We start from the raw sequence: 56452 nt of genomic DNA, 5'->3' as shown, positions 1-56452 counted from the left end.
GCCGCCCCGGCGCCGTACGCGCCGTACTGCGGCTGCGCGATGGTGGTGCCGCCGGGGCGGGATCCCTGGCGAGCCCCGGTACGGCGCGGCTCGCCGAAGACGTCGCTGCTCGAGAAGACGGGGTTGGTCATGAACTCCTCCTGGTCGCGGCTGCCGGGTGCCCGACGACGGGTCGTCGCGCGCGCAGGGCCGGGTCGCTGGCCGTGCGATCCATCGTAGTGAACGCGCGGCGTTCCTCAGACGTTCCCAGGTCGGCGACTCTTTCCGAGGACGCCGCGCGCGGCCTCCGCCGTCGCCTCGTCGACGGCGAACAGCCCGGTCCCGGTCACGGGGTGCGGCTGCCCGTGGTCGCCGCCGAAGACGCCGCCCGCCTCGGTGACGATGAGGGACAGCGGCGCGTAGTCCCACACCTTGCCGCCCACCTGGACCGCGAGGTCGAGCTCGCCGGCCGCGACGAGCAGGGCGCCGTGCACGCGCCACTCCGCGACCTCGACCACCTCGACGAGCGGCTCCACCTCGGCGCGGTACCGCGCCGGCACCTTCGCGAGCGGGGGCAGCACCGCCGTCCGCGCCGGACCGAGCGACCCCGGCGGCGCGCCGACGCGCAGGCGCCGCGCGCCGGTCACGTGACCGTCGACGACGTCCGCGACGTACGCGCCCCGGCCGCGGGCCGCGTACCAGACCTGTCCCTGCGCGGGCAGGATCGCGACCCCGACGGTCACCTCGCCGCCCTCCTCGAGCGCGATCAGGGTCTGCCACCGGTCGTCGCCCTCGACGAAGACGAGCGTGCCGTCGATGCCGTCGAGGATCCACCGGCGGCCCGAGGACCCGAGCGCGCCCGTCTCCTCGCCGAGGAACGCGTCGTCGGGCCGTGCCGCGAGCAGCACGGCACGCACCCGCTCCTCGACCGCGAGGTCGGCCTCGGTCACGACGGACCCGTCGAGCTTGTGGTCGCGCGCGAGGTCCCGCACGTGCGCGAAGCACCGCAGCCCTAGCGCGGCGCCGGAGAGCGCCGCCGCGAGGGCGAGGTCGAGGTCCCCGGGCAGGTCACGAGCATCCATGGCCGCAGCATGCCCTGTCGGCGGAGATCACCCGGCCCCTGCCCATGCCGCGGGGTCGACCCGCACGTAGGCTCGGGAAGGACCCGTGCTCCCCGTGACGACGGCATGACGACGGCACCCGAGAAGATCTCCAGGGGCGACATGATCGAAGCACACGGCCTGACCAAGCGCTACGGACCCAAGCTCGCGGTGGACGACGTGACGTTCACCGTGCAACCCGGCGTCGTGACGGGCTTCCTCGGCCCCAACGGCGCCGGCAAGTCCACCACCATGCGGATGATCATGGGCCTCGACCGCCCGACGGCGGGCAACGTCGCCGTGAACGGCAGCCCCTACCCGCAGCACGCCCGGCCGCTGGCCGAGGTGGGCGCGCTGCTGGAGGCGAAGGCGGCGCACCCCGGCCGCACGGCGCGCCAGCACCTCCTGGCGCTGGCCGCCACCCACGGCATCGCCCCCTCGCGGGTGGACGAGGTCATCGAGCTCACCGGCCTCTCGGCGGTGGCCCGCAAGCGCGTGGGTGGCTTCTCCCTCGGCATGGGGCAGCGGCTCGGCATCGCGGTGGCGCTGCTGGGCGACCCGCGCACCCTCATCCTCGACGAGCCCGTCAACGGCCTCGACCCCGAGGGCGTGCTGTGGGTGCGCAACCTCGCCCGCTTCCTGGCGGGCGAGGGCCGCACGGTGTTCCTGTCCAGCCACCTCATGAGCGAGGTGGCGCTCACCGCCGACCACGTCATCGTCATCGGGCGGGGGCGGATCCTCGCGGACAGGCCGGTGCAGCAGCTCGTCGACGGCGCCTCCCGCCGCCTCGTGCGGGTGCGCTCGCCGCAGGCCGCCGACCTTGCCGACGCCCTGCGGCGCGAGGGCGGCGACGTCGCGCCGGGTGACGACGGCACCTTCGAGGTCACCGGCCTCGACGCCGCCCGGGTGGGCGAGCTGGCCGCCGCGGGCGGCGCCGTCCTGCACGAGCTGACGCCCGTGTCCTCCACCCTCGAGGAGGCCTACCTCGAGCTCACCGCCGACTCGGTCGAGTACCAGGCCGAGGCCCTGGACGACGCCGGCCGGGCGACGGGCGCCGAGACCGGCGCGACGACGGACGGAGCGCCCCGATGACCGCCACCGCACCCGCCCGCGAGGCCGCGCCGGCCGTCGTCGTGCACCGCGTGACGTTCGGCCGCGTGCTGCGCGGCGAGTGGATCAAGTTCCGCACCCTGCGCTCCACCGTGTGGACCGTGGTGATCACGGCCGTCGTCATGGTGGGGCTGGCGCTGATGATGGCCGCGATCGTCCGCACGATGGTCGACACCCCCGAGATGGCCGAGGGCATGTCGCAGGACCCGGGCCTGCAGGCGATCGGCCTCACGGGCACGACGATCGTGTCGTTCGGCTACTCGTTCGGCGCGCTCGCCGTGGGAGTGCTGGCCACGCTCATCGTCACCAGCGAGTACTCCACGGGCACCGTGCGGTCCACGTTCGCCGCCGTCCCGCGCCGCCTGCCGGTGCTGTGGGCCAAGCTGGTCGTCATCGTGCTCACCACCGCCGTCGTGGTGGCCGTCGCCCTGGTGATCGCGTTCGTCTCCACTGCGCCCCTGCTCGAGGACGCCGGGATGAGCGTGGACCTCTCCGACCCCGAGCAGGTGCGCGCGCTGGTCGGCTGCGTGCTCTACCTGGCGACGGTGGCGGCGTTCGCGCTCGCCGTCGGCACCCTCATGCGGCACAGCGCCGGCGCCATCTTCACGATCGTGGCGATCTTCTTCGTGGTGCCGCTCATCTTCAGCATCGTCGTGCAGGCGTCCGACGCCGCGTGGACGGACTGGGTGAACAAGCTGCTGCCCAGCGTGGCCGGCGAGCGCATCATCTCCCGCGGCGCCGAGACGGACGCCCTGCTCGACCCGTGGGTGGGCTACGCCGTCCTCGTCGGGTACACCGTCGTGCTGCTCGTCGCCGCGGCGATCACGCTCAAGCGCCGCGACGCCTGACCCCTGATCGTTGCGGGCGCGATCTCGGGGAACGTCCGGTCGCGCACAGTCCCCGAGATCGCGCCCACGACGATCAGGCCGGGTCGGTGCCCGCCTGGCGGCGGGCGACGGCGGCGGCCTCCTCGGCCGCCTCCGCCTTCTCCGCGGCGCGCGCCGCGGCACGCTCCGCCTTCTCGGCCTTGCGCACCACGCGCGAGTCGCGCTTGGTGCCGCGGCGCTCCTTGCGGCGCTCGATGAGCTCGTAGAGCACGGGCACCACGAACAGCGTGAGCAGCGTCGAGGAGATGAGCCCGCCGATGACCACCAGCGCCAGCGGCTGGCTGATGAACGACCCGCCGCCGGTGAGGCCGATCGCCATCGGGGTCAGCGCGAAGATCGTCGCCAGCGCGGTCATGACGATGGGGCGCAGACGCTTGCGGGCGCCCTCGCGCACGGCCTCGTCCAGCGACCGGGGGTGCCCGTGCGCCGGGTCCCGGTACTGGTTGATGAGGTCGATGAGCACGATCGCGTTCGACACCACGATGCCGACGAGCATCAGCACGCCGATCAGCGCCGGGACGCCCAGCGGGGTGTCCGTGGCGAGCAGCGCCAGCAGCGCGCCGGTGGCCGAGAACGGCACCGAGACCAGCAGGATCAGCGGCTGCACCAGCGACCCGAAGGTCGCGACCATCACCAGGTAGACGATGGCGATCGCGGCCACGAGGGCCAGGCCCAGGTCGGAGAACGCGTCGGCCTGGTCCGCCGCGACGCCGCCGATCTCGACGGTCGCACCCGCGGGCAGGTCGAGGTCGTCCGTCGCGGCGGTGATGTCGGCGCTGAGCGTGCCGACGTCCTGCGTCTCGGGCGTCACCGACACGGTCGCGGACCGCTGGCCGTCGGTGCGGGAGATCGACGTCGGCACGTCCACCTTCTCGACCGTCGCGACGTCGGTGAGCGGCACCGTGCCGGCGGCGGTCGGGACCTCGAGGTCCTCGATCTCGGACTGGGTGGCGGGGGCGTCGCCGGTCTTCACGACGACGTCGATCGGGCCGTCGCCGAGGTCCACCTCGCCGGCGGTCTGCTCCGGGTCCATCGCGCCCGACACGATGCCGGACACCTGGGTCTCGGTCAGGCCCGCCTCGGCGGCCTTCTCGCGGTCGACGGACACCTGCACGACCTGCTGCGCGGCGGAGAGGTCGTTGGTCACCTCGGCCACGCCGTCCAGGTCGGACACCGCGTCGGTGACCTGCTGGGCCGCGGACTCGAGGTCGTCGCTGTCGTGCGCCTGCACGACGAGGTCCACGGTGCTGGAGCCGAAGCCGGAGTCCCCGCCGGAGACGCTGACCTCGGTCGTGACGCCGGTGTCGGCGAGCGGCTCGACGGCGTCACGGATCTCGCTCTGCGCCTCGACGCCGTCGGCGTCGGGGTCGAGGGTGATCGCGAAGGTGGCCTGCGGAGCGGACCCGCCGCCCATGAACGCGGCCATCGCGGCGTCGCCGGAGCCGACCGTGGTCTGCACGCTCTCGACGGCGTCGACGTCGGCCAGGGCGTCCTCGACCTCGCCCGCCGCGGCGTCCTGCGCCTCGAGGGACGCGCCGGTCTCGAACGTCTGCGTCACGGTGACGGTGTCCTGGCCGGAGTCCCCGATGAAGTTGGTCTCCAGGCGGGGCACCAGCGCGAGCGTGCCGCCGAGGACGGCGACCGCGACGACGAGGGTGACCCACGGGTGGCGCAGCGCGGCCCCGAGGCTGGGGACGTACGCCCGCTGCCACAGCCCGCGGCGCTCCTTGGCCTCGGCGGCCTCGCGGACGCGCTCCGCCTCGGCCGGGTCGGTGGCGACGGCGGGCGCCTTGACGAACCAGTACGCGAGCACCGGCACGATCGTCAGCGCCACGACCAGCGACGCGAGCATCGCGATCGCGACGGTCATCGCGAAGGGCCGGAACAGCTCGCCCACCATGCCGCCGACCAGCGCGATCGGGAGGAAGACGGCGACCGTGCTGATGGTCGACGCGGTGATCGCGCCGCCCACCTCGCGCACGGCGGTGAGGATGGCGGCCTTCTTGTCCTCGCCGTACGACAGGTGTCTCTTGATGTTCTCGATGACCACGATGGCGTCGTCGACGACGCGACCGATCGAGATGGTCAGGGCGCCCAGCGTGAGGATGTTGAGCGTGTAGCCCGTGGCGTTCATGACCACGAAGGTCACGGCCAGCGACAGCGGGATCGACACGGCCGACACGAGGGTGGAGCGCAGCGAGACGAGGAACACGAGGATGACGATCACGGCGAACAGCAGGCCGAGCCCGCCCTCGGTCGCGAGCCCCTCGATGGACTCCTCGATGAACGGCGCCTGGTCGAAAACGACGGCGGTGGTGACCCCGGCGTCCTCGAGCTCGGGCTTCAGGTCGTCCATCGCGTCCTGGACGGCGTGGGAGACGTCGACGGTGTTGCCGTCGGGGGTCTTGGTGATGGCGACGCCCAGCGAGGACTCGCCGTCGAGCCGGGAGTGCGACGTCGCCTCGACCGGCACGACCTTCACGGTGGCCACGTCGGCGAGCGTCACGGGCTCCGGGGCGGCCGGGGTCTGCGGGGCGGTGGCGCCCTCGGCGCCCTGCGCGGGGTCCTGCGCGGCGCCGTCGGCCGCGGGCGGGGCGCCCGTGCCGTCGCCGACCTCGCCGGTGGTGCCGCCGGTCGCGTCGCCAGCGCCCGTCGTCGCGCCCGCGGCGGCCGGGTCCGGCACGAGCGGCAGCGCCTTGAGCTCCTTGACGCTGTCGATGCTGGAGCCGGCCTGCACGGAGTAGGTGACGTCGTCGTCGGTGATGGTGCCCGCCGGGAGCACCACGCCGTTGTCCTTGAGCACGTCGGCGACGTCCTGCGTCGTGAGGCCCGCCTCGGCGAGCTTCTTCGTCCTGACGTCGACCAGCACCTGGTCGGTCTCGCCGCCGGTCACGGCGACGGAGCGCACGCCGTCCAGGTCCTCGAGCGCGGGCGCGACGACGGTGTCGACGGTGTCCGCGAGCGCCGCGGCGTCCACGTCCCCGTCCGCGCCGGCCGCTGCGAGCTGGATCACGGGCAGGTCGTCGAGCGAGCCCGTGACGACCTGCGGCTCGACGTCCTCCGGGAGCTGGGACTGGATGCGGGTGACGGCGGTCTGGAGCCGCTGGGTGGCCGCGTCCATGTCGGTGCCGTACTCGAACTGCACGGTGGTGACCGAGCTGCCGGTCGACGCCGTCGAGCCGATGGACTCGATGCCCTCGACGGACTGCGCGGCGGCCTCGAGCGGCTCGGTGACGCGCTGCTCGACCACCTCCGGCGACGCGCCCGGGTAGGTCGCGACGACCGCGCCCGCCGGGAGCTCCAGGGACGGGATGAGCTCCTGCTTGAGGGAGCCCAGGCTCATCGCCCCGAAGACGAAGATCGCGATCGTCGCCAGGGCGACGACGGCGCGGTTCGCCAGGGACAGGCGGGCAAGTCGGAACACGCTCACTCCAGACGGGCGGTCGGCAGGACGGCACCACGACGCCGTCGCGATTCCTTAGGGTAACGCTAAGGAACGCCGGCGGGTTCCCAGGGATCGGGATACAGTCTGCCCCGTGATCCCGACGACCGACGAGCCCGCCGCGTCCTCCGGCGACGCCCCCGGGAACGCCGGCCCCGACGACGAGCGCCGCGCTCTGCTCGACGAGCTGGTCCGGATCCACCACGCCATCGGCGAGACCTTCCTGTCCCAGCGGCTGGAGCCGCTGCTGCACACCCGCCTGACCGTCCAGCAGCTGCGCGCGCTGGCGATCCTCCAGCTCGACGGAGAGACGAGCTCCCACCGGCTGGCGGAGGTCATGGGGGTCGCGCCCGCGACGGTGACGGGCATCGTCGACCGCCTGGTCTCGGCCGGGATGGCGGCCCGGCGGCCGGACCCCCGCGACCGCCGCGTCCGGCTGGTCGCGGCCACGACGCGGGGGGCGGACGCCGTGCGTCGGCTCGTCGCCCAGGACGACGAGCCGACGCACGGCCTGATCGAGCGGATCGCCACCGACGACCTGCAGGCGCTGAGCCGCGGGCTCACCGCCGTGCTCGCGGCCGCGCGCGCCGAGGCGGACGCCGTCCGCTCGGCCGACGACGCCCCCGAGGGCTGACCCCCCGGGGCGCCGGGGTCACAGCTCGGACATGGCCTCCTCGGGCGTGCCCTCGACGGCGGCGGCCGCCTTGTTCCAGCGCGACCACAGCACCTTCTCGCCGAGCTGCCCGGCCATCTTGTGCGCGGTGAGCAGAAAGACGATCACGCCCACGGCCAGCACGCCGACGCCGACCCAGTAGGGGGCGGAGGCGCCGACCGGGTGCAGCAGGCCGGCGATCACCGGGGCCGGGGCGGCGAAGCCCCAGCGCACGAGGTTGAAGGCGCCGGTCGTGACGCGGCGGTCGGGGTCGCCGAGCGCGAGCGACAGGTCGGTGAGGATCGCGTTGGCGATGCCCATGAACACGCCGGCGACGACGAGCACGACGATCGAGGCCGCCGTCGGGAGGCCGAGGGCGAGCAGCAGCGTCATGACGAGCACGCCGGCCACGGCGATGCCCAGGGTCTGCACCGCGCCGATCGTGTGCGCGAGCTTGTGGCCGACGACGAGGATGCCGAACGCGAGGCCCAGGCCCCAGGCGGTGAACACCAGGCCGAGGGGGACGACGTCGAGCCCGAGGAAGATCGGCGTGTAGCCGAGGATGATGAAGAACACGAAGTTGTACGTGGCGGTGACGACGGCGAGCGCGAGGAACGCGGGCTTGCGGAACAGCCCGAAGACCTGGCCCACGTGCAGCGGCGCCGGCTTCTCGGCCGGGTCCTTGAGCTTCGTGATCGACATCGCCAGCGCGACGATCATGAACAGGCCGCACGCGAAGAACGGCACGCGCCAGCTGATGCTGCCGAGCAGGCCGCCGATGAGCGGGCCGACGGCGAACCCGAGGCCGACGCAGGTCTCGAAGATGCCGACGACCCACTCGCGGTCGTTGGCGAGCGAGACGAGCAGCACCATCGCGGTGGCGAAGAACATCGCGTTGCCGAGGCCCCACAGGCCGCGCAGCGCGGCGAGCTGGCCGATCGACGTGCTCAGCGCGGCGAGGATCGCGGCGATCGCGACGATGGTGACCCCCGTGCCGAGGATCTTCTTGAAGCCGAACTTCCCCGTGGCCAGCACGGCCGGGATCATGCCGACGGCCATGACCGCGATGTACGCGGTGAACAGGAGCTCGATCTGCCACGTGGTGGCGCCGATGGCCTCCCCGATCACCGGGAGGATCGGGTCGACGACGGCGATGCCCGCGATCGCGAAGAACGCCGTCAGCGCGGTCGCGTAGATCGCGGTCTTGTTCGGTTCGTTGCGTGTGCCTGCCACGGACTCCTCACTCCTGCCCCACGGGCCGCCGCGGGGTCGTCTGCTGCTGGTCTGCCGATGTGTCGCGCCGCCGTCGTCGCCGGCGAGGAGCCGTGCGGGGCGCCAAGATGCCTGCATCGTGCAGGTAATTACCTGTAGGATACACCTATGACCGCTTCCCGGGGAAACAGTGTGGAGAAGAAGCGTCCCGACCAGGACGACGACGGCGGCACGACGGCGCCCGACGTCGTCGCCCGCGTCGAGCTCGGCCTCGCCCAGCTGCTGCGCCGCGCCGAGCGCACCACCGCGGCGACCACCGTCCGGACCGGGGGCCACGACCTCGACCGCTCCGGCTACCTGCTGCTGCACGCGCTGCGCGACGGCGGCCCCCAGCGCGTGCAGGCCCTCGCCGACCGGCTCGGGATCGACGCCTCCACCGTGACCCGCCAGGTCGTCGCCCTCGAGCGCGCGGGCCACGTGCAGCGCTCCCGCGACCCGCACGACGGCCGCGCCGTCCTCGTCTCCGCGACCGCCGACGGCCGGGCCGCCCTGCACGCGCAGCGGCGTCGACGCAGCGCCACGTACTCGACCGTGCTCGCCGACTGGAGCCCCGCCGACCGCGTCCTCCTGGCCGAGCTCGTCGAGCGCCTCAACGCCGACCTCGACGCCTACAAGCGGGACACTCCCCCGGCCTGACGACCGCCGGCGCCTGCTCTCGTGGACCTCGCCCCACGACCGGCGCCGTGCCGTCTGCCCTGAGCAGATGCGCTCCCGGCAGAGAAGCCTCCCGCTGCGACCGCCGTCGTCGGACGGTGGGGACATGAGCACACCGAAACTGAGCACCCCGGCACCACCCACCCCGCCCGCCTTCGACGACCAGCTCACCGCGCGGCTGCTGCACCAGCGCATCGTGGTGATCGGCACCGAGATCGACGACGCCGTCGCGAACCGCGTCGTCGCGCAGCTCCTGCTGCTGTCGGCCGAGGACCCACGGTCCGACGTCGCCCTGTACGTCAACTCCCCCGGCGGCTCCGTCAGCGCGGGGCTCGGCATCTACGACACCATGCGACTGCTGCCGAACGACGTCGTGACGGTCGGGTTCGGCTTCGCCGCCAGCATGGGCCAGTTCCTCCTCACCACCGGCACCAAGGGCAAGCGGTACGCGCTGCCGCACACGCGGGTGATGATGCACCAGCCGTCGGCCGGCATCGGGGGCACCGCCGTCGACATCGCGATCCAGGCGGAGAACCTGGAGCACACCAAGCGCGTGATGCACGAGCTCACCGCGCAGCACACGGGCCGCACGGTGGAGCAGATCGCCGCCGACAGCGACCGCGACCGCTGGTTCACCGCCACCGAGGCGGTCGAGTACGGCATGGTCGACCGGATCGTCGAGAGCGTGGAGGACGTGCGGCCGTCGGCCGCCGGCCGGAGGGCGGGGCTGTGATGACGACGACGATGAACGAGCGGATGAGCTACACGATCCCGAACGTCGTCGAGCGCACGCCGCTCGGCGAGCGCTACTCGGACGTCTTCAGCCGGCTGCTGCGCGACCGCATCATCTTCCTCGGCACGGAGATCGACGACGGCGTGGCGAACGTCGTCATGGCGCAGCTGCTTCACCTGGAGTCCGAGGCGCCCGAGCAGGAGATCGGGCTGTACATCAACTCCCCGGGCGGCTCGGCCACGGCCATGACCGCGATCTACGACACGATGCAGTACGTGCGCAGCGACGTCGCCACCACCTGCATGGGCCAGGCGGCGTCCGCCGCGGCGGTGCTGCTCGCCGCCGGCACGCCCGGCAAGCGCACGGTGCTGGAGCACTCCCGGGTGCTGCTGCACCAGCCGTCCACCCAGGGGCAGGGCACCGTCTCCGACCTCGCCATCCAGGCCCGCGAGGTGCTCCGCCTGCGCGCCGAGACCGAGCTTCTCCTGGCCCGGCACACCGGGCAGACCGTGGAGCGGCTGCGGACGGACACCGACCGCGACCTCCTCCTGTCCGCGCACGACGCCGTCGCGTACGGCGTGGCGGACGCGGTCGTCACGTCGCGCAAGCTGTCGGACCGCGCCGCGGCCTAACCGTCCCGACCTAGGTGGCGTCCCGTGCCGCCGGGCGCCCGCCGACGTGCCAGTCGTGGACCTCGACGTCCGCGTAGTCGTCCACGACCAGCACCCGGCGGGCGTCCGCGGGCCCGGCGGCCTCGACCAGCGCGGCCGCCCCGAGGATTGCGGCGCCGTCGTCGGACAGGAGGTGGCCCGCCGCGACGAGGCCGACCCGCGCCCCGGCCGTGACGAGAGGCTCGCCGCTCCCCCGCCACCCGAGCCCGAGGACCAGGAACCGTGGGCCGCCCTCCGGCCCGCCCGGGTACTCCCACATCGTGCGCCCGAGCAGGTCGCGCCACCGTCGCAGCAGCACGTCGCGGTACGCGCCGGCCTGGTAGTTGGGCTCGTCGAACACGAACGCCCGGGCGGCCGCGGGGCCGGGCAGGTCGAGGATGTGCACGCTGCCGGTCAGAGTCCGGCCGCCGTCGGCGGTGGTGGGGCCGCGCGCGACCATCCCGCGCGCGAACCGGTCCATGTAGGCCAGGTGCTCGTCGTTGAGCGCCTCGCGCAGCGCGAGCGACCCGGGACGGTCCCGGTGGTAGCAGAAGAACTCCATGCCGCCCGACGCTAGCGCGAGGCAGCTAGGCGGCGAGGGCGACGACGTCGGACGTCGTCGTCGAGCGCACGTGCCGGGACGACGACGGCGCGCGGTCGCGCAGCGACGTGAGCACCCGGACGCGCTCCTGCTGCTCGGCAGCCGCGGCGAGCGCGTCGTGGGCCTGGGCGACCAGATCGACGAGGCGGATGCCGAGCGCGGCGCAGACCGCGGCCAGCACCTCGGAGGACGCTTCCTTGCGGCCGCGCTCGACCTCGGACAGGTACGCGGTGGACATGCGCGCCGTGCCGGCGACCTCCTGCAGGGTGCGGCCCTGGCGCAGCCGGGTGCGGCGCAGGATTCCACCGACCAGATGGCGTAGCAGGGGCTCGCGCACGTGCTCCACCTCGGCCACCGTGCCGACCCGCATGTCCGCCGTCATGGCGACGACGCTACCCGCGCCCGGCGCCCGACGGCTCTGCGAGCGGCTCGACGGGCGGGCGTTCTGCTGACGGCAGAAGCCGGCGCGCGGCCCGGCTGCTGCCGTAGAGCACCCCTCCGACGACGAACGCGGCGCCCACCCCCTCGAGCGGGGTCACGCGCTCGCCGAGCAGCAGCCAGGCCGCCGACATCCCGACCACCGGCACGAGCATCGAGAACGGGGCGACCACCCCCGCGGGGTGGCGGGCCATGAGCCAGGTCCACACGCCGGAGCCGAGCACCGTCGCGACCACCACCGTGTACAGGAGGCCGACGACGGCGCCCACGGCCCCCGGGTCGTCCCACGACGTGAGGGAGTGCGCGATCTCTCCCGGCCCCTCGACCAGCAGCGACAGCGCGAGCATCGGCAGCGGCGGCACCACCGACATCCACAGGGTGAGGCGCAGCGGGCTCTGCGGCTTCGCCTGCCGGTTGCAGACGTTGCCGATCGCCCAGCCGAACGCGCCGGCCAGGGTGAGCAGGAAGGGCACGACCGTGGCGGTCGCAGCCTGCTGCCAGGCCACCAGGGTGAGGCCGCCGACGGCCACGAGGATGCCGAGCACCTGCCGCCCGGTCACGCGCTCGCGCAGGAACGTGGCGCCGAGCAGCACGGTGAACGGGCCGGACATCTGCAGCACGAGGGACGCGAGGCCGGCGGGCATCCCCGCCGCCATCCCCCAGTACAGGAAGAGGAACTGCAGCGCGCCGAAACCGAGCCCGTACCCGACCACCCAGCGCACGGGGACGTCGGGCCACGGCACCAGGAGCACGGTGGGCAGCGCGATGAGTGCGAACCGCAGCGCGACGAGGAACATCGGCGGGAAGTGCTGCAGCGACGCGTCGATGGCGATGAAGTTCAGCCCCCACAGCAGGGCGACGAGGACGGCGAGCAGCCGGTGGCGGGCGGGCATGCGCTCAGCCTCACCCGGGACTATCGTGAAGGACAAGCGAAAGTTGCTTCACGCTGTCTGTAGGCTGGCTTCATGGATGTCCGGCACCTGGAGCTGCTCCGCGAGCTCGCCGACCGGGGCAGCGTCACCGCCGTCGCCCGCGCCACCCACCGCACGCCGTCGGCCGTGTCCCAGCAGCTGCGCACCGCCCAGCGCGAGCTGCGCACGCCGCTCGTCGAGCCGTCCGGCCGCGGGCTGCGGCTCACGGACGCCGGCCGGCTGCTGGCCGAGGGCGGGGCGAGCGTCGCCGCCGCGCTCGCGCAGGTCCAGGCCCGGTGGGACGAATTCCAGGGCGAGCCGTCGGGTACGGTCACCGTCGCGGCGCTGGCCAGCGCCGCCACGTTCCTCCTCCCCCGCGTCGTCGCGGACCTCGCCGGCACCGCGATCGCGCTGCGCTGCGCCGACGTCGACATCGCGGAGGCCGAGTACGGCCCGCTCACCGCGGACCACGACGTCGTCGTCGCGCACTCGCTCACCAGCGTGCGGCCCGCCGGGGCGGAGGGCCTGACCGTGGTGCCGCTCGCCCGCGAGCCGCTCGACATCGCGATGGCGGCCGACCACCCGCTCGCGCGCCTGCCGCACGTGCGGCCGCGCGACCTCGTCGACCAGGACTGGATCGGGGTGCCCCTCGGCTACCCGTTCGACACCGTGCGGCTCGCCGTCGAGCAGGCCACCGGGGCCGAGCTGCGCGTGGTGCAACGGCTGCGCGACAACCGCCTCATCGAGGCGCTCGTCGCCGCGGGCGACCAGGTCGCCGTGCTGCCGCGCTTCACCACGCCCACCGGCGACCGCCTCGTGCTGCGCGAGCTGACCGACGTCGCCATCGCGCGGCACGTCTCCGCCGTCCTGCGGCCCGATCGCGCCGAGCGCCTCGCCGTCCGCCGCGTCGTCGACGCGTTCCGCCGCGCAGGCGCCCACGTCGAGGTGGAGATGGCGGGAGCCGCCGACGGCTGACAATCCCGCAGAGGTGCCCCCGCCCGGGTTCGAACCGGGACTGGGCCGGGTTTAAGCCGGCTGCCTCTGCCAGTTGGGCTACGGGGGCCATCGCCGAGATAGAGAGGGCGACCTGACGAGATAGAGAGGCTACGCGCCGCGGCCGGCCGCGGCGCGTAGCCTCTCTATCTCGTCAGGTCGCCCTCTCTATCTCGGCGGGGGAAGTTCAGCCCTTCTCGGCGCGCGCGGCCGACGACTCGGCCTTCTGCTCCACCTTCTCGCCGGGCTGCTTCGGCGGCACGGACGCCTTGCGGAACTCGTCGCGCGGGTCGTGCAGGGAGCCGAGGGACACGATCTCGCGCCCCATGAGGAACTGGCCGACCCAGCCGATGAGGATGCGCACCTTGCGGTTGCCGGTCGGCATCGCCATGACGTGGTAGCCGCGGTGCGCGAGCCACGCGAGCGGGCCGCGCAGCTTGAGGAAGCCGAACAGCTCCGCGACGCCCTTGTACAGGCCGAGGGACGCGACGACGCCGACGCTCTTGTGCGCGTAGTCCTCGGGCTGCTGGCCCTTGAGGACGGCGACCAGGTTGTCGGCGAGCTTCGTCGCCTCGCGGATCGCGTGCTGCGCGTTCGGCGGGCAGAACTGGCCGGGGTTGAGCACGTCCGGCACGGCGGCGCAGTCGCCCGCGGCCCAGGCGTCGGGGACGATCTCGCCGTCCTCCGTCGCGACCTGCAGGGTGGGCTTGACGATGACGCGGCCCATCCGGTCGAACGGGAGGTCCGACTCCTCCTTGATGACCGGGTTCGCCTTGACGCCGGCGGTCCACACGATCGTCTCGGTGTCGAACTCGACGCCCGTCGAGGTGACGACGTGCCCGTCCACGCAGGACGACAGGAACGTGTTGAGGTGGAACTCGATGCCGCGCTTCTTCATCTCGTCGAGCGCCCACAGGCCCATGGGCTCGGAGACCTCGGGGAGGATGCGGCCCGAGCCCTCGATCATGACGAAGCGCAGGTCCTCGGCGTCGATCGTCGGGTAGTTGCGCGTGGCGTACCGCGCCATGTCCTCGATCTCGGCCAGCGCCTCGATGCCGGCGAAGCCGCCGCCGACGAACGTGAACGTCAGCATGCGCTTGCGCGCGTCCGCGTCCCACGTGGACGAGGCGACGTCCATGCGGTTGAGCACGTGGTTGCGGACCGCGATGGCCTCCTCCACGTTCTTGAAGCCGATCGCGTTCTCCGCGAGGCCCGGGATGGGCAGCGTGCGGGAGACGGAGCCGAGGCCGACGACGAGCTGGTCGTACGAGACCTCGTAGTCCGGCCCCTCCTCGGGGTGGATCGTGATCTTGTGCCCGGCGTGGTCGATGTGGTTGACCAGGCCCTGCAGCACGTCGATGCCCTTGAGGGCCTTGCGGTGCGGGGCGACGACGTCGCGGGCGTCGATCGAGCCCGCGCCGGCCTCCGGCAGGAACGGCGCGTAGGTCATGTACGGCCGCGGGTCGACGACGACGATCGCCGCGTCCTGCTTGCCGAGCTTGCGGCGCAGACGACGCGCCGCGTAGAGACCGACGGAACCACCGCCGAGGACGACGATGCGGGGCACCTTGCGGGGCCGCGGGGCCGCGGCGGGCGCGTCCTGGACAGAGGTGTCCGACGACAGAACGTTCTGAGGCATGAACACCATTCTACGACCGCGCCGGGGGCACGCAGTCGGGCCGTCCACCCTGCGACCCCCGGCAGCTTTCGCGCAGGTCAGGCCGCACGGGTCACACGAGCGAGAGGGCGATGCCGTCGAGGATGTCGCTCTCGCTGGTCACGACGTCGGTCAGCGTGCCGCCCGCGGCGGCGACGTCGTCGCGCACCCGCCGCACGACCTCGGACCAGACCAGCGCGCCCGCGCCGATGACGTCCGCGCGACCGGGGTGCATGAACCCGAGGGCGAGGCGCTGCTCGCGAGTGCGGTGCAGCAGGTCGTCGCACGCGGCGAGCACCCGGTCGACGCCGAGGACGGCGCCGTGCACGGCGTCGCGCCGGTACTCCGTGAGCCCCAGGACGTGCGCGGTCACCGACGTCACCGAACCGGCGAGCCCGACGAGCGTCGTGGTCCGGCCGAACGGCACGGTGCGGGCGGCGTCGTCGAGCGCGGCGCGCACGTCGGCGCGCGCGGCCTCCACCTCGGCCGGCGCGGGCGGGTCGGAGTGCAGGTGGCGCTCCGTCATCCGCACCGACCCGACGTCGAGCGAGAGGGCGGCCTCCGGCGTCGTCGTGCCGAGCACCAGCTCGGTCGAGCCGCCGCCGAGGTCCACCACCAGGTACGGCCCGGGGTGCTGCGCGGCGACGCCCGCGGTCGCTCCGCGGAACGACAGCTCCGCCTCCTCGCGGCCCGAGGCCACCTCGGCGTCGACGCCCAGCGCCGCGCGGACGCCGTCGAAGAACTCCCGCCGGTTGCGCGCGTCGCGTGTGGCCGACGTCGCGACGAAGCGCACGCGCGTGGCGCCCGCCTCGCTGATGACCCTCGCGTAGTCGCGCGACGCCTCGAGCGTGCGCGCGAGCGCCTCCGGGGCGAGCTCGCCCGTGCGGTCCACGCCCTGCCCGAGCCGCACGATGCGCAGCTGCCGGTCGATCTCGGTGAGCGTGCCGCCGGGGCCGACGTCGGCCACCAGGAGGCGGATGGAGTTGGTGCCGCAGTCGATCGCGGCGACCCGCGTCGCGCGTGTGGAGCTCTCTGTCACGGGCCACACTGTCTCATCAGACACCGACGGCCCGCCTGCCGGCCGTCAGCAGGTGCAGCGGTCGGGCCGCCACTGGTCGCGGACGAGGGCGAGCGCCTCGTCGCCGAGCGGGTTCACTCCCGGGCCGCCGGCCAGCGCGTGGCCCATGAGCACGTGGATGCACTTGACGCGCGTGGGCATGCCGCCGGCGGAGATGCCCTCGATCTCGTCGACCTGCCCGAGCTCGGCGCGCCGGGCGAGGTAGTGCTCGTGCGCCCGGCGGTACGCGGCCGCCAGCTCCTCGTCCTCCGCGAGGCGCGCCGTCATCTCCTTCATCACGCCGTCCGCCTCCAGCCGCGACGCGGCGGCGACCGCCCCCGGGTGGGTGAGGTAGTACGTGGTCGGGAACGGCGTGCCGTCGGGCAGCCGCGGCGCGGTGCGCACGACGAGCGGGCGACCGCACACGCAGCGGGCGGCGATGCCGACGACGCCGCGCGCCTCACGGCCGAGCTGCTCGGCGAGCACCTCGAGGTCGCGGTCGGTGACCACGGTCGGGTCGGCGTCGCCGACGGGGGCGGAGTGGTCGGTCATAGGGGCGGTCCTCGGGGCGTTCGCGGGCGGGGCAGCACCCATTCTCCCCCGGGCGCTCCCCCGCCGGCGCCGCTGCCGGGGTGCGCCCGCTCACCACTCCGCGAACGAGCCGTCCGCGTGCCGCCACACGGGGTTGCGCCACCGGTGCCCGACGGCGGCCCGCTCGCGCACGTAGTCCTCGTCCACCTCGATGCCGAGGCCGGGGCCGCGCGGGATCTCGACCGACCCCCCGGAGTAGGCGAAGACGGACGGGTCGACGACGTAGTCGAGCAGGTCGTTGGAGGTGTTGTAGTGGATGCCCAGGCTCTGCTCCTGGATCACCGCGTTGTAGGTGACGGCGTCGAGCTGCAGGCAGGCGGCGAGCGCGATCGGCCCGAGCGGGCAGTGCGGGGCGACGGCGACGTCGTACGCCTCGGCCATCGCCGCGATCTTGCGGACCTCGGTGATGCCACCGGCGTGCGAGAGGTCGGGCTGGATGACGTCGACGACGCCGGACGTGATGACGTCCTTGAAGTCCCACCGCGAGTACAGGCGCTCCCCCAGCGCGATCGGCGTGCTCGAGGCGCGCAGCACGTCCGCGATGCCGTCGACGTGCTCGGACAGCACCGGCTCCTCGACGAACATCAGGTGGTACGGCTCCAGCGCCTCGAGGAGGACCCGCGCCATCGGGCGGTGCACGCGTCCGTGGAAGTCGACGCCGATGCCGACGTCGGGCCCGACGGCCTCGCGGACGGCGGCGACGTTGGCGACGACCCGTTCCACCTTGTCCCGGGTGTCGAGGTACTGCAGCTCCTCGGGGCCGTTCATCTTCACGGCGGAGAAGCCGCGGCCGACGGCCTCGACCGCGGCCGCCGCGGTCTCGGCCGGCCGGTCGCCTCCGATCCACGAGTACACCTTGATGCGGTCGCGCACGCGCCCGCCCAGCAGCTCGTGCACGGGCACCCCGAGGGCCTTGCCCTTGATGTCCCACAGCGCCTGGTCGATGCCGGCCAGCGCGCTCATGTGGACGCCGCCGCCCCGGTAGAAGCCGGAGCGGTACAGCACGGTCCAGTGGTCCTCGATCTGCCGGGGGTCCTTGCCCACCAGGTAGTCGGACAGCTCCTCGACGGCGGCCGCGACGGTGGCGGCGCGCCCCTCCAGGACGGGCTCTCCCCAGCCGACGATCCCCTCGTCCGTCTCGATCTTGAGGAACAGCCAGCGGGGCGGGACGGCGAACGTCGTCAGCGACGTGATCTTCACGGCTTCCCTTTCAGCGTGCGACGCGTGGTCAGTGGTTCGTGTGCTCGGCCCAGACGCGGACGAGCTCGGCGGCGCGCGCGGCGACCACCTCCGGGGTATCGCCCGGCCGGTACAGCGCGGTGCCCAGGCCCGCGCCCGCCGCGCCCGCGCGGGCCCACTCGCCGAGGGTCGTGGCGTCGACGCCGCCCACGGGGACGAGCGCCGTGCCGGCGGGCAGCACGCTCGCCCAGGCCCGCAGACCCGCGACGCCGACCGCGGCGGCCGGGAAGAGCTTGACGGCGGTGGCCCCGGCGTCGAGCGCGGCGAACGCCTCGGTGGGCGTGGCCGCCCCCGGGTAGCTCTCCAGCCCGAGCCGCACCGTCTCCGCGACGACGTCGGGCCTCGTGTTGGGCGACACGACGAGCGACGCCCCGGCGTCGGCGGAGCGGCGCACGTCGTCGGGGGTGAGCACGGTGCCCGCCCCGACCCGCGCGTCCGGGCCGGCGGCCTCGCGGATGCGGCGGACCGACGCCAGCGGGTCGGGAGAGTTGAGCGGCACCTCGACGGCGTCGAACCCCGCCCCGAGGACGGCGGCCGCGACGTCGACGGCCTCGGGCGGCGTCACTCCGCGCAGGATGGCGACGAGGCCGACGGGTCGGTGCGTCATGAGAGTCCTTCCTCGGTGCGGGACGGGGTGGTGGCGTGGTGGCGGCCCCGGGCCCCGGGGCCGGGTGCGGCCACGAGCCCGGCGTCGCGGGCGACGCGCCACAGGCCGCGCACCGCCACGTCCTGGCCGGCGACGCGCGCGGCGGCGCCGTGGCGCCCGAGCGCCCGGTCGTAGCGACGCGCGGTCGCGCGGGAGGCGCACACCGTGACGCGCGGGGCCGGGTCGGCGCGCAGCGCGTGCCGCACCTCGGACCCGACGAGGAGGCCCGAGACGTAGTCCGCCACCTCGGCCGGCCGGAGCATGCCCGCCATGACGAAGGTGCGCGCCGTGAACAGCAGCGCCGCCAGCCCGCGCTCGTCCCCGCGCCGCGCCTCGGCGTCGAGCCCGCGGTCGAACGCCGCCCACGAGGTGGGCCCGGGGGCGTCTTCAGCACCGTCGTCGGGGCCGCCGTCGGCGAGGCGGGCCAGGATGCTGTCGCGCAGCAGGAGGGCGTACAGCTCGCCGGTCATGACCGTGCTGAAGCCCGTGACCAGGTCGCCGTCGAGATGCACCCACTTGGAGTGGGTGCCGGGCAGCACCGCCGTGGCGAGCGCAGCGCCGCCCTCCTCCCGGGCCTCCTCCAGCGCGCCGAGCAGCTGCACCTCCTCCCCGCGCAGGACGTCGGGGTCCGGCCCGACGACCCGAAGGCCCGGCACCAGGTGCACGACGGTGCCGACGTCGGTCCCGGTCACCGGCACCGGCGTGAGGTGGTCGGCGAGCCGCGGGAGCGCCGCCGGCACGTCGAGGTACCCCGCGTCGGCCCACCCGTGGTTGGAGCCCACCATCCCCGCGGCCAGCACGGGCAGGCCGGGGCGGCGGTCGAGCCAGGACCCGCACAGGCGCACGAACGTGCGCTCGAAGGCGGCGGCGCGGTCCGGCGCGGAGCCGGCGCCCGCGGAGCAGAGGAGGGTGCCGTCGTCCGTGCGCACCTCGTCGAGGACCCCGCCGGCGGCGTCCAGGAGCCAGCCCCGGAAGCTGGAGGTGCCCCAGTCGAGGGCGACGAGCGCGGCGTCGCGTTCGGGTACGTCATCGGCCATGGTCGTGAACGGTAGGCAGCAGTTCCCGATGACGAGAACTGCGTCCCTATTATCGGGATAGCCTCGTCCTCGTGACCCTGCCCCTCCCCCCGGAGTCCCCCGCACCCTCGGGCACGCAGACGCTGGCCCGCGGCATCGCCGTCGTCGACGCCGTCGCACGCGGGCACGGCCGCCTGCGCGACATCGCCGCCGACACCGGCATCGGCCGCAGCACCGCCCACCGTCTGCTGCAGCTCTTGCTCGCCACCGGGTACGTGCGCCGGCTCGAGGACGGCCGGTACGCGCTCGGCCCGGCGCTCATCGAGCTCGGCTACCAGGCGCTGCAGGAGAACCCCGTCGCCGACGTCGCCGCCGGGCCGCTCCGAGCGCTCGCGGCCCGCGTCTCCGACACTGTGCACCTCGCCGTCGAGGACCGCGGCCAGGTGCTCTACCTCGACAAGATCCCGGGCACCCGCGGCGCGGAGATGCGCTCCCGGGTCGGGCACCGGATGCCGCTCACGCGCACCGGGGTGGGCAAGGCCCTGCTGCTCGACCGCCCCGACCGGTGGCGCGAGCAGTTCGTCGCCGAGCGGCGCGTCGGCGGGGTAGCGCCGGAGGGGCCGGCGGCCGACGTGCTCACGCCCGACGAGTTCGTCGCCGTCATGGAGGCGTCCGCCCGTCGTGGGGTCGCGTTCGACCTGGAGGAGAACGAGCCCGGCATCCTCTGCGTCGCAGCGCCCGTGCGCGACGCGTCCGGCGCGATCGTCGCCGCCGTGAGCGTCGCCGCCACCCGTCCGTACATGCCGCCCGCGCGGGTGGAGTCGCTCGTGCCCGTCGTCCTCGACACCGCCGCCACCGTCGCGGCCGGGCTCGGCCACCGGCCGGGCGGCCGCTGACCCACGGCCCGCCGGCGCGGGTCAGCCTCCCGACGACGGGCTGGGGGAACCGCCGGGCCCCGGCTCGTCGCCCGTGGCGTCGTCGCCCGTGCCGTGGTCCGTGGTGGCCGGTCCGTCGGCCACCCGCACCGACTCCCAGACGGACTGGTACCAGGGCACGCTCGGCCCCGTGGACGTCCCCACCGGCCCGGAGCCCACGGCCTCGCCCGTCACCGGGTCGACGTCGTCGTCCCCCGCCGCGTCGGGGTCGACGACACGCCACACCCTGTCGGCCGGCATGACGAAGCTGAGGCGCGACCGCGCCTGCTCCTCGACGTACGACCGGTCCTCCCAGCGGCCGAGCTCCACCTCCAGCCGGTCGCGCTCGGCCCGGTTCTGGGCCAGCTCCGTGCGCAGCCGGTCCAGCTCGTGCGCCTGCGTCACCGCGCCGCGCACCGTGGGCAGCAGGAGCACCACCGCGAGCAGCACCACCACCGACAGCACGATGAGCCGGACGGTGAGCACCTCCGGCAGCACGAGCCCGTAGCGGCTGCGCCGCCGGTCCTCGCGCGCCGGCCCTGCCGGACGACGCGACCCGCGCCGCGTGCTCGCCGTGCCCGTGCCGGAGCCCTTGCCCGAGCCCTGGGACGCACCCTTCGACGTGCCCTTCGCGCCGGCGCTCTTGCCCGTGCCCTTCGCCGGGGCCTTGGGCTTGGTGCCCACCGACGCGTTCGACGTCGTCGTGGGCCGCGCGGAACCGCCGCGCGCCCCCGAGGGCCGCGACGCCGGAGGGCGGGCGGCGGGCGAGGTCGGGCGACGGGCAGGCACGCCCCGATTCTGCCGAGCCGCACCGCCCTCGCCCGGGACCGTCGTCGGCGCGCCCGCGAGGACGACCCTCCGAGGCGGCACCGAGTCTCCCCGGGGGGTAGTACGCATCTCCGCGAGGTAGTACTACCTCGCGGAGATGCGTACTACCTCGGCGCGGCGCGTACCACCTCGTGGGACGACGACGGCCGGCCGCCCCCGAGGGGAGCGACCGGCCGTCGTCGTGCAGCGTCCGGGGTGTCAGCCCTGGAAGCGCGGGAAGGCCGAACGGCCGGCGTAACGACCGGCGTCGTCCAGCGCCTCCTCGATGCGCAGGAGCTGGTTGTACTTGTTGATGCGCTCGCCGCGGGCGGTGGCGCCGGTCTTGATCTGGCCGGCGTTGGTCGCGACGGACAGGTCGGCGATGGTGGTGTCCTCGGTCTCGCCGGAGCGGTGCGAGGTCATCGTCGTGAAGCCGTTGCGCTGCGCGAGCGTGACGGCGTCGAGCGTCTCGGTGAGCGTGCCGATCTGGTTGAGCTTGACCAGCAGCGAGTTGGCGGCCTTCTCCTCGATGCCGCGGGCGAGGCGCTCGGGGTTGGTGACGAACAGGTCGTCGCCGACGACCTGCACCTTGTCGCCGACCTCGGAGACGAACTGCGTCCAGGCGCCCCACTCGTCCTCGGACAGCGGGTCCTCGATGGAGACGATCGGGTAGTTCGCGACCAGGCCCTCGTAGAGCTTGATCATGTCCTCGGTCGAGTGCACCTCGCCGTTCTTGAAGTGGTACGCCCCGTCCTTGAAGAACTCGGTCGCGGCGACGTCCATCGCGATGGCGACGTCGGAGCCCGGCGTGAAGCCCGCCTTCTCGATCGCCTCGACGATGAGGTCCAGGGCGGCGGAGTTCGACGGCAGGTCGGGGGCGAACCCGCCCTCGTCGCCGAGGCCCGTGGAGAAGCCCTTGCCCTTCAGCACGCTCTTGAGGGCGTGGTAGACCTCGGTGCCCGTGCGCAGGGCCTCCTTGAAGGTCGGCGCACCGATCGGCGCGATCATGAACTCCTGGAAGTCCACCGTCGAGTCGGCGTGCGACCCGCCGTTGATGATGTTCATCATCGGCACGGGCAGCACGTGCGCGTTCGGGCCGCCGACGTAGCGGAACAGGTCCAGGCCGGCCGACTTCGCGGCGGCCTTCGCGACGGCGAGCGAGACGCCGAGGATCGCGTTGGCGCCCAGCTTGCCCTTGTTCGGGGTGCCGTCCAGCTCGATGAGGGTCTGGTCGATGATGCGCTGCTCCTCGGCGTCGTAGCCGATGAGCTCGGGGGCGATGTCGTCGATGACGGCGTTGACCGCGCCCTCGACGCCCTTGCCCAGGTAGCGCCCCTTGTCGCCGTCACGACGCTCGACGGCCTCGAACGCGCCGGTCGAGGCGCCCGACGGGACCGCCGCGCGGGCGAAGGTGCCGTCGTCCAGCGCGATCTCCACCTCGACGGTGGGGTTGCCGCGCGAGTCGAGGATCTCGCGTGCTCCAACGGCTTCGATGCTTGCCACGGGTGCTCCTTCAGACGGGGTCCGCGGGCGACCGCGCGACCACGCTCAGGCGAGTGCCCGGGGCCGCTGACGCCCGCGACGGTGCTGGGTTGACCCGCCCAGCCTAGACCGGCGTCCACCCGGCGGCTCCCTCGACCATCCTGCGGGCACGGCCGCGCCGATAGCGTGGACCCCGTGGACAGCGTCTGGGACTTCCTCGGCTCCTACTGGTGGCTGATCTTCTTCGTCGGGCCCGCCGTGGGCGGCGCCGCCCGGAGCATCTCGAGCTGGGACCGGCAGCGGCGCCAGGACAAGCTCGAGATGTACCGCATCAAGCACGGCGCCCCGCAGCCCGCCGCCCCGGCCGAGCAGGCCGACGAGGAGGCCCTGACCAGCGAGATCGAGCGCACGGTGGCCGCGCACGACGCGACGCAGCAGCGCTGGCTGGCGTACGAGCTCGACGCCGTGAAGTCCCTCGAGTACCCGCTGATGTCGGACATGCGCGAACAGGTGACCGTCGACTTCCACCGAGCCCGGCGGGCGGCGGAGGACCTCCGCCCCGACGACCTGGACGAGCTGCGCGACCGCCGCCGCCTCGACCGCTACCGCGACGCCGTCCGCGAGATGCAGGTCCGCTTCGACGTCGCGGAGCGGGAGGCGAAGCGGCGCCGCGCGTCCGACTTCTCCCCCGCGGAGCGGCAGGCCCTCGACCGGGCGAAGAAGCTGCTGGCGATGGCCGACGACGAGGGGTCGTCGCAGGCCGAGCGGCAGTCCGCGTACCGGCGGGCCATGAAGGAGCTCGAGGGGATCGTCGTGCTGCCGGACGCCGCCACCGACGCGCTCGAGCAGCGCATCGCCGGCGAGCTGGGGCGGGCCGCGGGCGACTGACGCGGTCGGCCGAGCCGGCCGACCGACCGGTCAGCGTTCGTCGGGCAGCTTCTGGCGGGCCTCGCGCCGCAGGGACGCCGCGAGCGCGTCGCCCATCCGGTCCAGGAAGGCCCGCACGGCCGCGGGATCGGCCCCGCCCGCGTGCTTGAGCGCGATGCCGACGGGCTTGCGCACCACGGGGTCGGGGTCGGCGTGCAGCAGCTCCACGAGGCGGAGCAGGTCGGCGATCCCCGCGGCGTGCGGCGGCCGCGTGTACGCGAGCGGCGCGGTGAGCGCCGTGCGGCGCCGCAGCGGGTCGTCCGAGCGGGCGAGGTCGAACAGCGGCTCGCGGGATCGGTCGCGCAGGTGGACCCCGACGACGCGCGGCGCCGCCCGGTCCACCATGTCCCACGTGTCGATGCGGTCGTGCCGGTCGAGGTACGTGCGGTACCGCGCCTCCCGCTCGGCGTCGGTGACGCGCGGTCGCCGGACGGCGAAGTCGAGGACGCAGAACGCGGCGAGCCGGGGCTCGTACGCGGGTTCGTCGAGCAGGCGGTGCACCTGGTCGAGCGGCATCGCGGCGTACCGCTTCGCCACGTCGAACAGCGTGCCCATCCGGACGCCGAGCACCTCGCCCGAGCCCGCGTAGTGCCGGTTCGGGTGAGCCGCCGGGTCCGCGACGGCGTGCAGGTCGGCGACGAGGGCGTCGGCGGTGAGGTCCACGGGACCACGGTAAGGACCCGGGGCGGCGCCCGCCCGGCTCCCTCAGGCGGCAGTGGCCACCAGCCGCTCGAGGGTCGCCCGGGCGGGCGGCCCCCAGGTGGGCTTGCCGCCCGGGCGGCCGTGGTCGCCGGCGTCGCCGACGAGCAGCCCGCCCAGCGCGGTGGCCGCCGCCCACCCGCGGGCGCGACGTCGGGTCGCGTCGTCGGCGGGGCGGCCGTCCGGTCCGCGGTAGGCCGCGAGGAAGCGGTCGACGGCGCCGTCGGGCAGCAGCCGCCACGCGCCGGCCAGGTCGTAGGCGGGGTCGTCGGCGCACAGGTCGCCGAAGTCGATCACGCCGCTCAGGGCGCCGTCGGCGGTGACGACGTTGGCCGGGTGCAGGTCGGAGTGCAGCCAGACCGCCGGCCCGTCCCACGCGGGGGCGCCGACGGCGTCGTGCCAGACGGCGCGCACCGGCTCCGGGTCCGCGAGGAGCCCGCGCTCGACCACCTCGCCGAGCCCGTGCTCGACCCCGGAGGTGTGGTTCGCGAGCGGGCCGCCGCGGCCGCGGCCGGTGGGCGCGCCGTCCGGGGCCGGGCGGTGCAGCGCGGACAGGAACGCCGCGAGGACGTCCGCCGACTCCGGCCGCGTGACGGGTGCACGGTCAGCGGGCTCGCCGGGCACCCACGTCGTGACGATCCAGGGTCGACCGAACAGCGCGCCCGGCTCGCCGAGCCGCTGCGGCACGGGCACCGGCAGCGGCAGGGCCGGGGCGAGCCGGGGCAGCCACGCGTGCTCCTTGCGCAGCAGCGCGTCGGCCGACCCCGTGGCCCACGGCAGCCGCACGGCGAGGTCGTCGCCGAGCCGCCAGAGCTGGTTGTCCCAGCCGCACGCGCCCAGGCGGACGGGGAGGTGGGCGAGGTCCGGGTGCTGCTCGCGCAGCAGGTCCCGGACCAGGTCGGCGGTGATCTCGACGTCGGTGGTGGTCACGCCGCGTCACGCTAGCGGCACGGGTGACCGCACCGGCGCGGCGCCACGACCCCGCACCGGATCGTCACGACGTCGGCACGCACCGACCGCCGCCCCGTCAGTGGCTGGGCTGCGCCGCGGCGGGGACGTCGGGCGGCGTGGCGGTGTCGTCCGGGGTGCCGTCGTCAGCGGCGTCACCGGGCCGGGGCGGACGTGCCACGAGCTCCAGCAGCGCGATGAGGACGCCCGCCACCAGCGCCGTGCCGATGATGAGCCCCGGCGTGGGGCTGCCCGCGAGCAGGAGCACCAGGGCCGCGATGACGATGATCGTCACGCGGACCAGGGTGCGGTACCGGCCCAGCCAGTCGCCCACCGGCCCGGTCGACACCCCGCGCCCCTCGCCGTAGTCGCGCAGCCGCGCGAACCCGCGGCCGGCACCCGCGCGCAGCGACCGCGCCGACGCGCTGCTCCCGCCCAGGTAGGCGACGATCGCGACCACGAGTCCGAGCACGCCGATCGTCCGCAGCGTGACCCTCAGGAACGACACGACCTGGTCGAACAGCACCTCGGCCGCGTCGAGCCGCAGCACCACGTCCTTGAGCGCGTCGAGGTAGAGCCCCCGGCCGATCGCGAGGCCGATCGCCAGGACCACCATGGAGGCCGCGAGCGCCAGACCCGCCACGACCAGGGTGCGCGACTTGTGCCGCGCGACGAGCACGCCCGCAGCCAGCAGACCGAGCGAGATCCACGGCAGCCACGTCCCCAGCGCCACCACCTGCGCGTACCGGTTCTGCACCTGCACCAGCTGCGACGTCTGCAGGAGCGTGAACGTCGCGTTCACCTCCGGGATCCGCGCCGCGACGCCCAGGCCCCGGTCGACGAGCCGCTGCTTGAGCAGGTCGATCATCCCGGAGAGCTGGATGGTGAGCTGGCCGTCCTGCCCGATCTGCAGCAGCTCCCCGCCCTCGCCGCGCATCGTCGCGACGAGCTGCTGGTGCGCCACCCGGTTGGCCTGCACCCAGGCGTCCTCGAACGCGTCGCTGGTCACGACGCCGTCGGCCGCGCGGCGCACGAAGGACTCGACGCCGCTGGTCAGCGGGCCCTCGAGCTGCGTCAGCGCGTCCGTCGCGCGGGGCCCGACGCCCCGCTGCTCCAGCCCGTCGACGACCGTCCCGAGGATCGCCTGGACGTCGATCTGCTCCATCACGACGTCGGTGAGCCGGCCGGCGACGGCGCCCTGGATCGCGGGGTCCGCGGCGATCGGCCCGACCGTCGCGACGTACCGGTCCGTGTCGGTGAGGGTGCGCTCGGCCCAGGCAGCGACCACGGCGACCGGCGCGAGCAGCGCCCCGAGGACGACGAGGACGACGGCGGCCGCCGCCCGGCCCCGGTGGCGCGGCTCGCGGGGCGCGGGCGGCGCGGCCGCGACGAGCACCGGCTGGCCGCCGGCCGCGAGCCGCGCGCGCAGCTCGGCGTTCTCCCGCTCGAGCGCGGCCAGGCGCGCCGCCGCGTCCTGCGGCGCCCCCGCGCCGTCGCGCCCGTCGTCGGTCGTCCCGCTCATCGCGTCCCCGTCCGTCGCCCTGCCGGCCCGCGGTCGCGGGCCTCGCGGAGGGCGCGGCCAGCCCGCGCCGCGCCCGTCCGCTCCTCATGCTAGGAACGGATTCCGCTCGCCACCTGGCGAGACGGCAAATCCACCCGGATGCGGCACCAGCGATCATTCCCGGCCCCCGCGGAGGTCGACCCGCCATGACGACCACACCCGGGACCGACCCGCTGACCGACCCCCTGCCCGGCCCCGCCCACCTGCCGGAGACCGCCCGCCGCCTCGTCGCCGAGCCCCACGTGGCGCACCTGGCGACGCTGCTGGCCGACGGCTCGCCGCACAGCGTGCCGCTGTGGGTGTCGTGGGAGGGCGACCTCCTCGCGTTCCTCACGGGCCCGCGCTCGCAGAAGGCGCGCAACGTGGAGCGCGACCCGCGCGTCGCCGTGTCCGTGACGCACACCGAGCGCCCCTGGGAGATGGCCATGCTGCGTGGCCGCGTGGTGCGGGTGCTCGACGGCGACAGCGGGTGGGCCGTCGTCGACAGGATCGCCCGTGCGCACACCGGCGCCGACTACCCGCGCGGCGAGGAGCGCGTGGCCGTCCTCGTCGAGGTGGAGCACGCGACGGCGCGGTCCTTCGGCTGACGCGACGCTCGGGCTCCAGGCCCGCCGTGCTGGCCCTCCTGCTGCGACGAGGGGTTGTGCCGGGCGGGCGCCCCGCCCCCGGACGGCGACTACCTCGGCGAGGACGTGCCGACCGAGGCAGCGGCGGAGACCTCGCCCAGGACGACCGCGTCGATCAGCTGCCGCGCCCAGGCGAGCACCTCCGCCCCGCGCAGGGGTCGGCCGCCGATGCGCGCCGTCGTCGGGAACGGCACGAGGAACGCGCGGATCGCGGGCTTGAGGATCGTGCCCGGGTACAGCCGCTTGAGCCGCAGCTGCGCCGACTCCGCGAGGTCCACCGGCGCGAACCGCACGAACTTGCCCTGCGCCGTGACGTCCGTGAGGCCGGCGCGGCGGGCGTGGTTGCGGAAGTCCGCGACGTCGAACAGCGCGGACGCGACGTCGGGGAGCTTGCCGTAGCGGTCCACGAGCTCGGCGCGCACCTCCGCGAGCCCGGTCGCGTCCTGCGCGGCCGCGATCTTCTTGTACGCCTCGAGGCGCAGCCGCTCGGTCGCGATGAACGACTCGGGCAGGTGCGCGTCGACGGGCAGCTCGATGGTGACCTCGGGCTGCTCCTCCTCGCGCTCGCCGCGGAACGCGGCCACGGCCTCGCCCACCATGCGCACGTAGAGGTCGAAGCCGACGCCCGCGATGTGGCCGGACTGCTCGCCGCCCAGCAGGTTGCCCGCGCCCCGGATCTCCAGGTCCTTCATGGCGATCTGCATGCCCGCGCCGAGGTCGGTGTGCGCGGCCATGGTGGAGAGCCGGTCGTGCGCCGTGTCGGTGAGCGGCCGCTCCGGCGGGTACAGGAAGTACGCGTACGCGCGTTCCCGCCCGCGGCCCACGCGGCCGCGCAGCTGGTGCAGCTGCGACAGGCCGAGCACGTCGGCGCGCTCCAGGATCAGGGTGTTGGCGTTGGAGATGTCCAGGCCGGTCTCGATGATCGTCGTGCAGACCAGCACGTCCAGCTCCTTCTCCCAGAAGGCGCGGATCACCTGGTCCAGCTGGTGCTCGCTCATCTTGCCGTGGGCCACGCCGATGCGGGCCTCGGGGACGAGCTCCGCAAGGCGCGACGCCGTCTTCTGGATGGTCTCCACCTTGTTGTGCACGTAGAAGACCTGGCCCTCGCGCAGCAGCTCGCGGCGGACGGCCGCGGCGATCTGCTTCTCCTCGTACGCGCCCACGTAGGTGAGCACGGGGTGCCGCTCCTCCGGAGGCGTGGCGAGGGTCGACATCTCGCGGATGCCGGTCACCGCCATCTCGAGCGTGCGCGGGATCGGCGTCGCGGACATCGCCAGCACGTCCACGTTGGTGCGCAGCTGCTTGAGCGTCTCCTTGTGCTCGACGCCGAACCGCTGCTCCTCGTCGACGATCACGAGGCCCAGGTCCTTGAACCGCACCGACCCGGTGAGCAGGCGGTGCGTGCCGATGACGATGTCCACGGTGCCCTTCGCGAGGTCCTCCACCGTCTCGGCGGACTCCTTGTCCGACTGGAAGCGGGACAGCGCCCGCACCGTGACGGGGAATCCCGCGTACCGCTCGGAGAACGTGTCGAAGTGCTGCTGCACCAGCAGCGTCGTCGGCACCAGCACGGCCACCTGCTTGCCGTCCTGCACCGCCTTGAACGCGGCGCGGATCGCGATCTCCGTCTTGCCGTAGCCGACGTCGCCGCACACGAGACGGTCCATCGGGACCGGCTTCTCCATGTCGGCCTTGACCTCGTCGATCGTCACGAGCTGGTCGGGCGTCTCGACGTACGCGAACGCGTCCTCCAGCTCCCGCTGCCACGGGGTGTCGGGGCCGAACGAGTGCCCCTGGGTGGCCATGCGCGCCGAGTACAGACGGATGAGCTCGCCCGCGATCTCCTTGACGTGCTTGCGGGCGCGCGCCTTGGTGTTCTTCCAGTCCGCGCCGCCCATCTTGGACAGCGACGGCGCCTCGCCGCCCGTGTACTTCGTGACCTGGTCGAGCTGGTCCATCGGCACGAACAGCCGGTCGCCCGGCTGGCCCCGCTTGGACGACGCGTACTCGATGACCAGGTACTCGCGCGTCGCCGCGTTCGCGCCCGCGCCGAGCGTGCGCTGCACCATCTCGACGAACCGGCCCACGCCGTGCTGCTCGTGCACCACGTAGTCGCCGCCGCGCAGCTGCAGCGGGTCGACGACGTTGCGCCGGCGGCTCGGCATCCTGCGCATGTCGCGGGTCGTGGACCCCTGCCGGCCCGTGAGGTCGGACTCGCTGAACACCGCGAGCCGCAGGTCCGTGGCGACGAACCCCTTGCCGACCAGCGCCGGGGCGACGAGGACGACGCCGCCCTCGGGCTCCTCCCCCAGCTCGGCGACCATGCGCGCGGCCGTGTCCTGCGCGGCCAGCTGCTCGACCATGCGCTTGGCCGGGCCGTGGCCCTCCGTGGTGAGCAGCAGCCGCCAGCCCGCGCGCTGCAGCGTCTGGACGTCGTCCAGCGCGCGCTGCAGGTCGCCGCGGTACGACTCGACGTCGCGCGCCCCGACGGTGAAGGTCGTGACGCCGTCGACCTCCGCCTCGGCCACGGTGCCCTCGTCGCCGCCCGAGTCGAGCGCGAACGACGACAGCGTCCACCAGCCGAGGCCGCGGCGGGCGGCGACGTCGCGCACCTCGGCGAACGTCTCGAACGACGCCGCGGACAGGTCGATCGGCGCGGCCCCGCCGGCGACGGCGCCCGTCCAGGCGGCGGCGAGGAACTCCTCGGTCGTGGCGACGAGGTCGTGCGCGCGACGGCGGACGCGCTCGGGCTCGTCGATGACCAGCAGCGCGTCGTCGGGCACCAGCTCGAGCACCGGGACCATGCGGTCCACGAGCACCGGGGCGAGCGACTCCATGCCCTCGACGGCGACGCCCGCGGCCAGCTTGTCGAGCATCTCGATCGCGCCGGGCAGTCGCTCCACGAGGCCGGCCGCGCGCTCGCGCACCGTGTCGGTGAGCAGGATCTCGCGGCACGGCGGGGCCCACAATCCCTGCTCGGCGATCTCGAGGGAGCGCTGGTCGGCGACGGCGAACCAGCGGATCTCCGTCACCTCGTCGCCCCAGAACTCGATGCGCAGGGGGTGGTCCTCCGTCGGCGGGAAGACGTCGAGGATGCCGCCGCGGACGGCGAACTCGCCGCGGCGCTCGACCATGTCCACGCGCGTGTACGCGGCGCCGACCAGGCGGTCGGCGACGTCCGTGAGGTCCGCCGTCGAGCCGGAGTGCAGCTCGACCGGCACCAGCTCGCCCAGCCCCTCGACCACCGGCTGCAGCAGCGCGCGGGCGGGCATGACGAGCAGGCGGACCGGGCCGGTCTGGCCGGGCTCGGGGTCCGGGTGCGCCAGCCGCCGGAACACCGCGAGCCGCTTGGCGACCGTGTCCGCGCGGGGTGAGAGCCGCTCGTGCGGCAGCGTCTCCCACGCCGGCAGCACCGCGACGTCGTCGGCCCGGTCGTCGGGCAGGTAGGCGCGCACCGAGGCGGCGAGCTCGTCGGCCTCGCGACCCGTCGCGGTGACGACGACGAGCGGCCGCCGCTCGGCCGCGGCCGCCAGCAGCGGGGCGCGCACGCCGACCGGCCCGACGACGTCCGCGAAGCCGCGCGCCGGGACGTGCTCGAGCGCGGCGGCGGCGCCGGGGTCGGCGAGGAGGGCGGGGACGATGCCGGTGAGGTTCATGCGGGTCCTTCGGGCGGGGTCTGCGGCGCGGTGCGATCGGGACGTGACTCGGTGTGCGGGCACGACGACAGGCCCAGCTCTCCCCGGGACGCACGGGGTTCCGGGGCCACGTCGTGGCCGGGGAACCGTGCGACCGGCGGGGGCGCCGGGCGTGCCGCACCAGACTACGCCGACCCTCCGACGTCGCCCCGCGAGGTAGTACGGGAGCCGCCGAGGTAGTACGAACCTTGCCCAGGTAGTACGAGGCCTGCCGAGGGAGCACTCCCTCGGCAGGCCTCGTACTACCTCGCGGGCTCCCGTACTACCTCGCGGAGACCTGCACTACCTCGGCAGGTGCAGGACTACCTCGCCCGGCCCGTCGCGGCGGTCAGCTGCCCGGGATGCGGCCGGTCAGGTCCTCGGGGAGCTGGTCGCGGATGCCGTCGGGCAGGCGGTCCAGCAGGTCCTCGCAGGAGACGGGGTCGCCCGCCTGGCACTGGCCGCCGAGCTCCTGGAGCTGGTCGGCGTCGCCGAGGGTGCCGGCGAGGTCCTGCAGGTCGCCGAAGGAGAGGTCGCCGGTGAGGCCGCCGAGCAGCAGGTCCGGGACGGACAGGTCCGTCTGCGTGAGCTGCTCCGCCTCGTCCAGAGCCTGCTGGATGTCGTCGCCGTAGGTGTTCCAGAGCCACAGCCCGGCGATGACCACGAGCGCCGTGAACACCACCTGGATCGACCCGAACGCGATGCCCGTCTTGGCCATGCCACGCCCGCCGGAGCGGCGACGGCGGGTCCGGTCCAGGCCGATGCCGCCCAGGATGATCGCGAGCACGCCCAGCAGCGGCACGACGAACCCGAGGATGCCGGTGATCAGCGCCGCCACGGCCGTCGGCTCCGTGCCGCGGCTCGCGGGCTCCGGGGCGGCCCGGCCCGGCCCCGACGGCCCCCCGTGCCCGGGCGCAGGCGCCGCGCCCCACGGCGACGGGGCGGCCGCGCGCTGCGGGGACGGCTGTGGGGCCGCCTGCGGGGCCGGCTGCTGGGCCGGCGCGGCGGGCTGGGGCGCGGCCGTGCGGGACGCCGGCGCGTGCGGGGCGGGCGTCGCGGTCGGCGCCGACAGCGACCCGACCGGGCGGGACGAGGTACGCCGCGGCGGGGCGGCGTTCGGCAGCACCTGCGTGCCGTCGCCGTACCCCCCGGGCGACGGCGCGGACGGCAGCACCTGCGTGCCGTCGGCGTACCCGGAGCCCGCCTGGGCCCGCGGCAGCACCGCCGTCCCGTCGACGTACCCGCCGAACTCCTGCGCGGACGGCAGCACGGTCGTGCCCTCGTCATGACCGCTCGCCCCGCGCGCCGGCAGCACCTGCGTGCCGTCGTCGTACCCGCCCAGCGCCTGCGTCGCCGGCAGCGCCGACGTGCCGTCCTGGCGCGGCGGGATCACCTGGGTGTGCGAGGCATCGGGGGCGTCGTACCCGCGCGGCTGGCTCATGGTCCTCCTGGTCGGATCGTCTGTCGGCTCGTCGGGGATCACGGACGGTCGGCCGCCGTCCGGTCCGCGATGCTACCCACCCGCGAGGGCCGCGCGGCCGTCCTGACCGGCGTCTTCGCCGGACCCCCACACGACCGGCAGCCGGCGGCCCCACCTGCGGGGGCGGGGCCGCCGGCCGGCGCGCGGGCCGTCGGCCCGGCTACCTCCGCGCGGGGGCGACCGGCGCCGAGACGACCGTGACGGCGTCCAGCCCGCGGGCGTGCGCCGTCACCTCGACGCTCACCTCGTGCCCGACGTCCGCCCCGCCGACGCGGTAGGTCGAGCCCGCGACGGAGAGGAGCGCCTCCGGGTCGGCCTTGCCGCGCAGCACCTGACCGGTCACCTCGAGCAGCCGGGCGAGGTCGGTCAGGGCGCCGAGCTCACGACGGACGGGGTCGCCGTCCCGCAGCCACCGGTACGTGTACCGCACGCGCTCGCCGTCGGGCGAGGTCCACTCCCCCGGGTCCGCGAGGAGCACGGCGCCGGGGGCGGTGCCCTTCCGGTCGTCGGCGACGACGGTCGGGGCCGCGACGTTCACGAGCCCGTCGGGCTCGGGCTGCTCCGCCGCCACGAGCCTCCCGACGCCCCACCGGGCGGTGGACTGGTAGCCCGTGCCCGTGGGGTCGGCCCAGTCCCGCACCGCGGTGCGCGCGCCGGCCGTGCCGTCGTTGACCTGGAAGTCCAGGCCGTGGAAGGTGCCCGCACCGCCGGCCCCGAGCAGGTCGACCGCCGCCTCGACGACGTACCCGCCGTCCACCGCCGCGGTCGCCGACGTCAGGCGGGCCGCCTGCGCGGCCTCGTCGCCGGTCCCGAACGACGTGACGTTCTCGGCGCTGATGCGGATCTGCGTGTCGACGTCCCGGTAGGCGCCGTTCTTGGCGTTGCCGGCGTCGAGGAAGATCTCGACCGAGTCCTGCACCCACGGGTCGGAGCCGCTGACGTCCGGCGTCGGGTCGGCGACCTCCGCGAGCACGTACAGGGTGTCGCCGGACCAGAGCGTGCGCACGGTCGCCGTGGCGCCGCCGTCGCCCTCGATCTGCCGGTCGGTGCTCACCGCGGAGGCGTCGGCCCACGCGTCGTCCACGACGCCGTCGACCTGCGGCGCCGTCGTGGCCTCGGCCACCTCGAGGTAGCTCAGCCCCTCCAGGAGGGTGAGGGTGCCCAGCGAGCCGGGGGTGTTCCAGCCGGACGTCGTCGCACCGTCGGAGACGCGGACGTCCAGGCCCGCGGTGCCGCCCTCGACGGCGCCCGCCAGCGGCAGGTGCGCGACGACGACGTACCCGTCGTCGGACGCCTCGACGACGGCGGCAGCGCCGTCCGGCCCGGTCACCGTGCCGTCCCGGCCGACCGTGGTCGTCGCACCGTCGACGTCGAACGTCACGGCGTCCGCGTCGTCCGGGTCGGCGTCGGTCACCCGCACCTGCGCGGTGAGGTGGTCGGCCGCCCAGCGCAGCTGGAAGTCGGCCACCGCCTCGCCGCTGCCGTCGTCCGCCTGGACCGTGTGCCGCGGCAGCCCGTCCCACACGGGCGACGTCGTGGCGTCGTCGTCGAGCGGGACGTCGCCGGCGAACACGCCGGCCGACTTCAGCCGCGCGGGGACGTCGCCGTCGACGGCGCCGTGGTACGCCGGCTTGGCCTGGCGGTCGCCGTCGAACAGGAGCGGGCCGCCGTCGTCGCGCCACGACCGGTCGTCCGTGAGACCCCACACCGTGACGCTGAACAGGCCGTCCGCCCGCTCGCGAACACGCGGAACGCGTCGCGGAACCAGTAGCCCTGCTCGACGAGGCTGGCCGCGGTCGCGGGGTTGCCGATGCCGACGTCGAGCTCGGTCACGGCCTGCGTGACGCCCAGGTCCGCGAACCGGTCGAGCGCGGTGGCCAGCGCGCCGACCGGCGTGGACAGCGACACGTGGAACTGGTGGCCGACGCCGTCCACCGGCACGCCGCGGGCCAGCAGGCGCTCGACGAGCGCGTGGTAGCGGTCCTGCTTGCCCGACTGCTCGGTGTTGTAGTCGTTGATGAAGAGCGTGACCGGCCGGTCCGTGCCCTCGGCCGCGTACGTGTCGTTGAACGCCTCGTCCGCGTACTCGAAGGCGAGGTCGATGAAGCCCTCGCCGAGGATCCGGTACCACTCGCTGCGCCGCAGGCCGTCGTCCGGGTCGCTCGTCGCGCCGTCGTTCACCACCTCGTTGACGACGTCGAACGCGGCGACCGGGTTCTCGCCGCCGCCGAACTCGCCGTAGGTGTCCGACATCCACCCCGCGACGGAGAAGATGTGCGTGCGCAGCCGCTCACTCAGGAGCTCCTGGTCCGCCTCGGACGTGGTCAGCGGCGTGCCGTCCTCGGCCTGGAAGAACCAGTCCGGCGTCTGGCTGTGCCAGGCCAGGACGTGCCCGTACACGCGCAGGTCGTTCGCCACGGCGTAGTCCATGAGCGCGGCGGCGTCGGCGCTCGGCCGGAACCGGTGCTCGGCGTCGTACCAGGCCTCCACCTTCATGCCGTTCTCGGCCGTGATCTGGTCGAAGTGCCGCAGCAGCAGCTCGGACGCCTCGCCCGTGGTCTCGCGCTGGTCGATCGCCACCCCGACGGGGAAGTCGACCGTCTCCTTGACGCCGGTGAGGTCCTGCACCGGCGGGGACGTGCGCTCGGCGCCCGTGACGACGAGGTCGTCCACGAGGAACGACGGGTGCGCGCCGTCGACCGGCGCCGCCTCGACGTAGAGCTGGGCCGCCGTGAGGCCCGACGGCATCGTGTAGGAGCCGCCGACGCGCACCCAGCCGTCGGCGGTCGCGTCGACGGCGCCGCCCACCCAGGTGTACGCGTCGCCCGCGGCCGACGTCTCCTGGACCGTGAAGTGCACGGCCGCGCTGCCCGCCGTCCCCGCCGGCAGCTTCACCCAGGCCTCGACGTCGTAGTCGCCTCCGGCGGCGAACAGCCCGCCGACGGCGGTCGCCGGGCCGTTCCACTCGGCCGTCCGCCCGGTCACGGACAGCGCCCCGGCGCCCGTCCGCGCGTCGTCCGAGATCGCGAGCGTCACCGCCCCCCGTGGGCCCCATGGCTCGTACGCCACGTCGAAATCGTTTTCGAGAACGACGGAGTCGTCCCCCGCCGCCATGCTCGCGCCCACGACGCCGGTCACCGCCGCGCCGCTCACCATCACCGCCACGGTCGCCGCACCGGCGACCGCCCGTCTCACCCGCTGCCTCATCGTCGCTCCCTCGCGATCGGTGGGGCCCTGGCGGCGGCTCGGCCGACGCCCGGGACCGACGGCGCGTCGGCACGCCGTCGGGGACACCGTAGGGCTCCGACGGCATTAGGGGCAACGGTTGAACGAAACTTCCTCAGGCGCCCGGGAGCACGAGAGGCGACGCCATCGACACGTCGAACGACTCGAAGTCGCTCGGGTCGAGCTGGGAGACCAGCGCGACCGCGAAGACGAGGACCAGGATCCACACGACGACCCCGACCGCGCCCAGCACGATGCCGGCGATCGCCAGCCCCTTGCCCTGCTGGCCCGTGCGCTTGATCCGCGACAGGCCGATGATCCCCAGCACGATCGGTATCACCGCCAGGCCGAGGATTCCCGTGACCAGCGCCGCGATCGACCACCCGTCCGTCCCCGCCGACGGCGCGTACGGCGGGGCGTACTGCCCCTGCGGGTACGGCTGGGCGTACGGCTGCTGCGGGTACCCCTGCGCCTGCGGCGGAGGCGGGCCCACCTCCCCGGGCTGCGGCGCGCCCGCCCCCGGAGGGGGGTAGCCGGGCTGCCCGTAGCCCGGCGGGTACCCGGGCTGGGGCCGGGGCTCGGGCTGCTGGTACGGGTCCGGGGGTCGGGGCGGCTCCGCCCCGCCGGACGGCGTGGCCGCCCCGGGCGCGTCGGGCCGCGGCTCGCCAGGGTCCGGCTGCGTGCCGTCGTCGTGAGTCATGGCCGTTCCTCCTCGTCGGCGAGGCGCGACGGCCGGGCCGGCCGCCCCCGCTCCTCCCACTATGCCGGAGGACGCGGGCGCAGGCGGGTTCACCTCACCGTTCACCCTGGGAACCCCTCCCCGCGCCGCACCGGGGCTGACATCCTGAGAGCGGCGGGCCGGACAGGGACCTGGCCCGCCACCACCGGCCGGAGGAGGCAGCATGCGGGTCGTCGTCGTCGGGGGCGGGATCATCGGGCTCGCGACGGCCGCGCGGCTCGCGCGCCGCGGCGACGACGTGACCGTCCTGGAGAAGGAGCGCGAGCTCTCCTGCCACCAGACGGGCCGCAACTCCGGCGTCATCCACTCCGGGCTGTACTACGCGCCGGGCAGCCTCAAGGCCCGGCTCGGCACCGCGGGGGCCGCCTCCATGACGCGGTTCGCCGCGGAGCACGACGTGCCCGTCGCCGTCACCGGCAAGCTCGTCGTGGCGACCGACGCCGGCGAGCGCGACCGGCTGCGGACCCTCGCGGAGCGCGGGGCCGCCAACGGCGTGCCCGTGCGCGAGCTGGACCCCGTCGAGGCGCGCGAGCACGAGCCCGAGATCGCGTGCGTCGGCGCCCTGCGGGTCGAGTCCACGGGCGTCGTCGACTACCGCGCCGTGTGCGCCGTCCTCGCGCGCCAGGTGCGCGACGCGGGCGGGGTCGTGCTGCTCGGCCGCGCGCTGCTCGGCGCCCGGACGGTGGGCACGCAGGTCCGGGTCGACGTCGAGGAGGTGGGCACCCACGCCGGGTACGAGCTGGTCGCCGACGCCCTCGTCGTGTGCGGCGGCCTGCACGCCGACCGCCTCGCGCTGGCGTGCGGCGTCGACCCCGGCGCCCGCATCGTGCCGTTCCGCGGCGAGTACTTCGACCTCGCCCCGCGCGCCGCCGACCGCGTGCGCGGCCTCGTCTACCCCGTGCCCGACCCGCGGTTCCCGTTCCTGGGCGTGCACCTCACCCGCGGCGTGCACGGCGACGTGCACGCCGGGCCCAACGCCGTCCTCGCCCTCGCGCGCGAGGGCTACCGGCGGCGCGACGTCGCCTGGCGCGACGTGGTCGACGCCGCCTCCTGGCCCGGCCTCTGGCGGCTCGCCGGGCGAAACCTCGTGCCCGGCGCGGCCGAGGTGGCCCGCTCCGTGTCGCGCACGCTGTTCGCCGCCTCCGTCGCGCGGCTGCTGCCCGGCACCACCGCCGACGACCTGCACCCCGCCCCCGCCGGCGTCCGCGCTCAGGCGCTGCACCGCGACGGACGGCTGGTGGACGACTTCCTCGTGCGCACCGCACCCCGGCAGGTGCACGTCATCAACGCGCCGTCGCCCGCCGCCACCGCGTCCCTGGAGATCGCGCGGCACGTCGAGGCGGAGCTGGACCGGACCATGGCGGCCATCGGGTGACGCGCCCAGGACGGCGGGCCGGGTGACCGACCGGCGGCACCGCGGCCCGGTCGCGCTCGCCGTGTCCGCCACGTCGGCCGGCCTGTTCGCCGCCCTCTTCGCGGTCGCGGTGCTGACCGAGCCGGGTCAGCGCGCGGACGTCGCGGGTCTCGCGCTCCTGACCGCCCCCGAGCCGATCCTCGCCGGCGCCGCGCGCCTGGTGCGCGCGCTCCTGCCGGTCGTCGCGGCGGGCGTCCTCGTCGCGGTCCTCGTCGTGGCGGTGCGGCGGCGAGCGGGCGGGCGCGCCCTCGTCGTGGGCGGGCTCCCGCTCGTCGTCCTCGGCCTCGCGACCGTCCTGCGGGACGTCGTCCTGCCCCGGCCCTTCCTGGGTGCCCACGGCTACCTCCACAACACCTTCCCGAGCGCCCACACGGCGACGCTCGCGGCCTCGTGCGTCGCCGTGGTCCTCCTGCTCGGTCGCCGCCCGGACGGGTGGGCGACGGCGGTGCTCGCGACCTCCGTGCTCCTGGCTGCCTGGGCCAACGTCGCGACCCAGGCCCACCGGCCCAGCGACGTCGTGGGAGCCCTGCTGCTGGTCGGGGTCGTCGCGCCGTGGGCGGTGCTGGCGAGCCGACCGGGCTCGCGAGACGGTCAGCCGACCCCCGAGTCGACGAACCGGAGGTAGTCCTCCCGGGCCCGCGCGTCCGGGACGTCGAGGCGCAGCGCCTTCTCCCCGGCGTCGGGCAGCCCCCGCCGGAGCGCACGCTCGATCCGGCGTTGCGCGACGGCGTGCCCCACCAGAGCCGTCGTCGTCGCCCATGCCCGCGGCCGTGCCGCGGTGTAGAGCCGGCCGCCGCGGTGCGGGTCGCCGGGCAGGTCGGGGACGCCGCGGCGGCGGTCGAGCGCGGCGGCGGCGCCCCGCAGCGCGCTCGGTGCCCGCAGACCCGTGCCGCCGAGCGACTCACCGCCCAGGCCACCGAGCACCCGCGCGGCGCGGTCGACGACGAGCGCCACCGGCGCATCGATCCGCATGGCTCGGGCACGCGGGCCGACCTCCTGCCGCGCACCGTCGCACGCCGCGACGGCGCCGGCGACGTCGACGAGCCACAGGAGCCGCCCCGCACCCGCCTGAGCCGCGTGGAACGCCAGCACCAGGACCGAGTCGACCGGGTCGAACGTCGGGACGTCCCGTCCGCCGCCCAGCGCCAGCGTGCGGCGCCGGGCGATCATGGCCTCGGGGTCGGTGCGGAAGCTGCGCCGCAACCCGTGCGGCACGGCGAAGTCCCAGTGCAGGTCGAGGTGCACGCCGAGGGGCCCGCGCATCGCGTACTCCGCGCGCCGCTCGCGCGCCATGAGGGGCCAGTTGCGGTCGACGCCCGTGCAGCCTGCCGCGTGCAGCGCCTCGACCGCCGCCCGGAAACCCGCCCGCGGCACGTACAGGTCGAGGTCGTAGTACTCCCGCATGTCCGGCGAGGGCCAGAGCGCGGCCGCCGCCGGCCCCTTGGCCACCACCCACGGCACCCCGGCGCGGTCGAGCGCCGCACCCAGGACGGCGAGTTCGGCGAGCGCGCCCAGGTGGCGCACCACCTGTTCGTCGCGAGCGCGCCGCAGCGGCGCCCGCCACGGCTCGGGGCAGTCCGGGCGGCCCGCGACGTGCTTCGCCACCGCGGGCAGGATCCGATGGTCCTGGGCGGCGTCGGCCAGGAGCTCGAGCCGTATGCCGTCGAGGGGGACGGGCGTCGGGCCCGGCGGCGGACGGTCGGAGGGCACGACGGAGTCGAGCAGGATCTGCGCCAGCGGGCGGCGCACCGTCGGTCGTGCCCCCATCCCGGCAGGATAGGGAGCGCTCGGCGACGGTGGGGCGTCGGCAGCGGGCGAATTCTCGCCCGGACCGTCCTCCTGCCGCCCCGGCACGGCTAGCGTGTGTGAGGCCGGGCCGGGCCCCGGCGGAGGACGGAGCGGTCGGTGGCAGACAGCGCGGTGGGCGGGACGCCGGAGAGCGACGAGCGCAGGGGACGCCGCCTGCTGCGCCTGCTCGGCGGCTCCTTGCAGGTGTCCTGGCGCGCGAGCCGGCCCCTGTTCGTCGCGATGCTGGTCCTCCAGGTCCTCGTCGCGGGGGCGCTGGCAGGCCAGGTGCTCGTCGTCTCCGCGCTGCTCGACGTGCTGCTCGCGCTCGCCGACGGCACGAGCGGCGTCGCGGCGGTCACCGGACCGGTCCTCGCCCTGGCCGCCCTGACCGGCCTCGCCTCGGTCGCCGGCGGGCTCCAGGCCTCGGCCCGCCGGGTGCTCGGCGAGCACGTGGCGCGGCTGATGGCCGAGGACGTGCAGGAGGTCGCGACGAGCGTCCCGCTCGAGCACTTCGAGTCGCCCGCCTTCTACGACCGTCTGCAGCGGGTCCGCGTCAACGCGCTCTCGAGGCCCTTCCAGGTCACGCAGGGGATGTTCGACCTCCTCGGGTCGTCGATCGCCACGGTCGGCGTGGGCGCCGCGCTGGTCGCGCTGCACCCCGTGCTGCTCCCGCTGCTCGCGCTCGGCGGCCTGCCCCTGCTGTTCACGGGCCGGCGCGAGGGCCGGCTGGAGTTCGCGTTCAAGGTGGCGCAGACGACCAACGAGCGCGAGCGCATCTACACCAACTACGTGCAGAGCAGCCGCGACGAGGCCAAGGAGATCCGCGCCTTCCAGTCGGCCCCGTGGCTGCAGGCGCGCTACCGCGAGCTGTACGGCACGTACCTGGCCGACCTCGCCCGCCACGTGCGGCGGCGGGCGCTGACGAACGGCGCGGGCAACCTCGCCGCGGCCGTGGTGCTCGCGGGGGTGCTGCTGGTGCTGGCCTGGCTCATCACGCGCGGCGAGGTGACGTTCTCCGAGGCGGGGGCCGCCGTGGTCGCGGTCCGCATGCTCCAGGGGCAGATCCAGGGCATCTTCGGCGGCGTCCAGCAGATCTTCGAGTCGGGGCTGTTCCTCGACGACGTGCACGCGTTCCTCACCGACGGGCGGGCCGCGGCGCGCGCGGCCACCGGGAGCGAGGAGCCGCCGGCCGCCTTCCCGGGCGTCTTCGCCCGTGGTGTCTCCTTCACCTACCCGGGCTCGCGGCGACCGGCGCTGCGCGACGTGGACCTCGCGCTGCGCCCCGGGGAGGTCGTGGCCCTCGTGGGCGCCAACGGCTCCGGCAAGACCACCCTCGCCAAGCTCCTCGGCGGCTTGTACGAGCCGACGTCGGGCACGGTCCTGTGGGGCGACCGGCCGCTGTCCGGGATGCGCGGAGCGGCCGTGCGCCCCCAGGTGGCGGTGATCTTCCAGGACTTCGTCCACTACGCGTACACGGCGACGTGGAACATCGCCCTCGGCCGGCCGGACGTCCCGGTCGACCACGAGCGGGTACGGCGCGCGGCCCGGGTCGCCGGCGTGGACGCCGCGCTCGCCGGCCTGCCCGACGGCTACGAGTCGCGGCTGTCGCGCATGTTCCCGGGCGGCACGGAGCTCTCCGGCGGCCAGTGGCAGCGGGTCGCGATCGCCCGGGCCTTCTACCGGGACGCGGCGCTCGTCATCCTCGACGAGCCGACCGCCGCGATGGACCCGCTCGCGGAGCACGACCTGTTCTCGTCGCTGCGGGCCACGCTCGACGGGCGGACCGCGCTCTTCGTGTCGCACCGCTTCTCCACCGTGCGCTCGGCGGACCGCATCGTCGTGCTCGACGACGGCGTGGTGGTCGAGCAGGGCTCGCACGACGAGCTGATGGCCCTCGACGGCGCCTACGCGGAGATGTTCACGGTCCAGGCCCGGTCCTACCTGGACGCCGCGTCGGCCCCGACCAACGGGCGCGCCGAGGCCTCGCCCACCGACCGGAGGACCTGAGCGCCCAGCCCCGGCGCGAACGGTGGCCCCCACGGGACGTCCGCCACCAGCACGGGGACGGTGCGGGCGACGTCGGCGAGGTGGCGCAGGTGGGCGCTCTGCACGCGCTCGTCCAGCCAGCCGTGCAGCCGCGGGTAGTGCAACAGCTCGAAGAGCGCCGCGGTGCCGGTCCGTCGGCGCACGACGAGCTCCCCTCCGTCCCGGTCGGGCTGCGGCACGACGACCGCGCGCAGCGGGCGACGGTCGCGCGCTCCCGCGCCGAGCTGCAGCACGTGCCGGGCGTCGGCGCTCACGCGGCGCCCGGGCGCCCGGGCGGCGAACCGCTCGGCCAGCGTGTCGGCTCCCTTGCGCAGCCGCACCTCCGTGGCCCCCAGGCGCGCCGCGAAGCCGTCGTCACCGCGGTCCAGGCGCAGCACGTCGTCGGTGACGAGGGCGGCCCCCTCCGCGCACAGCAGCGTCGCCATCGTCGACTTGCCCATGCCCGAGTAGCCGACGAACGCGACCACGCCGTCGTCGTCCTCCACCGCGCTCGCGTGCAGCACCGCCTCGCCGCGCAGGTACAGCTGGAACGCGAGCATCCCGCCGGTGGTGAGCACCCGGCTCAGCCCGGGGTCGACGCCGTCCGCCTCCCGCAGCACGACGTGGCGCAGGTCGGCCGACACCTCGAAGTCGCACGCGTCGTGGAACCGGAGCAGATAGCCGTCGGCGCCCAGGTCCCAGGCGGTGTACCAGGGGTCCCCGGCCAGCTCGTGGTGCAGGACCGGCCGCCCGACGGGGATGGTGCGCTGGTCGGTGCCCGGGCCGGCGGCGACCACGACGTCGGCCCGGGCCGCGCCCTCCTCCGCCCGGTCCTGGTGCAGGTCGAAGGGCGCCTCCACGATCAGGCCGTACAGCAGCTGGCGGTCCATGTCACGCTCCCTGGGTGGGGACCGCGAGCGGCCGGAAGCCCGTGCCGCGGTCCAGGTCGAGGTCCTTGTCGTCGATGCGCAGCCAGGCGTGCGCCCGCACGACGCCGCCCGCCTTGGCGACGCCCAGCACGAGCGCGGGACGACGGTGACGCAGCAGCCGGCCGGCGAGGATCGCCGAGCGCAGGCAGGTGCCGTTCACGCCGGGCAGCCGCAGCACCCGCCGCAGGACGCGGAGCCGCCGTCGTTCCGCGTCGTCCAGCACGCCGGGATCGAGGTCGCCGGACGCAGGCTCGGCGGACGCCAGCAGGGCGAGGTCGTACCGCCGGGCGACGCGCGCCACGTCCCACCGGCGCAGCCGGCGCTCGAGCAGCAGCAGGGCGCCCAGGAGCCGGAGCGCCAGCGGGACGGCGCTCACCCGGCGCCACACCCCGGACGGGGTCACCGGACCGGCTCCGCCCCGACGGACGCCAGCCACGCCTGCTGCAGCAGCAGGCTCGTCGGACCGGGCGGGAAGCCGGACAGCCACGCGGCGCGGAGCCCGTCGACGTCGACCAGCGCGGCGTCGACGCCGTCCCCGCCCCACCGGCGGGCGAAGTCGCGCGTCGCGCTGCCCAGGTACGCGCGGTTGAACGAGGCCTTGTCGGACCGGGCGCACACGGCGTCCGGCAGCAGCGTGCCGAAGACGGCGCGCATGCCCGCGGTGCGGTCGGGGAAGCCCCAGGGGTGAGCCGCGCCGAGCGCCCCGAGGAAGCCGTCGTCCAGCAGCGGGTGGGCGAGCACGACGTCGTGCTCGGCGGCCACCTGGCCGAACGTGTCCAGGAAGACCCGGCTCGCGCGCCTCCGGCGCAGCCAGCGCAGGCCGCGTGCGTACGACAGCGGCTCGGCCGCGGCGTCGCGCGCGATCTCGTCGGCGAGCCGAGCTGTCGTCTCGCGCCCCAGCCAGGTGAGCGCCGCCGTGCTGCGCGCCGCGGCGGTGCGCTCGCGCCATCGCCGCGCGGGCAGCAGCGAGTCCAGGGCGACCCGGCGGGGCGTCCCCGCCCTCCCCCGGCCGCGCGCGACCCTCAGCAGGGCCCGGGAGCGGCGGTCGCCGAACACCTCGTCGCCGCCCTCCCCCGTCAGCACCACATGCCCTCGCAGCTCGCGCAGCATCGCGTCCTTCACGTGCATGGTGGCGGGGAAGAGCAGCCCTCGGCGCACCAGGCTCTCCCGCGCCGCGTCGCCCAGCAGGTCGTTCTCGCCTCCGATGTCGATCCGCCGCCACGTGGAGAGCCCGAGGTGCCGCACGACCGACTCCTGCCACGCGGACTCGTCGGCCTCCGCGACCCCGGGGTAGCGGAACGTGACGGGCACCGGGTCGGGGTGCCCGTCCTCGCGGGCGACGGCGGTCGCGGCGGCGAGCACGGCGGACGAGTCCCGCCCGCCCGAGAAGGTGACGGCCACGGGGCGCCCGCCGGTGGCGCGGCGCACGGACGTCTTGATCGCCTCCAGCGGCCTGCCGACCTCTCGGGGCGTCGTCGGCACAGGGTCGGGCACCAGCCCTGGCAGCCAGCACGCGGCGACCTCGAAGGCCGTCGGGCGGTAGAAGGACGTCATCGTCGGTCCAGGCTGCTCGGGGGACGCTGGGGGGAGATCTCGGAGGGCACCGGAGGTGCCGGCCGTTCCGACGTCGGAACGGCCGGCACCCTGTCCCTGAGTGGGTTCAGGACGCCTTGCCCTTGTGGAACAGGTCGCCGTCGTAGTCGAAGGCGAACTGCTGCTCGAGCGTGACGTCCTTGACCGAGCCCACCTCGGTGATGCGCGGTGCTTCGTACATCGGAGCACTCCCCTCTCCTCGTTCGTGCAGGACGCGCCCAACGTCGCGCCGCGTGCAACGACCGGTCAAGGGCTTCGGGCCGAAGTCACCCCGCTCCCGGACGCCTTTCACCCGACGCCGGGTGAAACCTCCGTCCCGCCCCCACCCGGTGCCCCGGATCGGCCTATTCTCGGGGCGGCACGACCCGAGAACCGCGACGAGAGGCACGGCGATGAGGCTGCGCGAGGACGGCGTCACCTGGCAGGAGATCGACGGCGAGCTGGTCATCCTCGACCTCGCGTCGTCCACGTACCTCACGACCAACGGCTCCGGCGCCTTCACGGCGAAGCTGCTGCAGGAGGACCGCACCACCGGCGACCTCGCGGACGCGCTCGCCGTCGAGTACGACATCCCCGCCGACGTCGCGCGGCGCGACGCCGAGGCCTTCGTGGACGCGCTCCGCGACCGCGGCCTGCTCGTCGAGGAGTGAGCGCGGTCAGGCCGTGAGCAGGGCGAGGTCGTGCCGCACCATGCGGTCGACGATCTCCTCGAACGCGAGCGTGCCGCCCCATCCCAGCACCGTCCGGGCCCTGCGTGCGTCCCCCACCTGCTCCGTCGGGTCGGCAGGGCGCACGAACCGCGGGTCGACCGTGACGTGCGGCTCCCAGTCGTGGACGCCGGCCGCGGCGAACGCGGCGGCCACGAAGTCGGCCACCGAACGAGTCGTCCCGGACGCCACGACGAAGTCGTCCGCGACCGGGTGCCGGACCGACCGCACCATCGCGTCGACGTAGTCGGGCGCCCAGCCCCAGTCGCGGCGCGCGTCGAGGTTGCCGAGCGCCAGGGTGCCGGAGCCGCGGTGCGCGATCCGGGCCGCGGCGGCGGTGATCTTGCGGGTCACGAACGTCTCCGGGCGGCGCGGCGACTCGTGGTTGTAGAGCACGCACGTGGAGACGCCGAGCCCGCGCACCCGGAACACCGCGGCCATCTGGTGGGCGTACGCCTTGGCGGCGCCGTAGGGCGACGACGGCCGTACCGTCGTGCCCTCGTCCTGCGGCGCACGGTCGGGCACGCCGAAGATCTCCGCGCTCGACGCCTGGAGCACCCGGACCGCACGCCCCGAGTCCTCCTGCAGGCGCCATGCCGCCTCGTAGAGGGCCACCGCGCCGAGCCCGGAGACGGCACCCGTCTCGACAGGGTGCCGCCACGAGTACGCGACCGAGCTGATCCCGCCCAGGTTGTAGATCTCGTCCGGCCCCGTGCGACGCACGAGCTCCGCGAGGCCCTCGGCGTCGCGCAGGTCGCCCCCATGGAGGCGCACCCCGCCGGGCAGCCCGACCGGGCGTTCGCCGGCGCGCACCAGACCGTGCACCTCGGCCCCCTCGGCGGCGAGCCGCTCGGCGAGGTACGACCCGTCCTGGCCCGCGACGCCGGTGACGAGGGCGACCGTCACGGGCGCATCCCGGCCAGCTCCGCCTGCTCGTCGAGGTCGTTCTCGACCATCATCGCGACCAGCCGCTCGAAGTCGACGCGCGGCTCCCAGCCCAGCACGTCGCGGGCCTTCGACGGGTCCCCGATGAGGAGGTCGACCTCCGCGGGCCGCATGAAGCGCGGGTCCTGCGCGACGTAGCCGCTCCAGTCCTCGACGCCCACGCACCCGAAGGCCGCGTCGAGCAGGTCACGGATGGAGTGGGTGCGGCCGGTCGCGACCACGTAGTCGTCGGCCTGCGGCTGCTGGAGCATCCGCCACATCGCGTCGACGTAGTCGCCGGCGAAGCCCCAGTCGCGGCGGGCGTCCAGGTTGCCCAGGGTGAGCGAGTCCTGCAGGCCGAGCTTGATCCGCGCCACCGCCTGCGACACCTTGCGGGTGACGAACTCCGGCCCCCGGCGCGGCGACTCGTGGTTGAACAGGATGCCGCTGGAGGCGTGCAGCCCGTACGACTCGCGGTAGTTGATCGTCATGTAGTGCCCGAACACCTTCGCGACGCCGTACGGCGACCGGGGCCACAGGAGGGTCGACTCGCGCTGCGGCACCTCCTGCACCTTGCCGAACATCTCCGAGCTGGACGCCTGGTAGAAACGCACGGCGCCCGGGTCGTCGCCCGCGTGCAGCCGGACCGCCTCGAGCATGTTGAGCACGCCCTTGCCGGTCACCTCGCTGGTGAGCGTCGCGTTCTCCCAGGAGTAGGCGACGTAGGAGATCGCGCCGAGGTTGTAGACCTCGTCGGGCCGCGCCGCGCCCAGCGCCCGCAGCAGGGACGACAGGTCGGTCAGGTCGCCGGTCACGAGGCGCACGTCCGGCACGGTGTGCCGCACGAGGTCGAGCTTCGGGTTGTTCTGCCCGCGGATCAGACCCCAGACCTCATAACCTTTCGAGAGCAAGAGCTCGGAGAGGTAGAGACCGTCCTGGCCGGTGATCCCGGTAATCAGTGCTCGAGGCATTTTGCTCACCGTTTCTGTGCGCCGAATCAGCGCCGTCCCCCGGCGGCACTCCCCTTCTGGGACGCCACCACGCTAATCAGCAAGAGGGGCGCGGAGACCGTCCGCACCGGGTGAACAGGGCCCGTACCGGGGTGAAAGTGCGCCCGGCGCACCTGCCCGCCCGCTCGAACTTCATCCGCCCGCGCCCTCGACCGGGCCGCACGCGAGCGAGAACCATCGATGGCATGTCACGCCGGGAGCGGGGACGCCGCGACCACGCCACGCGGGCCGCAGCGCTGGCCGCAGGCTTCGTGCTGCTGTACGGCGCCGGGGTCGTCACGCCGTGGGGACAGTGGGTCGACGCGGTGGCGTTCAGTGTCCTGACCGGCGCGGGCGCGATCCTGCACCCCGTCGCAGCCGTCGCCCGTGAGGTCCTGGTGCTGGGGCTCGGCGTCGTCGTCGCGGCGCTCGCCGTCCGCCCGGTCCGCGACCGGCGATGGCGGGCCCTGGCGGCCTGCCTGGTGCTCGCCGCCGCGGCGGTCCTCGCCCTCGTGCTGCGTGGCGCCGTCCTGCCGCGCCCCGTGCACGAGGTCGCGCTCGGCTACCCGTACAACACGTTCCCGAGCACGCACGTCGCGGCGACGGCGGCGCTCGCCATCGCGCTCGTCGTCCTCTGGCCCGGCCGTACCAGGGCCGGGCACGTCGTCGTGCGCGAGGTGGCGGTCGCCGCGGTGCTGGTCGCCTGCGTGGTCAACGTGGTCGCGTTCGCCCACCGCCCCGTCGACGTCCTGGGGTCGCTCCTGCTCGTCGGGGCTGCCGCCTCGGCGGCCTCCGCCGCGTTCCCCGGAGCGCTTTCACCCCGGGTCGACGGCAAGTTCACCCAGGTCGCCGCCCTGCGGGCGCGGGACGCGGCATAGCGTCACCGTATGACCACGCGACGCCGCCGCGCGGCACGGCTCCTGGCCCCCGCCCTCGTCCTCGCCGCCGGCTCGATCTCCCCGGCCGCGGCCGAGGACGGAGAAGCGCCCGCGCGCACGGAGTCCCGGGCGGTGACCTGGACCTGTACCGGCGAGCCGTGCCCCTGGGGGGAGACGACCACCGGGAACGCCGCCGTGTGGCCCGACGGCTCGGGCGCGCTGTCGGAGCGGTACGGCTACACGACGTCGGGCGCCATCTACCTGCCCGACGACGCGGCCGAGGACGCCACGATCACCGTGGTCGAGGGTTCGGCGGGCGTGTGGGCCGGCCAGCTCGACGGCCCGCACCGCCACCTCGCCGCGCTGTCGGCCGGCGACGCGTTCACGGTCGGCGACCTCGCCGACGGCGAGGTGGTGTCCCTCCAGAACGACGGCGCGACCTTCGCCTACGCGTTCACGCCCGGGGGCGAGGTCCCGCCCGACCCCGAACCGACGCCCACGCCCACGCCCACCACCGAGCCGACCCCCGGGCCGAGCGAGAGCGCCGGCGCCGCGTCGCGCCCCGTCACCTGGAGCTGCACCGGTGACCCGTGCCCCTGGGGTGCGTCGACGACCGGCCACGCCGTCGCGTGGCCCGCGGGCTCCGGGGCGATCACCGCACGGCACGGCTACGTGACGTCCGAGCCCGTCTACCTGCCCGCCGAGGCGGCGAACGGCGACACCATCACGGTCGTCTCCGGGTCGGCCCGGCTCTACGCGGGCACGCCCTCCGGACCGCACCGGAGCATCGGCCAGCTCTCCGCGGGCGACGAGCTCACCGTCACCGGCCTTCCGGCGGGCGAGGTGCTGTCCGTCCAGAACGACGACGGTCCGTTCCGCTACCTCCACGCCGCCGGAGACGCCACCACCCCGGAGCCGACGCCCACCCCGACGCCCACGCCGACGCCCACGCCGACTCCGACGCCGACGCCCACGCCCGGCCAGGACGCAGCGTCCCTGCCCGTCACGTGGCGCTGCACCGGCGAGCCGTGCCCGTGGGGAGAGACGACGTCGGGCCATGCGATCGCCTGGCCAGAGACGTCCGGCGCGATCACGACCCGCCACGGGTACACGACGTCGGAGGCCGTCTACCTGCCCGCCGCCTCTGCCAACGGCGACACCGTCGCGGTCCTCACCGGCTCCGCGACCCTGTACGCGGGCACGCCCACGGGGCCGCACCGCAGCATCGCGCGCCTGTCCGCCGGCGAGCAGCACACGGTGACCGGCCTGCCGTCCGACCAGGTGCTGTCGGTGCAGAACGACGACTCGTCGTTCACCTACGTGCACACCCTCGGGGACGGCTCGACCCCGGACCCCGAGCCGACCCCCACGCCGACCCCCACGCCGACCCCCACGCCCACGCCCACCGTCCCCGCGGACGCCGTCGTGATGAGCTCGACGCTCGCGCTCTGGCACTGCGACGCCTACGCGACGTGCGCGGACGACGGCTGGACGCCGTGGGTGGGCGGCGCGCTCGCCTGGCCGGAGTGGGCCGCGTACCCCACGAACGCGCGCGAGGGTTCGAACTCCCGCACCGTGCGCGACCTCGACGGCGAGGTCATCCACCCCTACATGGGGTCGTGGGCCGACGGCTGCCGGATCCAGGTGCTCGAGGGCGACGTGCTGGTGATCGAGTGGGAGCGCGGCACGGACACGTGGCGGCCCACGTACCTGTCCCCCGGCGACGTCTACACGATCGAGCTCGAGGGCGACGAGGACGGCGCCATGATCGAGACGCCGGACACGCCCACCACGTTCAGCGTCGCGCTGACCGGCTGCGCCCCGCAGCCGGTGCGCTGACCGTCGCGGTCGGGCGTGCCGAGGGGTACGGGTCAGGCGCGGTAGAGCGCCTCGTACCGGTCGACGACGCGCTCCAGCGTGAACTCCTGGACGCGCTCGAGCGCCGAGGCCGCGAGCTCCTCCCGCCGCGCGTCGTCCGCCAGGAGCTCGGCGAGCGCCGTGCCGACGTCCTCCAGCGGCACGACGACGGCGGTGCGGCCGCCGTCCGTCACGTATCGCGCCCCGGGGTTCGGGGTCGCGACCACGGGCAGGCCGGACGCCATCGCCTCGACGTACGGGATGCCGAAGCCCTCGTAGTCGCTCGGCAGGCAGAACGCCCACGCCTGCTGGAAGGCGAGCGCCAACTCGTCGTCGGTCAGCCGTCCCAGGGCGCGGACCCCGGGGCCCACGTCGTCGGGCACGTCCTGGCTGACCATCCAGAGCTCCGCGTCGGGGTGCTTCGGCAGCACCGTCTCCTGGAACTGGCGCGCCAGCTCCTCGCCGCGCTTGCGTCCGCGCCAGTAGCCGACGAACAGGACCACCGGGTGGTCCGCCCGCCGCGCGGCGTCGGGCCGGAACCGGCTCACGTCCGTGCCGCAGGGCACGACGTCGCGCACCCACGGGTACCAGCGGCGCGTCTCGGGCGAGATGACGACGGTGCGGTCCGCGACGAGGGACGCGAGCACCTCGGACAGCCCGAGGAGCACCATCCGCGTCTTCTCCTTGACGCCCTTGATGGTGCGCGCCTCCTCGAAGCACGACCCTGCGAGGGTCCGCACGTGCCGGGGCACGCGCCGCCGCCACAGCCAGTAGTCGTCGCCCCAGGCGTGCAGCACGTCGTAGGACGAGAGGTCGACGCGGCGCAGCGCGAGCGCGAACCGGAACGTGCGCAGCGAGCCGGTCATCCGCACGTGCCGGTGCCCGTAGACGGCGCCGTCGACCGCCGGGCAGTCGCTGAGGACCGTCACGTCGTGGCCGCGCCGTGCGAGCTCGGTCGCGAGCTCGTGCACCTGGTAGCCGATGCCCTGCTTGCTGGTGCTGGGCAGGTAGTAGGAGACGATCGCGATCCGCAGCGGTCGGACGGCACCGGCGGCCTCGGCCGTCATCGCAGGCCGTCCCGCAGCGCCTCGAGCCAGCCGCGACCGTGCCGCAGGTCGGGCTCCAGGTGGTTGCCCTCGGCCCACTCGTTCCACGACTTGACCCACAGCAGTCGTTCCTCGGCCGGCCGGTGCGCGATCGACGCCACCGCCTGCCGCACGTTCTCCCCGAACTTCTCCGGGCTCGCACCGTGCAGCACCACGCCCCCGCGGCCGGAGCGCGGCGTGTTGTCCCAGTTGGGGTAGACGCACGGCTGGACCAGGTCGCCGGTGCGGTTCTGCCCGGCCCAGTCGGTGGAGTACGGGAAGACCTCCGGCCCGCCGGCGAGCTTGCGGAAGGCGCGCATCCGCAGCAGCTCCGACCGCGATGTCCCCGCCGGCATCCGCATGTACACCCCGGCGTCGAACCCGTCCTCCTTGACCCGGTCGTACCGCGGCCCGCCGCCGAGGAGGTCGCTCATCTCCGCGACGAGGTACAGGCCCTCAAGGCCAGCCCTGCGCGCCAGCTTCTGCCAGAGGTCGACGAAGTCCGCGGCGTCGGGCAGCTCCTCGGGCCGGAAGACGTAGAACACGGGGCGGCCGCCCACGCGCAGGTAGCGGGGGTCGCGGAACGCGGGCAGCACGGCCTCGAAGTGGGCCGTGTAGTCCTCGACGCCCGGGTAGTGCTGCTGCACGAGGATCCGGTCGGCCTCGCCGTGCCAGATGCCGCTCCACGTCTGGTTCGCCCACGCCAGGCAGAACGACACGTCGGGCGCGCCGGAGGCGAGCACCTCCGCGAACGGGCGCTCCAGGATCCGGCGCCCGTTGCCGAACCAGTAGTGCCAGTAGGCGAACGCCTCCACGCCGTACTGGTGCGCCAGCTCGGACTGCGCCGCCCGCGCCTCGGGCAGCCGCAGGTCGTAGAACCCGAGGTCCGCGGGCACCAACGGCTGGCGGTGCCCCGGGTAGAGGCGCCGGGCGCGTGCCACGTTGGTCCACTCCGTGAACCCCGGCCCCCACCACGCGTCGTTCTCGGGGATCGGGTGGAACTGCGGCAGGTAGAAGGCGACGGCCCTGGCTTCCAACGTTTCGTCCCTCTCGTTCGACGTCATGCCCGGCTCGCGGAGACGACCCTGAGCAGCGGCACGGCCACGGCGCGCACCCGCGCCGGCACGGACCGGGCCACCGCGTCGGCATCGGCGGGCGTGAGGCCCGACCGGGTGAGCCGTACCGCGCCCACGAACAGCCCGAGGCCCAGCACGGCGGCCACGACCGCCGACGGCACCGGGGGCGCCCCGACCGCGTCGACGCCCCACCACGTCAGCACCGAGATCGCGGCGCCGAGCAGGAACGGCTGGACCATGGCCAGCGCCCGCCGGACCGGCAGGTCCAGCGACCGCGCCTCGAGGATCAGCAGGCCGCTGAACAGCAGCACCGCCGCCGTCGCGTTGCCGAGCACCGCGGCCCAGACCCCGAGCGGCCGGATCAGCGCCACCGTCAGCCCGACGTCCACCACCAGGCAGGCGAGGTTGGCCCACAGCAGCCAGGTGCCCTTGAGCCGTGCCATGAGGAACGCCTTGAGCGGTCCGGCCATCACGAGCAGGCCGCCGGCCACGCTCAGGACGACGAGCACCGGGGGCACGGCGGAGAACTCGGCACCGTAGATCGTCGGGACGAGCAGCGCGAACGCCGGGGTCGCCGCCGCCACCACGCTCGCCGTCGCGGTCGACGACGCGCGCAGCGCGCGGCCCAGCGCGCGCGCCACCGCCTCGTGGTCCACCTCGCGCAGCCCCGAGATCGCCGGCACGAGCGGCCCCAGCAGCGACTGCGCCGGGGCGAACAGATGGACGCCGAGCCCGATCGCGAGGGCGAACACTCCCGCGGCCTCCGGCTCCGACATCCAGGTCAGCACCAGCACCTCGCTGCGCGACGAGACGAACGCCTCGACCAGGCCGGCCGCGCCGGCCGGCAGCGCGAACGCCCAGAAGCCCGGCGGGAACCGGCGCAGGCGCGGGCGCAGCAGGACCCTGCGGTACATGGGAGCCACGAAGTACAGGTAGGCCACCGCGCCCAGGCCGGCCGCGACGAGGCGCACCGCCCAGATGGCGTCGGCGGTGCCCACCGTCGTGGCCGCGACCACCACCAGGACCTGCGCGACGAGGTTGACGGCCATCGCCGCCTGCGCGTTCTGCGCCGTCTTGTTCTCGATGGCGAGCGCGTCGCCCGCCCCGGAGAACGTCAGGGGCACCAGCACGCCGAAGACGAGGGCGATCACCGTGAGCACGGGATCGGCGTCGATGAGCAGCAGCACCGCGGTCCCCACCACGGGCACGCCCACGAGCATCTTGTAGCCCTGCGCCGCCTGGAGCATGTGCCGCACCTCGGCGAACCGGCCCGCGGCGTGCGCCTTCGACCCGAACTGGACGAGGCCGGTCCCGACGCCCAGGTCGATGGTCGTGAGGACGAGCGCGAGCACGGTCGAGAGGTACGCGAGGCGCCCGTAGTCGACGACCCCGAGGACCCGCGCGACGACGATGTTGACGGCGAAGGCCAGCGGCAGCATCACGGCGACGTGCACCAGCGTCCACAGGGCGCCTCGGATCGCCCGGTCCTGGAGCTCGCCGCGCGTCATGGCCTCGCCGGGCGTGTCGTCGCTCGGCACCGGCGCCGGCGGGACGGACTTCTCGTCCGTGCTCATCGCACGCACCGGGCCGCCGCCGGACGGTCGGCGCGGAGGAGGACGACGTGTGCTGTCACACCGGCCATCGTTTCCGACGACAGCCGGCATTCCGAGGGCCGGAGCAGTTTTTCAGCCGGGCGCGGGCACGTTTCACCCCCGGGAGGACACCGCTCCCGACCTAGGCTCGACGGCATGGCCATCGGAGTCCCGGCCGGGAGCCACCTGCACGTGATCACGCCCGGCGACCACTTCTCCCCGTCGACCGGGAGCGCCCTGCCCTCGGTCGTGCACGGCCTCGCGGCCGCGACCCCGCCCGGAGCCCCGCGGTCGGTCGTCGCCGTCGCGCGCGGCACCTACCCCGACCGCTACCCGAGCGCGGACGTCGTCGAGTACGACCCCGTGCCGCAGCAGCGCGCCGACCGCTATCGCGACGCCGCGGCGGCGCGCCTGGGCCTGCCCCGGACCGGCGCCCGGCGGCCACTCGCCGCCGCGCTCGCGGACCAGGCGCGGTGGCCCGCCTCCGTGGTCCTCGGCCACAACCTCCCCCAGCTCGTCCCGCTCGTGGACGCCGACCGGCACGCGGCCGTGCTCTACGCGCACAACGAGCTGCTGCGCACGTACTCCCCGCGGGAGGCGGCCCGGGTGCTCGACCCCGCGGGCGCCGTCGTCTGCGTCAGCGGCTACGTCGCCGAGCGGACCGCGGACCGTCTGCCCCCAAGGCTGCGCGACCGCGTGCGAGTGGTGCACAACGGGGTCGACACCGCGCTCTTCCGTCCCGGTGACGCGGACCGGGTCGCCGGGGAGCCGCTGCGGGTCGTGTTCGTCGGGCGCACCGTGCCCGACAAGGGGCCGGACGTCCTCGTGGACGCCTTGCTCCGGCTCCGCCGGCCGGACGTGGTCGCCACCGTCGTCGGCACGCCGCACTTCGCCCCCGGCGCGCCCCTCACCCGGTACGAGCGCGAGCTGCGGGCCGCCGCCCGGCCGCTCGGCGACGCCGTGCGCTGGCTCCCGTTCCGGCCCCGGGACGAGGTGGCCGCCCTGATGCGCGCCGCCGACGTCGTGGTGGTGCCCTCCCGGTGGGCCGAGCCGTTCGCCCTCACCGTGCTGGAGGGGATGGCGTCCGGCGCCGCTGTCGTCGCCGCACGGACCGGAGGCATCCCCGAGGCGGCCGGCGACGCCGGGGTGCTGGTGCCGCCCGGGTCTCCCGACGCCCTGGCCGCCGCTCTGGAGGGGCTCGCCGACGACCGCGCGTTGCTGGCCACGACCCGTGAGCGCTGCCTGCGACACGCGCGGGCGCACGACTGGCGCGCGGCGCGGCGGACCCTCGACGTCGTCCTCGGCGACCTCGGCCTGACGTCCGTCAGGCCGGCGGGGATGCCCGCGGCCTGAGCCGGCGTCAGCCCGGCCCGATCACCAGCAGCCAGTCGCCCCCGCCGTCGGCGTTGCGGCCCGGGGTCCTCATGCGGTCGGTCAGCGCCACAGGAGTCGCCGCGCCGGACGACGGGTCCACCCAGCGCGCCCTCCCCGCGGAGGCGAGCACCGCCAGGTCGAGGCCGAGCTCGCGCTCCGTCGGGACGTAGACGACTGCGGCGCGACCGTCCGCCGTGACCGCCGCCGTCGCGCGGTCACCGTCGAGGACGTCCGTCGTGTCACCGGTCCGCGCCGCCCCGGCGCCGGAGCGGACGAGGTCGTCGGAGGGGCGCAGCTCCCACCAGGGCAGCGCCTCGACCACGTCCCGCACCACGCCGACCTGCCGGAGGCCCGGCGCGTCGAGGCGGCCCTGCCAACCGTCGAGGAACTCCCAGTCGTCGCTGCCGTAGACGTCCCCCGGCGATCCCGACGTCAGGGCCCACGCGGCCTGCCGTCGCAGCGACTCGGGGGTCGTCGGCGGCCCGCCGTCGTTGTTCTCGCCCTCATAGCCGCCCTCGGCGAAGAGCGCGGGGACGGCGGGCTCGCGGTCGTAGGCCCGCCGGACGGCGTCGTAGGCGGGCGGGTAGGAGTAGACGAAGGTGAAGTCCACCCGGGAGGCCCAGTATCGGTCGTCGGTGGAGACGGAGCGCGGGTAGCCCAGCTGGATCGAGAACGGCCGGTGGTCTCCCGTGTCGCGAATGCCCTGCACCACCTGGTCGAAGCACCGGTCGACGTCGCTGCCGGCCGCCGGGTCGTCCGCTGCGGGGAAGTAGTCCCCGCCCGTCATCCAGACGACGCCGGGCAGGTCGGCTGCCCAGGCGCCCACCCGCTCGCCGTAGGTACGGCACTCCTGCTGCGAGGACGGCGAGAACGCGCGGCCCACCGTCCAGCCGTCCACCGGGTAGAGGAACACCGACATGCCGCGCTCCGCCGCGGCCGCGAGGGTCGCGTGCGCCCGGTCCCAGTACTCCGGCACCCAGGACAGGACGTCACCGTCCACGAACGGGAGCAGACCGTCCGCGGTCGCGCCGTCGTCGGACGGCCCGCCGTTGGCCGTCGCGCCCAGCAAAGAGACGATCAGGGCGTTGACCCCGCGCCCCTGCCGATCGTCCAGGTAGGTCAGCGCCTCCTCGGGCGACAGGTCGACCAGCAGCGACCAGGGCGAGTCTCCGCGCACCAGGACCGGCGCGCCGTCCTGGTCGACGAAGTACCGCCCATCCGGACCGATGCCCGTGACGAGGTGTGCCCCGTCCGGCGTCTCGGGCGCCGGCGGCGGCGTCACGGGCAGCTCCGCGGCGACCGGCCCGGCCGTGCCACCGATCCGGCTCGCCTGCCCCTGGTGCTCCCGGTCCCACCACCATGCGGCACCGGCGACCGCGAGCGCGACGACGGCCGTCGTCGCCACGAGGGCGACGACCCGGCGTCTCCGCCCGTGCGACCTCTCCCGCACCACGACGCCGCCCGCTCAGCCCGCGAACCCGGCAGCGGTCGCGACGTCGCGGGCCATCCCC

General features: G+C 74.9%; 51 protein-coding genes, 1 tRNA gene and 1 pseudogene (2 of these 53 only partly in view). 17 read left to right on the top strand and 36 right to left on the bottom strand.

Translation table 11 applies throughout. The annotated features are described in order from the left end of the window. Together ACQP6G_RS11900 and ACQP6G_RS11895 are read right to left on the bottom strand one after the other, a co-directional pair. Positions 1–131, bottom strand: partial view of a Bax inhibitor-1/YccA family protein gene (locus ACQP6G_RS11900; RefSeq protein ID WP_429764529.1) — the 5' portion only. Its footprint begins 757 nt before the window's first position; only the first 131 of its 888 coding nucleotides appear in the window; its start codon is at positions 129–131; its stop codon lies beyond the left edge, outside the window. 105 nt (positions 132–236) lie between these two features. Then, positions 237–1061 carry an inositol monophosphatase family protein gene (locus ACQP6G_RS11895; protein ID WP_429764528.1) on the bottom strand — a complete coding sequence of 275 codons (825 nt, stop codon included), beginning with the start codon at positions 1059–1061 and terminating at the stop codon, positions 237–239. Between the two features lie 141 nt (positions 1062–1202). On the opposite strand from ACQP6G_RS11895, the gene ACQP6G_RS11890 reads away from it, so the two are divergent. Together ACQP6G_RS11890 and ACQP6G_RS11885 are read left to right on the top strand one after the other, a co-directional pair. Beyond that, positions 1203–2171 carry an ABC transporter ATP-binding protein gene (locus ACQP6G_RS11890; RefSeq protein WP_429764527.1) on the top strand — a complete coding sequence of 323 codons (969 nt, stop codon included), beginning with the start codon at positions 1203–1205 and terminating at the stop codon, positions 2169–2171. Beyond that, complete coding sequence (locus tag ACQP6G_RS11885; protein WP_429764526.1) at positions 2168–3037, top strand: ABC transporter permease; 870 nt, start codon at positions 2168–2170, stop codon at positions 3035–3037. The genes ACQP6G_RS11890 and ACQP6G_RS11885 overlap by 4 nt, the downstream gene beginning before the upstream one ends. Before the next feature lie 73 nt (positions 3038–3110). On the opposite strand, the gene ACQP6G_RS11880 is transcribed toward ACQP6G_RS11885, so the two are convergent. Further along, positions 3111–6500, bottom strand: coding sequence for an efflux RND transporter permease subunit (locus tag ACQP6G_RS11880; protein ID WP_429764525.1), 3390 nt, complete (start codon positions 6498–6500; stop codon positions 3111–3113). Positions 6501–6612: 112 nt separating this feature from the next. On the opposite strand from ACQP6G_RS11880, the gene ACQP6G_RS11875 reads away from it, so the two are divergent. Continuing rightward, the gene (locus tag ACQP6G_RS11875; protein WP_429764524.1) at positions 6613–7152 is read left to right on the top strand and encodes a MarR family winged helix-turn-helix transcriptional regulator; all 540 of its coding nucleotides are present in this window, start codon (positions 6613–6615) and stop codon (positions 7150–7152) included. 18 nt (positions 7153–7170) lie between these two features. On the opposite strand, the gene ACQP6G_RS11870 is transcribed toward ACQP6G_RS11875, so the two are convergent. Next, on the bottom strand, positions 7171–8403 hold the full coding sequence (locus tag ACQP6G_RS11870; protein ID WP_429764523.1) for an MFS transporter: 1233 nt from the start codon (positions 8401–8403) through the stop codon (positions 7171–7173). A 147-nt stretch (positions 8404–8550) separates the two neighbouring features. On the opposite strand from ACQP6G_RS11870, the gene ACQP6G_RS11865 reads away from it, so the two are divergent. From ACQP6G_RS11865 to ACQP6G_RS11855, 3 genes are all read left to right on the top strand, one after another. Continuing rightward, the gene (locus ACQP6G_RS11865) at positions 8551–9078 is read left to right on the top strand and encodes a MarR family winged helix-turn-helix transcriptional regulator (RefSeq protein WP_429764522.1); all 528 of its coding nucleotides are present in this window, start codon (positions 8551–8553) and stop codon (positions 9076–9078) included. 124 nt (positions 9079–9202) lie between these two features. Beyond that, entirely contained in the window at positions 9203–9829 is a 627-nt protein-coding gene (locus ACQP6G_RS11860) for a ClpP family protease (RefSeq protein WP_429764521.1), read from the top strand. Continuing rightward, positions 9829–10461: a ClpP family protease gene (locus ACQP6G_RS11855; protein WP_429764520.1), complete on the top strand. Its 633-nt coding sequence runs from the start codon at positions 9829–9831 to the stop codon at positions 10459–10461. The genes ACQP6G_RS11860 and ACQP6G_RS11855 overlap by 1 nt, the downstream gene beginning before the upstream one ends. Positions 10462–10471: 10 nt before the next feature. Here the strand turns inward: ACQP6G_RS11855 and ACQP6G_RS11850 are convergent, their stop codons facing one another. Genes ACQP6G_RS11850 through ACQP6G_RS11840 form a run of 3 tightly spaced genes read right to left on the bottom strand, consistent with a single transcriptional unit; the run spans position 10472 to position 12411 of the window. After that, positions 10472–11041: a YciI family protein gene (locus ACQP6G_RS11850; RefSeq protein WP_429764519.1), complete on the bottom strand. Its 570-nt coding sequence runs from the start codon at positions 11039–11041 to the stop codon at positions 10472–10474. Between the two features lie 25 nt (positions 11042–11066). Beyond that, on the bottom strand, positions 11067–11462 hold the full coding sequence (locus ACQP6G_RS11845) for a helix-turn-helix domain-containing protein (protein ID WP_429764518.1): 396 nt from the start codon (positions 11460–11462) through the stop codon (positions 11067–11069). A gap of 10 nt (positions 11463–11472) precedes the next feature. After that, complete coding sequence (locus ACQP6G_RS11840; RefSeq protein ID WP_429764517.1) at positions 11473–12411, bottom strand: EamA family transporter; 939 nt, start codon at positions 12409–12411, stop codon at positions 11473–11475. A gap of 72 nt (positions 12412–12483) precedes the next feature. Between ACQP6G_RS11840 and ACQP6G_RS11835 the strand changes: the two genes are divergently transcribed. Beyond that, positions 12484–13404: a LysR family transcriptional regulator gene (locus tag ACQP6G_RS11835; protein ID WP_429764516.1), complete on the top strand. Its 921-nt coding sequence runs from the start codon at positions 12484–12486 to the stop codon at positions 13402–13404. A gap of 14 nt (positions 13405–13418) precedes the next feature. On the opposite strand, the gene ACQP6G_RS11830 is transcribed toward ACQP6G_RS11835, so the two are convergent. The 7 genes from ACQP6G_RS11830 to ACQP6G_RS11800 all read right to left on the bottom strand — a co-directional run bounded on the left by ACQP6G_RS11830 (position 13419) and on the right by ACQP6G_RS11800 (position 19649). Next, positions 13419–13492: transfer RNA gene (locus ACQP6G_RS11830), tRNA-Leu, on the bottom strand. 117 nt (positions 13493–13609) lie between these two features. After that, positions 13610–15061 carry an NAD(P)/FAD-dependent oxidoreductase gene (locus ACQP6G_RS11825; protein WP_429764515.1) on the bottom strand — a complete coding sequence of 484 codons (1452 nt, stop codon included), beginning with the start codon at positions 15059–15061 and terminating at the stop codon, positions 13610–13612. Positions 15062–15152: 91 nt separating this feature from the next. Next, positions 15153–16118, bottom strand: a complete 966-nt coding sequence (locus tag ACQP6G_RS11820) for a Ppx/GppA phosphatase family protein (RefSeq protein WP_429764514.1) — start codon at positions 16116–16118, stop codon at positions 15153–15155. A gap of 45 nt (positions 16119–16163) precedes the next feature. After that, on the bottom strand, positions 16164–16688 hold the full coding sequence (locus tag ACQP6G_RS11815) for a DUF501 domain-containing protein (protein WP_429764513.1): 525 nt from the start codon (positions 16686–16688) through the stop codon (positions 16164–16166). Positions 16689–16778: 90 nt separating this feature from the next. Continuing rightward, positions 16779–17927 (bottom strand): galactonate dehydratase, encoded by a 1149-nt coding sequence (dgoD, locus tag ACQP6G_RS11810; protein ID WP_429764512.1) that lies wholly within the window; start codon positions 17925–17927, stop codon positions 16779–16781. A gap of 28 nt (positions 17928–17955) precedes the next feature. Next, a complete protein-coding gene (locus ACQP6G_RS11805) occupies positions 17956–18573 on the bottom strand; it encodes a 2-dehydro-3-deoxy-6-phosphogalactonate aldolase (RefSeq protein WP_429764511.1) in 618 nt (205 codons plus the stop codon). Beyond that, positions 18570–19649: a 2-dehydro-3-deoxygalactonokinase gene (locus tag ACQP6G_RS11800; protein ID WP_429764510.1), complete on the bottom strand. Its 1080-nt coding sequence runs from the start codon at positions 19647–19649 to the stop codon at positions 18570–18572. The genes ACQP6G_RS11805 and ACQP6G_RS11800 overlap by 4 nt, the downstream gene beginning before the upstream one ends. Positions 19650–19720: 71 nt before the next feature. On the opposite strand from ACQP6G_RS11800, the gene ACQP6G_RS11795 reads away from it, so the two are divergent. After that, positions 19721–20524, top strand: a complete 804-nt coding sequence (locus ACQP6G_RS11795) for an IclR family transcriptional regulator (RefSeq protein ID WP_429764509.1) — start codon at positions 19721–19723, stop codon at positions 20522–20524. A 21-nt stretch (positions 20525–20545) separates the two neighbouring features. On the opposite strand, the gene ACQP6G_RS11790 is transcribed toward ACQP6G_RS11795, so the two are convergent. Continuing rightward, complete coding sequence (locus ACQP6G_RS11790; protein WP_429764508.1) at positions 20546–21331, bottom strand: FtsB family cell division protein; 786 nt, start codon at positions 21329–21331, stop codon at positions 20546–20548. Between the two features lie 237 nt (positions 21332–21568). Further along, complete coding sequence (gene eno, locus ACQP6G_RS11785) at positions 21569–22852, bottom strand: phosphopyruvate hydratase (RefSeq protein WP_429764507.1); 1284 nt, start codon at positions 22850–22852, stop codon at positions 21569–21571. A gap of 174 nt (positions 22853–23026) precedes the next feature. Here eno and ACQP6G_RS11780 point away from each other — a divergent pair, with 174 nt between their 5' ends. After that, complete coding sequence (locus tag ACQP6G_RS11780) at positions 23027–23719, top strand: hypothetical protein (protein ID WP_429764506.1); 693 nt, start codon at positions 23027–23029, stop codon at positions 23717–23719. A gap of 30 nt (positions 23720–23749) precedes the next feature. Here the strand turns inward: ACQP6G_RS11780 and ACQP6G_RS11775 are convergent, their stop codons facing one another. From ACQP6G_RS11775 to ACQP6G_RS11765, 3 genes are all read right to left on the bottom strand, one after another. Continuing rightward, complete coding sequence (locus ACQP6G_RS11775) at positions 23750–24421, bottom strand: DNA alkylation repair protein (RefSeq protein ID WP_429764505.1); 672 nt, start codon at positions 24419–24421, stop codon at positions 23750–23752. Between the two features lie 42 nt (positions 24422–24463). Continuing rightward, positions 24464–25387, bottom strand: coding sequence for a phosphotransferase (locus tag ACQP6G_RS11770; RefSeq protein WP_429764504.1), 924 nt, complete (start codon positions 25385–25387; stop codon positions 24464–24466). Positions 25388–25484: 97 nt separating this feature from the next. After that, entirely contained in the window at positions 25485–26927 is a 1443-nt protein-coding gene (locus ACQP6G_RS11765) for a hypothetical protein (protein ID WP_429764503.1), read from the bottom strand. A gap of 185 nt (positions 26928–27112) precedes the next feature. Here ACQP6G_RS11765 and ACQP6G_RS11760 point away from each other — a divergent pair, with 185 nt between their 5' ends. Beyond that, on the top strand, positions 27113–27553 hold the full coding sequence (locus ACQP6G_RS11760; RefSeq protein WP_429764502.1) for a TIGR03618 family F420-dependent PPOX class oxidoreductase: 441 nt from the start codon (positions 27113–27115) through the stop codon (positions 27551–27553). Between the two features lie 89 nt (positions 27554–27642). Here the strand turns inward: ACQP6G_RS11760 and mfd are convergent, their stop codons facing one another. From mfd to ACQP6G_RS11735, 5 genes and pseudogenes are all read right to left on the bottom strand, one after another. Beyond that, positions 27643–31248 carry a transcription-repair coupling factor gene (gene mfd, locus ACQP6G_RS11755; protein ID WP_429764501.1) on the bottom strand — a complete coding sequence of 1202 codons (3606 nt, stop codon included), beginning with the start codon at positions 31246–31248 and terminating at the stop codon, positions 27643–27645. A 367-nt stretch (positions 31249–31615) separates the two neighbouring features. Then, the gene (locus tag ACQP6G_RS11750) at positions 31616–32707 is read right to left on the bottom strand and encodes a DUF4190 domain-containing protein (protein ID WP_429764500.1); all 1092 of its coding nucleotides are present in this window, start codon (positions 32705–32707) and stop codon (positions 31616–31618) included. A 199-nt stretch (positions 32708–32906) separates the two neighbouring features. Beyond that, the gene (locus ACQP6G_RS11745; RefSeq protein ID WP_429764499.1) at positions 32907–34454 is read right to left on the bottom strand and encodes a sugar-binding protein; all 1548 of its coding nucleotides are present in this window, start codon (positions 34452–34454) and stop codon (positions 32907–32909) included. Between the two features lie 41 nt (positions 34455–34495). After that, positions 34496–35860 (bottom strand): annotated as a pseudogene (locus tag ACQP6G_RS11740) (endo-1,4-beta-xylanase); the annotation flags it as partial. A 226-nt stretch (positions 35861–36086) separates the two neighbouring features. Continuing rightward, positions 36087–36671, bottom strand: a complete 585-nt coding sequence (locus ACQP6G_RS11735) for a DUF4190 domain-containing protein (protein WP_429764498.1) — start codon at positions 36669–36671, stop codon at positions 36087–36089. Between the two features lie 202 nt (positions 36672–36873). On the opposite strand from ACQP6G_RS11735, the gene lhgO reads away from it, so the two are divergent. Both lhgO and ACQP6G_RS11725 read left to right on the top strand, forming a co-directional pair. Beyond that, positions 36874–38085 carry an L-2-hydroxyglutarate oxidase gene (gene lhgO / locus ACQP6G_RS11730; RefSeq protein WP_429764497.1) on the top strand — a complete coding sequence of 404 codons (1212 nt, stop codon included), beginning with the start codon at positions 36874–36876 and terminating at the stop codon, positions 38083–38085. A 22-nt stretch (positions 38086–38107) separates the two neighbouring features. After that, on the top strand, positions 38108–38749 hold the full coding sequence (locus ACQP6G_RS11725) for a phosphatase PAP2 family protein (RefSeq protein ID WP_429764496.1): 642 nt from the start codon (positions 38108–38110) through the stop codon (positions 38747–38749). On the opposite strand, the gene ACQP6G_RS11720 is transcribed toward ACQP6G_RS11725, so the two are convergent. Then, positions 38716–39891: a nucleotidyltransferase domain-containing protein gene (locus tag ACQP6G_RS11720; RefSeq protein WP_429764495.1), complete on the bottom strand. Its 1176-nt coding sequence runs from the start codon at positions 39889–39891 to the stop codon at positions 38716–38718. The two genes, ACQP6G_RS11725 and ACQP6G_RS11720, sit on opposite strands and share 34 nt — an antisense overlap. Before the next feature lie 138 nt (positions 39892–40029). Here ACQP6G_RS11720 and ACQP6G_RS11715 point away from each other — a divergent pair, with 138 nt between their 5' ends. Beyond that, on the top strand, positions 40030–41919 hold the full coding sequence (locus tag ACQP6G_RS11715; RefSeq protein WP_429764494.1) for an ABC transporter ATP-binding protein: 1890 nt from the start codon (positions 40030–40032) through the stop codon (positions 41917–41919). Here the strand turns inward: ACQP6G_RS11715 and ACQP6G_RS11710 are convergent. The 4 genes from ACQP6G_RS11710 to ACQP6G_RS11695 form a co-directional block, all read right to left on the bottom strand. Next, positions 41850–42827: a phosphoenolpyruvate carboxykinase (ATP) gene (locus tag ACQP6G_RS11710; RefSeq protein WP_429764493.1), complete on the bottom strand. Its 978-nt coding sequence runs from the start codon at positions 42825–42827 to the stop codon at positions 41850–41852. The genes ACQP6G_RS11715 and ACQP6G_RS11710 overlap by 70 nt on opposite strands. Before the next feature lies 1 nt (position 42828). Then, positions 42829–43269: a lasso peptide biosynthesis B2 protein gene (locus ACQP6G_RS11705; RefSeq protein WP_429764492.1), complete on the bottom strand. Its 441-nt coding sequence runs from the start codon at positions 43267–43269 to the stop codon at positions 42829–42831. Beyond that, positions 43266–44420, bottom strand: a complete 1155-nt coding sequence (locus ACQP6G_RS11700; protein WP_429764491.1) for an asparagine synthase-related protein — start codon at positions 44418–44420, stop codon at positions 43266–43268. The genes ACQP6G_RS11705 and ACQP6G_RS11700 overlap by 4 nt, the downstream gene beginning before the upstream one ends. Before the next feature lie 106 nt (positions 44421–44526). After that, positions 44527–44640, bottom strand: a complete 114-nt coding sequence (locus tag ACQP6G_RS11695) for a lasso RiPP family leader peptide-containing protein (protein WP_176168750.1) — start codon at positions 44638–44640, stop codon at positions 44527–44529. Positions 44641–44851: 211 nt separating this feature from the next. Between ACQP6G_RS11695 and ACQP6G_RS11690 the strand changes: the two genes are divergently transcribed. Further along, positions 44852–45109 carry a PqqD family protein gene (locus tag ACQP6G_RS11690; protein ID WP_429764490.1) on the top strand — a complete coding sequence of 86 codons (258 nt, stop codon included), beginning with the start codon at positions 44852–44854 and terminating at the stop codon, positions 45107–45109. 6 nt (positions 45110–45115) lie between these two features. Here the strand turns inward: ACQP6G_RS11690 and ACQP6G_RS11685 are convergent, their stop codons facing one another. Both ACQP6G_RS11685 and ACQP6G_RS11680 read right to left on the bottom strand, forming a co-directional pair. Next, positions 45116–46072, bottom strand: coding sequence for a GDP-mannose 4,6-dehydratase (locus ACQP6G_RS11685; protein WP_429764489.1), 957 nt, complete (start codon positions 46070–46072; stop codon positions 45116–45118). Then, positions 46069–47061 (bottom strand): GDP-mannose 4,6-dehydratase, encoded by a 993-nt coding sequence (locus ACQP6G_RS11680; protein WP_429764488.1) that lies wholly within the window; start codon positions 47059–47061, stop codon positions 46069–46071. Before ACQP6G_RS11680 ends, ACQP6G_RS11685 begins: the two co-directional genes overlap by 4 nt. Positions 47062–47285: 224 nt before the next feature. Here ACQP6G_RS11680 and ACQP6G_RS11675 point away from each other — a divergent pair, with 224 nt between their 5' ends. Both ACQP6G_RS11675 and ACQP6G_RS11670 read left to right on the top strand, forming a co-directional pair. Next, positions 47286–47957, top strand: coding sequence for a hypothetical protein (locus ACQP6G_RS11675; protein WP_429764487.1), 672 nt, complete (start codon positions 47286–47288; stop codon positions 47955–47957). A 9-nt stretch (positions 47958–47966) separates the two neighbouring features. Continuing rightward, positions 47967–49796 carry a hypothetical protein gene (locus tag ACQP6G_RS11670; protein WP_429764486.1) on the top strand — a complete coding sequence of 610 codons (1830 nt, stop codon included), beginning with the start codon at positions 47967–47969 and terminating at the stop codon, positions 49794–49796. Positions 49797–49828: 32 nt separating this feature from the next. On the opposite strand, the gene ACQP6G_RS11665 is transcribed toward ACQP6G_RS11670, so the two are convergent. From ACQP6G_RS11665 to ACQP6G_RS11655, 3 genes are read right to left on the bottom strand one after another with little or no spacing between them, the layout of a single operon-like run. After that, positions 49829–50881: a glycosyltransferase family 4 protein gene (locus tag ACQP6G_RS11665; RefSeq protein WP_429764485.1), complete on the bottom strand. Its 1053-nt coding sequence runs from the start codon at positions 50879–50881 to the stop codon at positions 49829–49831. Continuing rightward, positions 50878–51936 carry a glycosyltransferase WbsX family protein gene (locus tag ACQP6G_RS11660; RefSeq protein ID WP_429764484.1) on the bottom strand — a complete coding sequence of 353 codons (1059 nt, stop codon included), beginning with the start codon at positions 51934–51936 and terminating at the stop codon, positions 50878–50880. The genes ACQP6G_RS11665 and ACQP6G_RS11660 overlap by 4 nt, the downstream gene beginning before the upstream one ends. Before the next feature lie 23 nt (positions 51937–51959). Then, a complete protein-coding gene (locus ACQP6G_RS11655; protein ID WP_429764483.1) occupies positions 51960–53549 on the bottom strand; it encodes a lipopolysaccharide biosynthesis protein in 1590 nt (529 codons plus the stop codon). A gap of 174 nt (positions 53550–53723) precedes the next feature. On the opposite strand from ACQP6G_RS11655, the gene ACQP6G_RS11650 reads away from it, so the two are divergent. Continuing rightward, positions 53724–54920, top strand: coding sequence for a glycosyltransferase family 4 protein (locus tag ACQP6G_RS11650; RefSeq protein WP_429764482.1), 1197 nt, complete (start codon positions 53724–53726; stop codon positions 54918–54920). A gap of 7 nt (positions 54921–54927) precedes the next feature. Here ACQP6G_RS11650 and ACQP6G_RS11645 read toward each other — a convergent pair whose 3' ends face one another. Both ACQP6G_RS11645 and ACQP6G_RS11640 read right to left on the bottom strand, forming a co-directional pair. Then, entirely contained in the window at positions 54928–56346 is a 1419-nt protein-coding gene (locus ACQP6G_RS11645) for an apiosidase-like domain-containing protein (protein ID WP_429764481.1), read from the bottom strand. Between the two features lie 60 nt (positions 56347–56406). After that, positions 56407–56452, bottom strand: partial view of a glycosyltransferase family 2 protein gene (locus ACQP6G_RS11640; RefSeq protein ID WP_429764480.1) — the 3' portion only. The gene runs 839 nt beyond the window's last position; only the last 46 of its 885 coding nucleotides appear in the window; its start codon lies off the right edge, out of view — the gene reads right to left on this strand; it ends in the stop codon at positions 56407–56409.

The sequence above is a fragment of the Isoptericola nanjingensis genome, assembly GCF_050311635.1.
Taxonomy (GTDB): domain Bacteria; phylum Actinomycetota; class Actinomycetes; order Actinomycetales; family Cellulomonadaceae; genus Isoptericola; species Isoptericola nanjingensis.
This window is presented reverse-complemented; position numbering and strand designations above follow the sequence as displayed.

Bases quoted from the DNA above. Each gene is read 5' to 3' on its own strand.
- ACQP6G_RS11895 (WP_429764528.1), bottom strand. From the start codon at position 1,061: ATGGATGCTCGTGACCTGCCCGGGGACCTCGACCTCGCCCTCGCGGCG.
- ACQP6G_RS11890 (WP_429764527.1), top strand. From the start codon at position 1,203: ATGATCGAAGCACACGGCCTGACCAAGCGCTACGGACCCAAGCTCGCG.
- ACQP6G_RS11885 (WP_429764526.1), top strand. From the start codon at position 2,168: ATGACCGCCACCGCACCCGCCCGCGAGGCCGCGCCGGCCGTCGTCGTG.
- ACQP6G_RS11865 (WP_429764522.1), top strand. From the start codon at position 8,551: ATGACCGCTTCCCGGGGAAACAGTGTGGAGAAGAAGCGTCCCGACCAG.
- ACQP6G_RS11860 (WP_429764521.1), top strand. From the start codon at position 9,203: ATGAGCACACCGAAACTGAGCACCCCGGCACCACCCACCCCGCCCGCC.
- ACQP6G_RS11855 (WP_429764520.1), top strand. From the start codon at position 9,829: ATGACGACGACGATGAACGAGCGGATGAGCTACACGATCCCGAACGTC.
- ACQP6G_RS11850 (WP_429764519.1), bottom strand. From the start codon at position 11,041: ATGGAGTTCTTCTGCTACCACCGGGACCGTCCCGGGTCGCTCGCGCTG.
- ACQP6G_RS11845 (WP_429764518.1), bottom strand. From the start codon at position 11,462: ATGACGGCGGACATGCGGGTCGGCACGGTGGCCGAGGTGGAGCACGTG.
- ACQP6G_RS11840 (WP_429764517.1), bottom strand. From the start codon at position 12,411: ATGCCCGCCCGCCACCGGCTGCTCGCCGTCCTCGTCGCCCTGCTGTGG.
- ACQP6G_RS11835 (WP_429764516.1), top strand. From the start codon at position 12,484: ATGGATGTCCGGCACCTGGAGCTGCTCCGCGAGCTCGCCGACCGGGGC.
- ACQP6G_RS11825 (WP_429764515.1), bottom strand. From the start codon at position 15,061: ATGCCTCAGAACGTTCTGTCGTCGGACACCTCTGTCCAGGACGCGCCC.
- ACQP6G_RS11815 (WP_429764513.1), bottom strand. From the start codon at position 16,688: ATGACCGACCACTCCGCCCCCGTCGGCGACGCCGACCCGACCGTGGTC.
- ACQP6G_RS11805 (WP_429764511.1), bottom strand. From the start codon at position 18,573: ATGACGCACCGACCCGTCGGCCTCGTCGCCATCCTGCGCGGAGTGACG.
- ACQP6G_RS11800 (WP_429764510.1), bottom strand. From the start codon at position 19,649: ATGGCCGATGACGTACCCGAACGCGACGCCGCGCTCGTCGCCCTCGAC.
- ACQP6G_RS11765 (WP_429764503.1), bottom strand. From the start codon at position 26,927: ATGAGCGGGACGACCGACGACGGGCGCGACGGCGCGGGGGCGCCGCAG.
- ACQP6G_RS11760 (WP_429764502.1), top strand. From the start codon at position 27,113: ATGACGACCACACCCGGGACCGACCCGCTGACCGACCCCCTGCCCGGC.
- mfd (WP_429764501.1), bottom strand. From the start codon at position 31,248: ATGAACCTCACCGGCATCGTCCCCGCCCTCCTCGCCGACCCCGGCGCC.
- ACQP6G_RS11750 (WP_429764500.1), bottom strand. From the start codon at position 32,707: ATGAGCCAGCCGCGCGGGTACGACGCCCCCGATGCCTCGCACACCCAG.
- ACQP6G_RS11735 (WP_429764498.1), bottom strand. From the start codon at position 36,671: ATGACTCACGACGACGGCACGCAGCCGGACCCTGGCGAGCCGCGGCCC.
- lhgO (WP_429764497.1), top strand. From the start codon at position 36,874: ATGCGGGTCGTCGTCGTCGGGGGCGGGATCATCGGGCTCGCGACGGCC.
- ACQP6G_RS11720 (WP_429764495.1), bottom strand. From the start codon at position 39,891: ATGGGGGCACGACCGACGGTGCGCCGCCCGCTGGCGCAGATCCTGCTC.
- ACQP6G_RS11710 (WP_429764493.1), bottom strand. From the start codon at position 42,827: ATGGACCGCCAGCTGCTGTACGGCCTGATCGTGGAGGCGCCCTTCGAC.
- ACQP6G_RS11700 (WP_429764491.1), bottom strand. From the start codon at position 44,420: ATGACGTCCTTCTACCGCCCGACGGCCTTCGAGGTCGCCGCGTGCTGG.
- ACQP6G_RS11695 (WP_176168750.1), bottom strand. From the start codon at position 44,640: ATGTACGAAGCACCGCGCATCACCGAGGTGGGCTCGGTCAAGGACGTC.
- ACQP6G_RS11690 (WP_429764490.1), top strand. From the start codon at position 44,852: ATGAGGCTGCGCGAGGACGGCGTCACCTGGCAGGAGATCGACGGCGAG.
- ACQP6G_RS11680 (WP_429764488.1), bottom strand. From the start codon at position 47,061: ATGCCTCGAGCACTGATTACCGGGATCACCGGCCAGGACGGTCTCTAC.
- ACQP6G_RS11675 (WP_429764487.1), top strand. From the start codon at position 47,286: ATGTCACGCCGGGAGCGGGGACGCCGCGACCACGCCACGCGGGCCGCA.
- ACQP6G_RS11670 (WP_429764486.1), top strand. From the start codon at position 47,967: ATGACCACGCGACGCCGCCGCGCGGCACGGCTCCTGGCCCCCGCCCTC.
- ACQP6G_RS11665 (WP_429764485.1), bottom strand. From the start codon at position 50,881: ATGACGGCCGAGGCCGCCGGTGCCGTCCGACCGCTGCGGATCGCGATC.
- ACQP6G_RS11655 (WP_429764483.1), bottom strand. From the start codon at position 53,549: ATGAGCACGGACGAGAAGTCCGTCCCGCCGGCGCCGGTGCCGAGCGAC.
- ACQP6G_RS11650 (WP_429764482.1), top strand. From the start codon at position 53,724: ATGGCCATCGGAGTCCCGGCCGGGAGCCACCTGCACGTGATCACGCCC.